General features: G+C 61.1%; 53 protein-coding genes and 1 pseudogene (1 of these 54 cut by a window edge). 23 read left to right on the top strand and 31 right to left on the bottom strand.

The window, feature by feature from the left end; translation table 11 throughout:
- Window positions 1-78 precede the first annotated feature (78 nt).
- From BS629_RS37255 to argE, 3 genes and pseudogenes are all read right to left on the bottom strand, one after another.
- Window positions 79-213 (bottom strand): annotated as a pseudogene (locus BS629_RS37255) (cupin domain-containing protein); the annotation flags it as partial.
- A 25-nt stretch (window positions 214-238) separates the two neighbouring features.
- A complete protein-coding gene (locus BS629_RS37250; protein WP_020493441.1) occupies window positions 239-1,162 on the bottom strand; it encodes a 2-hydroxyacid dehydrogenase in 924 nt (307 codons plus the stop codon).
- 26 nt (window positions 1,163-1,188) lie between these two features.
- Window positions 1,189-2,310, bottom strand: coding sequence for an acetylornithine deacetylase (gene argE / locus BS629_RS37245; RefSeq protein ID WP_018245972.1), 1,122 nt, complete (start codon window positions 2,308-2,310; stop codon window positions 1,189-1,191).
- A gap of 261 nt (window positions 2,311-2,571) precedes the next feature.
- Here argE and BS629_RS37240 point away from each other — a divergent pair, with 261 nt between their 5' ends.
- Window positions 2,572-3,492, top strand: a complete 921-nt coding sequence (locus tag BS629_RS37240) for a GNAT family N-acetyltransferase (RefSeq protein ID WP_018245971.1) — start codon at window positions 2,572-2,574, stop codon at window positions 3,490-3,492.
- Window positions 3,493-3,625: 133 nt separating this feature from the next.
- Here BS629_RS37240 and BS629_RS37235 read toward each other — a convergent pair whose 3' ends face one another.
- Both BS629_RS37235 and BS629_RS37230 read right to left on the bottom strand, forming a co-directional pair.
- A complete protein-coding gene (locus BS629_RS37235; RefSeq protein WP_026188725.1) occupies window positions 3,626-3,826 on the bottom strand; it encodes a hypothetical protein in 201 nt (66 codons plus the stop codon).
- Window positions 3,827-4,254: 428 nt separating this feature from the next.
- A complete protein-coding gene (locus BS629_RS37230) occupies window positions 4,255-4,566 on the bottom strand; it encodes a hypothetical protein (RefSeq protein WP_077988811.1) in 312 nt (103 codons plus the stop codon).
- A gap of 259 nt (window positions 4,567-4,825) precedes the next feature.
- Here BS629_RS37230 and BS629_RS37225 point away from each other — a divergent pair, with 259 nt between their 5' ends.
- The 3 genes from BS629_RS37225 to BS629_RS37215 are packed head-to-tail and all read left to right on the top strand — an operon-like array spanning window position 4,826 to window position 7,232.
- On the top strand, window positions 4,826-5,731 hold the full coding sequence (locus tag BS629_RS37225) for a LysR substrate-binding domain-containing protein (RefSeq protein WP_018245967.1): 906 nt from the start codon (window positions 4,826-4,828) through the stop codon (window positions 5,729-5,731).
- A gap of 56 nt (window positions 5,732-5,787) precedes the next feature.
- On the top strand, window positions 5,788-6,918 hold the full coding sequence (locus BS629_RS37220) for an HPP family protein (protein WP_018245966.1): 1,131 nt from the start codon (window positions 5,788-5,790) through the stop codon (window positions 6,916-6,918).
- 35 nt (window positions 6,919-6,953) lie between these two features.
- A complete protein-coding gene (locus tag BS629_RS37215; protein WP_018245965.1) occupies window positions 6,954-7,232 on the top strand; it encodes a DUF6522 family protein in 279 nt (92 codons plus the stop codon).
- A gap of 155 nt (window positions 7,233-7,387) precedes the next feature.
- Here the strand turns inward: BS629_RS37215 and BS629_RS37210 are convergent, their stop codons facing one another.
- From BS629_RS37210 to BS629_RS37190, 5 genes are all read right to left on the bottom strand, one after another.
- Window positions 7,388-8,122 carry an ABC transporter ATP-binding protein gene (locus BS629_RS37210; protein ID WP_018245964.1) on the bottom strand — a complete coding sequence of 245 codons (735 nt, stop codon included), beginning with the start codon at window positions 8,120-8,122 and terminating at the stop codon, window positions 7,388-7,390.
- The gene (locus BS629_RS37205; protein ID WP_018245963.1) at window positions 8,119-8,934 is read right to left on the bottom strand and encodes an ABC transporter ATP-binding protein; all 816 of its coding nucleotides are present in this window, start codon (window positions 8,932-8,934) and stop codon (window positions 8,119-8,121) included. The genes BS629_RS37210 and BS629_RS37205 overlap by 4 nt, the downstream gene beginning before the upstream one ends.
- Window positions 8,931-10,241 (bottom strand): high-affinity branched-chain amino acid ABC transporter permease LivM, encoded by a 1,311-nt coding sequence (livM, locus tag BS629_RS37200; RefSeq protein WP_018245962.1) that lies wholly within the window; start codon window positions 10,239-10,241, stop codon window positions 8,931-8,933. The genes BS629_RS37205 and livM overlap by 4 nt, the downstream gene beginning before the upstream one ends.
- A gap of 15 nt (window positions 10,242-10,256) precedes the next feature.
- Window positions 10,257-11,174 carry an ABC transporter permease subunit gene (locus BS629_RS37195; protein WP_018517823.1) on the bottom strand — a complete coding sequence of 306 codons (918 nt, stop codon included), beginning with the start codon at window positions 11,172-11,174 and terminating at the stop codon, window positions 10,257-10,259.
- A gap of 179 nt (window positions 11,175-11,353) precedes the next feature.
- Window positions 11,354-12,469, bottom strand: a complete 1,116-nt coding sequence (locus tag BS629_RS37190) for an ABC transporter substrate-binding protein (RefSeq protein ID WP_018245960.1) — start codon at window positions 12,467-12,469, stop codon at window positions 11,354-11,356.
- A gap of 308 nt (window positions 12,470-12,777) precedes the next feature.
- Here BS629_RS37190 and BS629_RS37185 point away from each other — a divergent pair, with 308 nt between their 5' ends.
- The 6 genes from BS629_RS37185 to BS629_RS37160 are packed head-to-tail and all read left to right on the top strand — an operon-like array spanning window position 12,778 to window position 21,480.
- On the top strand, window positions 12,778-14,859 hold the full coding sequence (locus BS629_RS37185) for a hydantoinase/oxoprolinase family protein (protein ID WP_026188724.1): 2,082 nt from the start codon (window positions 12,778-12,780) through the stop codon (window positions 14,857-14,859).
- A gap of 10 nt (window positions 14,860-14,869) precedes the next feature.
- Entirely contained in the window at window positions 14,870-16,537 is a 1,668-nt protein-coding gene (locus BS629_RS37180; protein WP_018245958.1) for a hydantoinase B/oxoprolinase family protein, read from the top strand.
- The gene (locus BS629_RS37175) at window positions 16,534-17,745 is read left to right on the top strand and encodes a pyridoxal phosphate-dependent aminotransferase (protein WP_018245957.1); all 1,212 of its coding nucleotides are present in this window, start codon (window positions 16,534-16,536) and stop codon (window positions 17,743-17,745) included. The genes BS629_RS37180 and BS629_RS37175 overlap by 4 nt, the downstream gene beginning before the upstream one ends.
- A 12-nt stretch (window positions 17,746-17,757) precedes the next feature.
- On the top strand, window positions 17,758-18,570 hold the full coding sequence (locus BS629_RS37170) for an NAD-dependent epimerase/dehydratase family protein (RefSeq protein WP_018245956.1): 813 nt from the start codon (window positions 17,758-17,760) through the stop codon (window positions 18,568-18,570).
- 9 nt (window positions 18,571-18,579) lie between these two features.
- A complete protein-coding gene (locus tag BS629_RS37165) occupies window positions 18,580-19,773 on the top strand; it encodes an NAD(P)/FAD-dependent oxidoreductase (RefSeq protein WP_018245955.1) in 1,194 nt (397 codons plus the stop codon).
- Between the two features lie 21 nt (window positions 19,774-19,794).
- Window positions 19,795-21,480: a thiamine pyrophosphate-binding protein gene (locus BS629_RS37160; protein WP_018245954.1), complete on the top strand. Its 1,686-nt coding sequence runs from the start codon at window positions 19,795-19,797 to the stop codon at window positions 21,478-21,480.
- Window positions 21,481-21,684: 204 nt separating this feature from the next.
- Here the strand turns inward: BS629_RS37160 and BS629_RS37155 are convergent, their stop codons facing one another.
- Window positions 21,685-22,416, bottom strand: coding sequence for a FadR/GntR family transcriptional regulator (locus tag BS629_RS37155; RefSeq protein ID WP_018245953.1), 732 nt, complete (start codon window positions 22,414-22,416; stop codon window positions 21,685-21,687).
- 45 nt (window positions 22,417-22,461) lie between these two features.
- Window positions 22,462-25,521, bottom strand: coding sequence for a D-2-hydroxyglutarate dehydrogenase YdiJ (ydiJ, locus tag BS629_RS37150; RefSeq protein WP_018245952.1), 3,060 nt, complete (start codon window positions 25,519-25,521; stop codon window positions 22,462-22,464).
- A 98-nt stretch (window positions 25,522-25,619) separates the two neighbouring features.
- Here ydiJ and BS629_RS37145 point away from each other — a divergent pair, with 98 nt between their 5' ends.
- Together BS629_RS37145 and BS629_RS37140 are read left to right on the top strand one after the other, a co-directional pair.
- A complete protein-coding gene (locus BS629_RS37145; protein WP_018245951.1) occupies window positions 25,620-26,369 on the top strand; it encodes an SDR family NAD(P)-dependent oxidoreductase in 750 nt (249 codons plus the stop codon).
- Window positions 26,362-27,111 (top strand): SDR family oxidoreductase, encoded by a 750-nt coding sequence (locus BS629_RS37140; RefSeq protein ID WP_018245950.1) that lies wholly within the window; start codon window positions 26,362-26,364, stop codon window positions 27,109-27,111. The genes BS629_RS37145 and BS629_RS37140 overlap by 8 nt, the downstream gene beginning before the upstream one ends.
- Here the strand turns inward: BS629_RS37140 and BS629_RS37135 are convergent.
- The 3 genes from BS629_RS37135 to groES all read right to left on the bottom strand — a co-directional run bounded on the left by BS629_RS37135 (window position 27,092) and on the right by groES (window position 29,506).
- Window positions 27,092-27,349, bottom strand: a complete 258-nt coding sequence (locus tag BS629_RS37135; RefSeq protein ID WP_018245949.1) for a hypothetical protein — start codon at window positions 27,347-27,349, stop codon at window positions 27,092-27,094. The two genes, BS629_RS37140 and BS629_RS37135, sit on opposite strands and share 20 nt — an antisense overlap.
- Window positions 27,350-27,403: 54 nt before the next feature.
- Complete coding sequence (gene groL / locus BS629_RS37130; RefSeq protein ID WP_018245948.1) at window positions 27,404-29,032, bottom strand: chaperonin GroEL; 1,629 nt, start codon at window positions 29,030-29,032, stop codon at window positions 27,404-27,406.
- Window positions 29,033-29,191: 159 nt separating this feature from the next.
- Window positions 29,192-29,506, bottom strand: a complete 315-nt coding sequence (gene groES, locus BS629_RS37125) for a co-chaperone GroES (RefSeq protein WP_018245947.1) — start codon at window positions 29,504-29,506, stop codon at window positions 29,192-29,194.
- A gap of 351 nt (window positions 29,507-29,857) precedes the next feature.
- Between groES and BS629_RS37120 the strand changes: the two genes are divergently transcribed.
- The 4 genes from BS629_RS37120 to BS629_RS37105 all read left to right on the top strand — a co-directional run bounded on the left by BS629_RS37120 (window position 29,858) and on the right by BS629_RS37105 (window position 31,418).
- Window positions 29,858-30,148, top strand: a complete 291-nt coding sequence (locus BS629_RS37120; RefSeq protein ID WP_018245946.1) for a hypothetical protein — start codon at window positions 29,858-29,860, stop codon at window positions 30,146-30,148.
- Between the two features lie 108 nt (window positions 30,149-30,256).
- On the top strand, window positions 30,257-30,613 hold the full coding sequence (locus BS629_RS37115; RefSeq protein ID WP_018245945.1) for a hypothetical protein: 357 nt from the start codon (window positions 30,257-30,259) through the stop codon (window positions 30,611-30,613).
- Window positions 30,614-30,666: 53 nt separating this feature from the next.
- Window positions 30,667-30,993 (top strand): DUF2934 domain-containing protein, encoded by a 327-nt coding sequence (locus BS629_RS37110; RefSeq protein ID WP_026188723.1) that lies wholly within the window; start codon window positions 30,667-30,669, stop codon window positions 30,991-30,993.
- Between the two features lie 5 nt (window positions 30,994-30,998).
- Window positions 30,999-31,418 (top strand): HD domain-containing protein, encoded by a 420-nt coding sequence (locus tag BS629_RS37105; RefSeq protein ID WP_032981504.1) that lies wholly within the window; start codon window positions 30,999-31,001, stop codon window positions 31,416-31,418.
- Between the two features lie 148 nt (window positions 31,419-31,566).
- Here BS629_RS37105 and BS629_RS37100 read toward each other — a convergent pair whose 3' ends face one another.
- Together BS629_RS37100 and BS629_RS37095 are read right to left on the bottom strand one after the other, a co-directional pair.
- Window positions 31,567-31,836: a hypothetical protein gene (locus BS629_RS37100; protein ID WP_018245942.1), complete on the bottom strand. Its 270-nt coding sequence runs from the start codon at window positions 31,834-31,836 to the stop codon at window positions 31,567-31,569.
- 44 nt (window positions 31,837-31,880) lie between these two features.
- Window positions 31,881-32,144 (bottom strand): hypothetical protein, encoded by a 264-nt coding sequence (locus tag BS629_RS37095; protein ID WP_018245941.1) that lies wholly within the window; start codon window positions 32,142-32,144, stop codon window positions 31,881-31,883.
- Between the two features lie 249 nt (window positions 32,145-32,393).
- Between BS629_RS37095 and BS629_RS37090 the strand changes: the two genes are divergently transcribed.
- Window positions 32,394-32,900 (top strand): HIT family protein, encoded by a 507-nt coding sequence (locus BS629_RS37090; RefSeq protein WP_018245940.1) that lies wholly within the window; start codon window positions 32,394-32,396, stop codon window positions 32,898-32,900.
- A 47-nt stretch (window positions 32,901-32,947) separates the two neighbouring features.
- Here BS629_RS37090 and BS629_RS37085 read toward each other — a convergent pair whose 3' ends face one another.
- The 7 genes from BS629_RS37085 to BS629_RS37055 form a co-directional block, all read right to left on the bottom strand.
- On the bottom strand, window positions 32,948-34,798 hold the full coding sequence (locus tag BS629_RS37085; protein WP_020493440.1) for a DUF2264 domain-containing protein: 1,851 nt from the start codon (window positions 34,796-34,798) through the stop codon (window positions 32,948-32,950).
- A 76-nt stretch (window positions 34,799-34,874) separates the two neighbouring features.
- A complete protein-coding gene (locus BS629_RS37080) occupies window positions 34,875-36,149 on the bottom strand; it encodes an ABC transporter substrate-binding protein (protein WP_026188722.1) in 1,275 nt (424 codons plus the stop codon).
- A gap of 40 nt (window positions 36,150-36,189) precedes the next feature.
- The gene (locus tag BS629_RS37075) at window positions 36,190-36,915 is read right to left on the bottom strand and encodes a DUF624 domain-containing protein (protein WP_018245937.1); all 726 of its coding nucleotides are present in this window, start codon (window positions 36,913-36,915) and stop codon (window positions 36,190-36,192) included.
- 20 nt (window positions 36,916-36,935) lie between these two features.
- On the bottom strand, window positions 36,936-38,045 hold the full coding sequence (locus BS629_RS37070; protein ID WP_018245936.1) for an ABC transporter ATP-binding protein: 1,110 nt from the start codon (window positions 38,043-38,045) through the stop codon (window positions 36,936-36,938).
- A 15-nt stretch (window positions 38,046-38,060) separates the two neighbouring features.
- Window positions 38,061-39,233 carry a glycoside hydrolase family 88 protein gene (locus BS629_RS37065; protein WP_018245935.1) on the bottom strand — a complete coding sequence of 391 codons (1,173 nt, stop codon included), beginning with the start codon at window positions 39,231-39,233 and terminating at the stop codon, window positions 38,061-38,063.
- 4 nt (window positions 39,234-39,237) lie between these two features.
- On the bottom strand, window positions 39,238-40,074 hold the full coding sequence (locus BS629_RS37060; protein WP_018245934.1) for a carbohydrate ABC transporter permease: 837 nt from the start codon (window positions 40,072-40,074) through the stop codon (window positions 39,238-39,240).
- On the bottom strand, window positions 40,071-41,057 hold the full coding sequence (locus BS629_RS37055) for a carbohydrate ABC transporter permease (RefSeq protein WP_018245933.1): 987 nt from the start codon (window positions 41,055-41,057) through the stop codon (window positions 40,071-40,073). Before BS629_RS37055 ends, BS629_RS37060 begins: the two co-directional genes overlap by 4 nt.
- A 131-nt stretch (window positions 41,058-41,188) precedes the next feature.
- On the opposite strand from BS629_RS37055, the gene BS629_RS37050 reads away from it, so the two are divergent.
- The 4 genes from BS629_RS37050 (at window position 41,189) to BS629_RS37035 (ending at window position 46,176) form a co-directional block, all read left to right on the top strand.
- Window positions 41,189-42,985 (top strand): heparinase II/III domain-containing protein, encoded by a 1,797-nt coding sequence (locus tag BS629_RS37050; protein WP_018245932.1) that lies wholly within the window; start codon window positions 41,189-41,191, stop codon window positions 42,983-42,985.
- Between the two features lie 124 nt (window positions 42,986-43,109).
- Window positions 43,110-44,018, top strand: coding sequence for a carbohydrate-binding protein (locus tag BS629_RS37045; RefSeq protein WP_018245931.1), 909 nt, complete (start codon window positions 43,110-43,112; stop codon window positions 44,016-44,018).
- A 99-nt stretch (window positions 44,019-44,117) separates the two neighbouring features.
- A complete protein-coding gene (locus BS629_RS37040; RefSeq protein ID WP_018245930.1) occupies window positions 44,118-44,786 on the top strand; it encodes a response regulator in 669 nt (222 codons plus the stop codon).
- Window positions 44,776-46,176, top strand: a complete 1,401-nt coding sequence (locus BS629_RS37035; RefSeq protein WP_018245929.1) for a sensor histidine kinase — start codon at window positions 44,776-44,778, stop codon at window positions 46,174-46,176. Before BS629_RS37040 ends, BS629_RS37035 begins: the two co-directional genes overlap by 11 nt.
- A gap of 82 nt (window positions 46,177-46,258) precedes the next feature.
- Here the strand turns inward: BS629_RS37035 and BS629_RS37030 are convergent, their stop codons facing one another.
- The 7 genes from BS629_RS37030 to BS629_RS37000 form a co-directional block, all read right to left on the bottom strand.
- Window positions 46,259-47,140 (bottom strand): ABC transporter permease, encoded by an 882-nt coding sequence (locus BS629_RS37030; protein WP_003549874.1) that lies wholly within the window; start codon window positions 47,138-47,140, stop codon window positions 46,259-46,261.
- Between the two features lie 11 nt (window positions 47,141-47,151).
- The gene (locus tag BS629_RS37025; RefSeq protein ID WP_026188721.1) at window positions 47,152-47,970 is read right to left on the bottom strand and encodes an ABC transporter ATP-binding protein; all 819 of its coding nucleotides are present in this window, start codon (window positions 47,968-47,970) and stop codon (window positions 47,152-47,154) included.
- A gap of 95 nt (window positions 47,971-48,065) precedes the next feature.
- On the bottom strand, window positions 48,066-49,079 hold the full coding sequence (locus tag BS629_RS37020) for an ABC transporter substrate-binding protein (RefSeq protein WP_018245927.1): 1,014 nt from the start codon (window positions 49,077-49,079) through the stop codon (window positions 48,066-48,068).
- Window positions 49,080-49,318: 239 nt separating this feature from the next.
- A complete protein-coding gene (locus BS629_RS37015) occupies window positions 49,319-50,329 on the bottom strand; it encodes a GlxA family transcriptional regulator (protein ID WP_018245926.1) in 1,011 nt (336 codons plus the stop codon).
- On the bottom strand, window positions 50,326-50,904 hold the full coding sequence (locus BS629_RS37010; RefSeq protein ID WP_018245925.1) for an isochorismatase family protein: 579 nt from the start codon (window positions 50,902-50,904) through the stop codon (window positions 50,326-50,328). The genes BS629_RS37015 and BS629_RS37010 overlap by 4 nt, the downstream gene beginning before the upstream one ends.
- 123 nt (window positions 50,905-51,027) lie before the next feature.
- Window positions 51,028-51,810: a FadR/GntR family transcriptional regulator gene (locus BS629_RS37005; RefSeq protein WP_020493439.1), complete on the bottom strand. Its 783-nt coding sequence runs from the start codon at window positions 51,808-51,810 to the stop codon at window positions 51,028-51,030.
- Window positions 51,811-51,950: 140 nt separating this feature from the next.
- Complete coding sequence (locus tag BS629_RS37000; RefSeq protein WP_018517828.1) at window positions 51,951-52,958, bottom strand: LacI family DNA-binding transcriptional regulator; 1,008 nt, start codon at window positions 52,956-52,958, stop codon at window positions 51,951-51,953.
- Between the two features lie 210 nt (window positions 52,959-53,168).
- Between BS629_RS37000 and BS629_RS36995 the strand changes: the two genes are divergently transcribed.
- Together BS629_RS36995 and BS629_RS36990 are read left to right on the top strand one after the other, a co-directional pair.
- Complete coding sequence (locus tag BS629_RS36995; protein WP_018245922.1) at window positions 53,169-54,488, top strand: alpha-L-fucosidase; 1,320 nt, start codon at window positions 53,169-53,171, stop codon at window positions 54,486-54,488.
- Between the two features lie 50 nt (window positions 54,489-54,538).
- On the top strand, window positions 54,539-54,696 hold the start of the coding sequence (locus tag BS629_RS36990; protein ID WP_018245921.1) for an ABC transporter substrate-binding protein. Its footprint extends 1,066 nt past the window's final position; only the first 158 of its 1,224 coding nucleotides appear in the window; the start codon lies at window positions 54,539-54,541; its stop codon lies beyond the right edge, outside the window.

Below are 54,696 nucleotides of genomic sequence, written 5' to 3'. Positions count from 1 at the left end.
AATCTCTGCTTCTTCATTCGTCCGTCCCTTAATAGGCCGGACTCTAATCCATTCTGGAGGAAATTCTCAGTGGCAGGTCACCGTCTCGCCGCGGGCGACGTCCTGCGCCCAGGTCTTGAAGGCCGGATTGCCCGAGATCAGCCGTTCTGGAAGTGGGCCGGACTCGCGCGGCGCGAAGGATGGATTGGTGTCGATCGTCTTGAGGAGGGACATGATTTTGCTTTCCTAGGTTGAGAGCTCAGTAGCCGCGGCTGCGATCGATCAGTCCGATCGGATCGAGGCCTGCCTGGTGCCGCTTGATGTTGCCGATCACGGCCGCCGCGGCGGTTTCAGCTTGGGTGACGCTTGCAATGTGCGGCGTCAGCAGGATCTTCGGATGGTTCCAGAAGGCGTGGTCCTCAGGCAGCGGTTCCGGATCGGTGACGTCGACGACGGCGCCGGAGAGATGTCCGGTGTCGAGCGCGTCGACGAGCGCCTGATGATCGAGCTGAGCGCCGCGACCGACATGGACGAGCGCAGCGCCGGCCGGCAATCTGGCGAAGAGCTCGGCATTCAGGAAGCCGCGCGTCTCATCCGTCAGCGGCAGCAGGCAGATGAGAATGTCGGTGGTTGCAAGCAGGGTATCGAGGCCGTCGCGGCGGCTGAGGCATCGGATGCCGTCGATCTCGCGCGGGCTGCGGCTCCAGCCGCAAAGCGGAAAACCGAAGGGCTGCAGACGCTCGAGCACCGCGCTTCCAAGCATGCCGAGGCCGAGCACGCCGATGCGGCGTTCAGAGGCTTGCACCGGCGCGATCGTCTGCCAGGTCCGGCGCCGCTGCTGGTCGAGATAGGTCGGCAGGTCGCGATGGAGCGCAAGCACGGCCAGCGTCACATATTCCTGCATCATTCTGATGATGCCGTCCTCGACCATGCGCACGACCTTGACCGATGCTGGCACGGCATCGATGCGGAACTGGTCGATGCCGGCGCCGATCGAAAAGAGGATTTCGAGATTGCGATAGCGCGCGAGATCATCCGGCACCGTCCAGGTGATCAGGTAGCGCACGGCGTCCGCTTCGACCGACTTGGGATCCATGGAGAAGGCAATGTCGGGCAATTCGCGCGCGAAGGCTTCGGCGAAGATGGCGCCGCGCTTCGCGTCGGAATTGAAGAGAAAGGTCATTGCGTCGGCTCCTTGATCGGATGTCATCAGGCACAGCGGCGGCCAAGCGCCTCGACCATCGCCTGGCAGGCGAGCAGTTCGCCGGTGAGGATGAATTCGTCCGGCTTGTGGGCGCGGCCGATGTCGCCAGGGCCGCAGATGATCGCGTCGATGCCGGCGCGCTGGAAAAGGCCGGCCTCCGTGCCGTAGCTGACGGCGGCGAGCGGCTCGATGCCGGTCAGCTCGCCAAGCAGTGTCGCAAGCGGCGCATCGGCGGCAAGCGAAAGTGCCGGATAGGCGCTGAGTTCGCGCCATTCCACCTGAAAGCCGAACTGCGACAGCGCCTCGGCCGCCACTCGGAGCGGCGCCAGCAGCGTGACTGGATCGACGCCGGAAATAGCCCGCGCTTCGAACTCGGCCTCGCAACTGTCGGGAATGATGTTGACTGCCTGGCCGCCCTTCAGCGTGCCGACCTGAAGGGAGGAGTAGGGCGGTTCGAAGACATGCTCGAACGGGCCGGAGGTGAGCTGTTCGGCTTCGGCGCGAGCGCAGGCCAGAACATCCGTGATGGCATGGATTGCGTTCAGTCCCTGGTCCGGGCGCGAGGAATGGCCGGACCGGCCCCTGACCGTCAGCCGGGCGGCGGCTTTGCCCTTGTGGGCGCGGATCGCCCGCATGCCGCTCGGCTCGCCGATGATTGCACCAAGCGGGGCTGCACAGAGCTCCGGCAGGCAGGCAATCATGTGCGGCACGCCGCGGCAGCCGGCCTCCTCATCATAGGAAAAGGCAAGGTGGACGGGCTGGCGAAGTGGCATGGCCGCAAGCGCCGGGACGGCGGCGAGAACGACGGCCAGGAAGCCCTTCATGTCGGTGGCGCCGCGTCCGTAGAGGCGGTCCGCTTCGGCGCGCAGGCGGAACGGATCGCTGGTCCAGCCGCCTTCGGCGGCGGGGACCACGTCCATATGGCCTGAGAGGATATAGCCCGGCGTTTCCTTCGGGCCGATCGTGGCGAAGAGGTTCGACCGATCGCCTTCCGGGCCGGGAAGCTCGGTGACGACAGCGCCGTGGCTCTGCAGATAGTGCCGGATCCACGCGACGATCTCGCCATTCGGCGTGCCGACGACGGAGGGGAAGCCAACGAGCCTTTCGAGAATTTCAATTGCCTGCATGGGATTCCTCACAGTGCGGGGATCTTTGAGGGTGCTTGCAACTGGGCTGACGGGAGGCGACATTCCAGGCTCACGGTGAACGGCGACTGCGGCCGGTCGGGCCTAGTCAATGACTTTAGAGGACGGTCCAGGCTTTATTTGCCGAAAGCGCAGCGGATTTGGTCGATTGTTGTGTTTGCGCCGGCCCAACCAGTGAATTGTATCGAACGATCTGTTCTAGTCTGGTCAGAGAAGTTTCCGGGCGCAGGCTTGGCCAGAAAAATGCGGCAGGGGGTGGGAGTGAGCGAACTGACATCCGAATCCAGGTTCGTCGACAGTTTCGAGACGCACATTGCCGGGATCGACAGCGTCGCCCTCGACAAGTTGCATGCGCTGTCGATGACCGTCGCCTGGCCGCATCGTGGCGAAGACTGGCAGTTCTTGCGGGAATTCGGCCAGGGCATCGTGGCGATCGATGAAATCGGCCGCATCCTGGGCTCTGCGATGTGGTTTCCCTACGATGCCCAATTTGCAACGATCGGTATGGTCATCACCTCGCCGCGTCTTCAAACCAATGGCGCCGGGCAATGGCTCATGGGCCACGCGCTGGAGCAGGTCGCCGGGCGCAACCTCGGGCTGAATGCGACGCGCGCGGCGCGACGTCTCTATCGTTCCCTGAACTTTGTTCGCGAGGCACTCGTCTTTCAATGCCAGGGCGAAGCGATATCGCCGCCGGATGTGGAGCTGCCGTCCGGTGCTGTGATACGGGCAGTGGAGGCCGGCGATCTGGAAGCGATCGCCGAATTGGACTGCGTGGCCTTCGGCACCGATCGCAAGCTGCTCCTGGCCCGGTTGATGGCAAATTCCAAAGGCATCGTGTTAACCCGTGCCGGCAGGATCGAGGCTTTTTCGCTTTGCCGGCGGTTCGGGCGTGGCCATGTCATCGGTCCTATTGTGGCGGGCAGTGACGCAGACGCGATCGCCGTCGTCCGCCCACATGCCGCCGAGCATGCAGGAGCGTTCCTGCGCCTCGACACACGCGAGCAGGGCGGGACCTTTTCCGATTTCCTCTCTCGCTGCGGTCTTCCCGTTTACGACATCGTGACGACCATGTCGCTCGGCGGCCCTTGGCTTCCGGTTCCGGGACATCAGGCGGCGCACGAGCCGAGAACCTATGCACTCGTCAGTCAGGCACTCGGTTGACGCAGGCCTACCTGGCGATCGTTGTCGGATTCTAGAGCGGTTCAGCTTTTAACGGAAGCGCAGAACCGCTCTATCCTTTTGTTTTTACGCAATTCCGGACGGAAAACCGCTTCGCACTTTTCCTGGAATTGCTCTAAGCGCCGGGACAGACCGGTATGTCGATCAGAGCCTGCCGGCGTTCAAATTCGGGCCGGAACGAACGATATTGCCAGAGACCTTCCGGGCTTTCCCGGCGGTATACGGTCTCGAGCCAGAACACGGAGTCATCGATCGGCAAGACAGGATGCCAAGCATACCATTCCGACCAGATTTTTCCTGCCGGGTCGTTGTCCATGATCGCCACTCGCCTCCTCATCGTCAGCGCAACTCGAACATCCGTGCGGCACGGGAGCCGTTGTCGTTACGAAACCGGCTTTCGGCATCGGTCACGATCAGCTCCTGGGATCGATGGTCTCGATTTCCTGGAGTCGAGAGACACCGATCGCGAGAGGTCCGATTTCTGCTTGCTGCGATCCCAGCGTGCCGCGGCGAATGTTCTATAATACAGAATAGCAGCGGAAGAATATTCTTCAATAGAGATCATTTTCTCGTATTGCGCGAACTCTTCCTCTTCCCCCGTCGGGAGATGTTTCAGGTTGTGAGATGTGGCTCTGTTGACGAATGATTTCGTCGGTGGATGTAGTCGCCTCGATTGGGCTTCGACACCGGCGATAAGTTGCGGTGTTCAATCGCCACTGATCTGTTTGCGTGATGGTTGGATGCTCAGCCGATCGAACGCAGCCCGAGGTAGGCTGCCAGACTGATGGCGGAGAGAGCGATCGTCAGCCTGGGTCTCGCATCGTCGAACATGGCTGCCAGCGAAAGGCCGAGCATCAGGATGACGGATTTTGCCCAGAGATCTTGATCGGAGACGGTGAAAGCGATTGCCGCCAGAAAGACGGCGCTTGCGACGATTGTCACAGCGGCAGATTTCTCGGCGAGATCGCCGCCTGGGAAATACGGCAGAAGAAAACGCCGCATGCTCAAGCCTGAAGCGACGCTCAGAAGAAGACAGGTCAAGACAAGTTGCAACATAGGGTCGTCGCCGATCGATCCGCAGATAGCCCTAAGCATGCAAACCTCATGCCAGCCTCAAACCCTCAAAACGTCGTCCGACAGAGGCAACGTCGCGGCTTGCATGGCTATTTCCTCGGCGTCGCGACCCTTTTTTCGGCAATCGCTCGTCTGCTTGGGCTCATGTTTTTCGTCCGATCCGAAACTGGCTTGAGCTGGAGCAATGATTTTTATATAGAGAATTATCTATCGTCTTAATTCTGCAAACGAGATCCTTTCATTGGACCTTTCATCGATCGAGATATTCCTCGCCGTTGCCAGCGACCGCAGCGTTACCAAGGCTGCCAAGGCCGTAGGGCGGGCGCCGTCGAATGTGACGACGCGCGTCCAGCAATTGGAGGAGGACCTCGGCGTTTCGCTCTTCAGCCGTGACGGCAAGAAGATGACGTTGACGCGCGAGGGCGGGACGTTTCTCGCCTATGCCAACCGGCTTATGGCGCTTGCGCTCGAAGCGCGCCAGGCGGTGCGGCCTCTGGCCCCATCCGGGACATTGCGGGTCGGCACCATGGAGAGCACGGCGGCAAGCAGGCTGCCGGCGGCGCTGACGCAATTCAATCAGATGTGGCCGGAGGTGTCGCTTCATCTGACGATGGGGGCGTCCCGCGATCTGATCCGCGACGTTCTCTCTGATGCACTGGATTGCGCGCTGATTGCCCGCCCACCGAAGACGATGCGCGAGGAAGACTCGAGCTTCGATGCTGAACTCAAGGCGCTCGAAATGGAGCCGGTCTTCGTCGAGGATCTGTTGATCGTGTTGCCGTCCGGGCATCCCTCCATCAAGTCAGCCGCAGACCTGCGTGTCGGATCACTCGCCGCTTTGGAACCCGGCTGCACCTATCGCCGGATCGCCGAAAACTGGGCGCGCAAATCGAGCACCCTGCCGACGAGCGAACTCGGCTCCTACCACGCGATCTTGGCGAGCGTTGCGACGGGCAATACGGCCGGCGTCATGCCGCGATCCGTCCTTGATCTCATGCACTGGCCGACGCCTCTCCAGACCCATCAGCTCGGGCCTGTCGAGACGCTGCTCGTCTACCGCAGGAATGATCGCCCAAGCGCGTTCAACGCATTCCACGAAGTCCTCAGCGCGACAAGGGGCAGAGATATCAGGCTGGCAACAAACTAACCTGAACGTCTTCCTCCTTCGCCGCCAGATAATCCTCGCTTAAAATTGGTCTTGTCATGCAGTATCCCGTTTCCCCGAAGGTGAGACCGAGCCGCTTCCGCCGCTTCCGTTTGTTTTCACCTATTCTGGCCGGTGCGACCTTACGAGAGCGATTGATTGGATGTCTCGGCGCTTTGCTGGCCATTGGTCTCACCGGCGTCATCAGCGGCTATCTGTTCGGCCAGGGGCCGCATCTTCCCCTGATCGTCGCGCCGATGGGGGCGTCCGCGGTGCTTCTTTTCGCGGTGCCGGCAAGTCCGCTTGCGCAGCCTTGGTCGATCATCGGCGGCAATACGATTTCCGCTCTGATGGGGATTATTGCCGCCTATTTCATTCGCGATCCGATCATCGCGACCGGCGTCGGCGTTTCGCTTGCCATCGGCGCGATGTCCTTCACGCGGTGCCTGCATCCGCCGGGAGGAGCCGCCGCACTGACCGCCGTGCTCGGCGGTCCTGTCGTTGCCGGCTGGGGATTTCTTTTTCCCTTCGTGCCCGTCGCTTTGAACTCCTGCATCCTCGTCGGCCTTGGCCTGTTGTTCCACAAGCTTTCCAAGCGGAATTATCCGCACGTCGTTCCGAAACCCGCGGAGAACACCCATCAGACAGTGGACCTGCCGTCTGCCGTGCGGGTGGGTTTCCGCGAAGAGGATGTCGATGCGGCCCTCGAAGCGCTCGACGAAACCTTTGATATCGATCGGGCAGACCTCGGCCGGCTGTTGCAGCAGGTCGAGTTGCAATCGGCCATCCGCTCAAACGGCAAGATCAGCTGTGCCGATATCATGTCGCGTGACGTGATCGCCATTGGCGAAGCCTCGGAACCGGATGCTGCACGGCATCTTCTTTTGAAGCACAATATCCGCACCTTGCCGGTGAAGGATCCGGAGGGCCGCCTCGTCGGCGCCGTCGGCTTGCGGGAATTGTCCATGAGCACCGAGACCATCGCGCACGCGATCTCGAGGCCGGCGGTGGCCAGACCTTCGGATTCTGCTCTGTCGCTGTTGCCTGTTCTGACGGACGGTCGCACGCATGCCGTCATCATTGTCGACGACGACTACCGGATCCTTGGCCTGATATCGCAGACGGATCTCCTGAGCGCAGTGGCGCGATTGCTGCCAAAGGGGGACAATGCGATTCGGGCGGTGGCCTGAGCGGTGAGCGTGGAACGTAGCTGGAGAAAAAGTCGGTGCTGATCGAGCGCGATTCAAATGGCGATTTTATCCTGGAATCATCGGAGCTCGCGAGACGGTTCGGATTGTCGCTGGCCGATCTTCGCCGCCACATGCGCCATGGCTCCGTCGTCAGCTCCGTGGAAATCGGTACTGCCGAACACGAGGGGACGAAACGGGTGTCGCTTCGGCTCGGCAACAGGCTTTGGCAAGCCGTTTTGAACGATGAAAATGAAGTGCAGCAAGAGCAGATGACCGTTCTTCGGGGTAAATCCTCCGGACGGCATCCGGTCTGACCCCGTCCTTATGCATGGTGCGTTACGCCGGTTTGCTGCACCGCTCGGCCCTGTTCGCGCCGATCGAAGGAACGATCCCTTGCGGCCGCCGAGCGGCAGGTGGAAGTCGACGCTGGCCATCGGCAAATTGACTATGCCGGCTGGAAGCCCCTTGTTCAGTGCAGTCCGAGATAGGCCTTGCGGACGTCTTGGTTATCGAGCAGGGCGGCGCTGTCGCCGGAGAGATGAATGCGGCCGTTGACCATGACATAGGCCCGCTGCGAAAGCTTCAGTGCATGGTTGGCGTTTTGCTCGACGAGAAATATCGTTTTGCCCATCGCAGCAATCTCCCGCAAAACTTCGAAAACGCGCTTGACGATCAGCGGCGCCAAGCCGAGCGACGGTTCGTCGAACAGGATCAGTTCCGGCCGCGCCATCATGGCGCGGGCGATGGCGAGCATCTGCTGTTCGCCGCCCGACATGGTGCCGGCGGTCTGATTTCGGCGCTCCTTCAGGCGCGGGAAGAGCTCGAACATGGTGTTCCGGTCTTCTTCGAAGTGGGCCATGCCGATCGGCGTCGTGCCCATCATCATATTCTCTTCGACCGACATCTCCTGGTAAATCTGCCGACCTTCCGGGACGAGTGCTATGCCGCGCCTGGAAATCCTGCTGGTCGGCATCTGCGAGATGTCTTCGCCACGATGCAGGATCTTGCCCGATGAGGCGCGCGGCGCCCCGAAGATAGAAGAAAGCAGCGTGGTCTTGCCGGCGCCGTTTGCGCCGATCAGGCTGACGATCTCACCGGCTGAGATATGGACGTTCACCGCCTTCAGCGCTTCCACCGGGCCGTAATGGGCATGAACGCCGGCGAATTCGAGAAGCGGTACCTGCGTGTCGGACGACTGGCTCATGCTGGTACCTCTTCTTCGCTCACACCGAGATAAGCGGCGACGACGGCCGGATCGTTGGCGACATGCTGCGGCGTGCCGTCGGAGATCACCTCGCCATGATCGAGCACGACGATGTGGTTCGAAATGCGCATGACGAGACCCATGTCGTGCTCGATGACGAGAACCGTCTGCTTGTGATCGGCACAAAGCCGTTGGATGACCTCGGCCAGATCCAGCGTTTCGGAAGGGTTGAGGCCGGCAGCCGGTTCGTCGAGGCATATGAGGCTCGGGCCCGTGCACATGGCGCGGGCGATCTCGACGCGGCGCTGCCGGCCGTAAGGCAGTTCGCCGGCCAGGCGGTTGGCGTCGTCGGCAAGCTTCATTTGCCCAAGCCAGTGATAGGCGCGGTCGACAGCCTCTGCCTCGGCCTTGCGGAACGCCCGGGTCCGGAAAACGCCACTGAGGATGTTGTTGCGGGTGGCGAGATGTTGGGCGATCAGAAGGTTCTCGATGACCGACATTTCCTTGAACAGGCGGATGTTCTGGAACGTCCTGGCAATCCCGGCGCGCGTCACAAGGTGTGAGCCGCCGGTCATCGGTTTGGTCACCAACTGGCCGATATCCGTCGGACCATCGCGTCCGTTCAGCATGATGCGGCCTTCGCTGGAGCGATAGAATCCGGTGATGCAGTTGAACATCGTCGTCTTGCCGGCGCCGTTGGGACCGATCAGGGCGGTCACCGTGCCGCGTTCGACAGAAAAGCTGACGTCCCGGTTGGCGACGATGCCGCCGAAACGCATGGTGACATTCTGTACTTCGAGGATGGGGCTCATCGTCCAGCCTCCGCCTTGCCCTCAAAGGACAGTTCGCTGCCGATGCCTTCTTTCATCGAGCTCGGAAAGAATGCCGGGCGCTTGATGCGGACCAGGCCGCGCGGTTTCCAGAACATCATCACCACCATCAGGATACCGAAGACCAGAACGCGGTATTCGGCGAACTCACGCAGAAGCTCCGGAAGAATGGTGAGAACGAGTGCGGCCGAGATGACGCCCGCCGTCGATCCGAGGCCGCCAAGGACGACGATCGCCAGGATGAGCGCGGATTCGAAGAACGTGAAGGATGTCGGGTTCACAAAGCCCTGTTGTGCGGCGAAGAAGACGCCGGCGAGGCCGCCCGTGGAGGCGCCGAGCATGAAGGCCGTGAGCTTTGTGAAGACGTGATTGACGCCGAGCGAACGGCAGGCGATCTCGTCTTCCCGCAGCGCTTCCCACATGCGGCCGAGAGGGATGACGCGCAGTCGCTCCACGGCGTAGATGACGAAGCAGACGACAAGAAACAGCACGAAATAGAGAAACCAGAACCGGTAGTCCGCGCTGTAGGCGATGCCCAGATATTCATGAATGGGAACGCCACCCTGTTTGGCGGTACGGGTGAATTCGAGGCCGAGGAAGGTGGGTGCCGGAACCGGGGCGCCGTTCGGCCCGCCGGTGAATTCCAGCCAGTTGTTCAACACCAGACGAATGATCTCGCCGAATCCGAGCGTCACGATGGCAAGATAGTCGCCATGCATCTTCAGAACGGGAAAGGCGAGGATCATGCCGAAGAGGCCGGCCAGGAATGGGGCGAGCACCAGAGCGCCCCAGAAGCCGATCCCGAGATATTGCGATCCGAGCGCCAGGAGATAGGCGCCCACGGCGTAGAAGGCGACGTAGCCGAGGTCGAGCAGGCCAGCAAGCCCGACGACGATGTTAAGCCCCAGGCCGAGAAGGCAGTATATCAGGGCAAGAATCGCGATACCCAGGAGGTATTTGTCGGCAAAAAACGGCAAGCTCAACCCGGCGACAAACAACAGGGAAAGGACCAGCAGCGGCGACCTTTCCTTGCCGGTCATGACGGTCACACCGGCGCCGTTGCCGGCCATGCGCCGGGTGAGTTTTCGGCCGAGGCTGCTGATCTGGAACAGCGAGAGCGCTAGACGTCCTGCCGTGACGACGGCCGCTAGGAGTACCGCGCGCATCAGTTCGTTCGTGAACGAAAATCCGGCGAGAACCAGCCCCGAGATCGGGCCGAACAGGATAAGGGAGACTGTAAAAGTGAGGAGCGCTTGCTTGAGGAGTGCGCGAAGGCGGTTGGATTCCATCGTTCTTGCTCCTCCTCAGACTTTCTGGATTTCCGGCCGGCCAAGCAGGCCATAGGGTCGGAAAAACAGGAGGGTGATGAGCAATGCGAAAGCGAAGACGTCCTTGTAGTCGGTGCTGACATAGCCGGCGAACAGCGCCTCGGTCAGGCCGAGGACGATGCCGCCGAGCACGGCGCCGGGCAGCGAGCCGATCCCGCCGAGCACCGCGGCCGTAAAAGCCTTGATACCCATGACGAAGCCGATGAAGAAGTTGAAAGAGCCGTAGTTGAAGGTGACGAGCGTGCCGCCGACGGCGGCAGTGGCCGCACCCATGACGAAGACCGTCGAAATGATCCGGTCGGTATTGACCCCGAGTATCGCGGAGATCCGGATATTCTGCTGGGTGGCGCGGCATTCGCGGCCGATCCTGGTGTAGTTGATCACATAGGTCAGCACCCCCATGGCGATCAGTGACGCAAACAGGATCACCGTCTGCATGTAGGTGATCTGTGCGAAGTGGGTATCGTTGCCGATGCGAAACGCCCCCTGGATGAGCGTCGGCACGCCCTGGTCGCGTGCGCCCTGGGCGATCTGGACGTAGCTCTGCAGCATCAGCGAGATGCCTATGGCCGATATCAGCGGAGCAAGCTTGGTCGAGCCGCGAAGCGGCCGATAGGCGACGCGCTCGATCACCCAGCCATAGACGGCCGTGATTGCGCAGCTGATCACCAGCACGGATATCAAGGCGAAGGGAACCGACTGAACGCCGAAATAGCCAAGGACGGCAAGCGTGATGGCGGCGATATAGGCCGATACCATATAGACGTCGCCATGAGCAAAGTTGATCATCCGGATGACGCCGTAGACCATGGTGTATCCGACCGCGATCAGGCCGTAGATCGTCCCCAGCGTGATGCCATTGAACAATTGTTGAACCAGGATGTAAAAGTCCATGGTGAACCCCTCTTATGGTTTTCGGGGATGGATAAGCCGGCCGAACCTAAAGCGCGTCGCGATCTTTCAGAGTCTCTGATCGCGCTTTAGGTCTTTATTTTTCCGCATGTCGCTACCGCAAAACCGCTGCACACTTTTGCGCGACAAGCTTTAGGTCCGGCCGGCTCGGGCAAAATGCCTTACTTCACCAAGACAGGGGTTCCCTTGTCGTCGAAGTTGTAGAAAACGAACTTGAAGTCCTTGATGTCGCCCTTGGCGTCCCAAGTGATCTTGCCGATGGCGGAATCGACGGTGTTGCTGCGGAGATAGTCGGCCTGGGCCTTCAGTTCGTCGCCGGCCTTCAGCGCGGCAACGACGGCCTGCGCATTGGCATAGCCATAGAGCACGTAGTTTGCCGGCGTGATGTTGGCTTTCTTCAGCGCGTCCTGGACGCCCTGCGTGGAGGGATCCGCCAGCGGATCCGGTGTTGCCGAATAATAGACGTTCTTGAGGTTCTCAGCGCCGCCGGCTGCCGCGACCAGTTCCGTCTGGGCGAACGCGTCACCGCTGACGATGACCACGTCGACACCCTGCTCCTTGAGCTGGCGGATCAGTGGGCCGCCTTCGGGAATGAGACCGCCGAAGTACACGGCGTTGGCGCCGGAGCTCTTGATCTTGGTGACGAGCGCATTGAAGTCACGTTCGCCACGGGTCAGGCCTTCGTACATCACAGGCTTGATTCCGCGCGCTTCGATCGTCTTCTTGACGGCGTCCACCAGGCCCTGGCCATAGGTGTCCTTGTCATGGATGAGGGCGATCTTGTCCCGCTTCAGCGTATCCAGAATGAAGCTGCCGGCGACGACGGCCTGCTGGTCGTCACGGCCGCAGCCACGAAACAGATTGTCGAAACCGCGATCGGTGACGGTCGGATTGGTGGAGGACGGCGTCATTTCGAGGATGCCGGCATCATTGTAGATTTCGGAAGCGGGAATCGTGTTGGACGAGCAGAAATGCCCGATCACCGCCTGGACCTTGTCCTGGTCGACGAAACGATTGGCGACGGCAACGGCCTGCTTCGGTTCGCAGGCGTCGTCACCCTTCACCAGTTCAATCTTCTTGCCGTTGATGCCGCCCGACGCGTTGACGTCGGTGACGTAGGCGGACACGCCGCTGAACACCTGCTCGCCAAAGGTCGCATTGGCGCCGGTAAAGGGGCCGGCGACGCCGATCTTGATCGTGTCGGCCGCCAAAGCGTTGGAAAACAGCAAGGCGGAGGCGACGGCGGTGGCGCTAAGAAGTGTCGATATGGATTTCATGTGTTTTTCCCTCTGGTTGAAGCTGTTCGATTTTTAGTCGTTCTCGACGCGGTTTAAGTCCGCGTTCATGCTTCGCCTTGAAGGTGAAGCTATTATTTTTGTTAGGTAAATTCTCTTTGTCTCAGCCGCTGCGAAGAGCGATTTTCGAGATTTCCGGTCCTTTTCTTAATTGACACTTATATGATAAGTGACATATACGAAGACCGTCAAGCGGAAATGTTGCGGCATCGCTTGCAACAGTGAAGAATGGCAGGATCGATGATCGCGCAAGCGCGGCCTCGAACGTTAAGAAAGCGGGGAACAAGACGGTGAGCAGCACGCCACGAAACTGCCGGGTGGGCGTCGATATCGGCGGCACCTTTACGGATATCGCTCTCGACCTCGACGGGACGCTTCACTCGACGAAGATCCTGACGGACTATACGGCGCCGGAGAGGGCGATCCTCAAGGGTGTGAAGGCCGTCGCCGACATGGCGGGCGTCGCTCTTTCAGAGATCGGCATCCTCATCCATGGCACGACGCTTGCCACCAACGCGCTGATCGAGCGGCGCGGCGCCAGGACCGCCTTCGTGACGACGGAAGGTTTTCGCGACGTGCTCGAGATGCGCACCGAGAACCGTTTCGAGCAGTATGATCTCAATATTTCCCTGCCGCCGGCTCTCATCGCGCGCGCTGACCGCTTCGTCGTGCGTGAGCGTATCGATGCGGCGGGCAAGGTTCTGCTTGATCTGGACGATGCTTCGGTTGCAGCCGTCGTCGAGAAGGTCGCGGCAGGCGGCTATGAAAGTGTCGCGATCGGCTTCATTCATGCCTATGCCAATGGCGCACACGAGATCGCCGTCCGCGACGCGATCCTGAAGCGCCTTCCTGGCCTCTCCGTTTCGATCTCGTCGGAGGTTTCTCCGCAGATGCGCGAATTCGAGCGCTTCAACACGGTCTGTGCCAATGCCTACGTCAAGCCGGCGATCAAATCCTATCTCGACCGTCTCGTCGTGTCGCTGAAGGATATCGGCGTCCGCTGCCCGGTCTTCATGATCCACTCCGGCGGTGGGATCGTCTCGGTCGAGAGCGCCTCCGAATTTCCGGTGCGCCTCGTCGAATCCGGTCCAGCGGGCGGCGCGATCTTCGCGGCCGACATCGCCCGTCAATACGGTCTCGATACGGTTCTTTCCTTCGACATGGGCGGCACGACTGCCAAGATCTGCCTGATCGAAAACCAGGTACCGAAGACGGCCAAGACTTTCGAGGTCGCGCGCACCTATCGATTCCGCAAGGGATCCGGCATGCCGATTTCCATTCCCGTCGTCGAGATGGTCGAAATCGGCGCAGGCGGTGGTTCGATCGCTTCGGTCGACGCAATGCGCCAGATCCGCGTCGGCCCGCATTCGGCAGCCTCCGAGCCGGGCCCAGCCTGTTACCAGCGCGGCGGCAAGAACCCCACCGTGACCGATGCGGATCTGATCCTCGGCAAGCTCGATCCCGCCAATTTCGCGGGCGGCGCGATCCCGCTTTCCGTCGAGGCGAGCCGCCAGGCGATGAGCGACGATATCGGCGCGGTCATCGGCCTCGACCCGGAGGCTTCCGCTTACGGCACGTGCGAAATGGTCGACGAGAACATGGCCAATGCCGGCCGCGTCCACACCGTCGAGAACGGCAAGAACATTTCCGATTTCACCATGATCACCTTCGGTGGCGCAGGACCGCTGCATGCCGCACGCCTCTGCGAAAAGATGGGGATCTCGACCTTCCTCGTTCCGCCGGGCGCCGGCGTCGGTTCCGCGATCGGCTTCCTCAAGGCGCCGTTCGGCTACGAATCCGTCCGCAGCGCCGTCTTCAGCCTGTCGAATTTCGAATATTTAGAGGCCAACCGCCTGCTGCAAGCCATGAAGGCCGAAGCACTCGGCTTTGTCGAAGGCGGGCTCGACACCGGCTCCCCGGTGATCGAGCGCACGCTGTTCATGCGCTATGCCGGGCAGGGCTGGGATATCCCGGTCCCGCTTGCCGACGACAATTTCGACCCTGCGAGCGCCGAGACGATCGCGGCCTCTTTCGAAAAGGAATATGAGCGCTTCTTCGGCCGCGCCATCGAGGGTCTCGATATCGAGATCGTCAGCTGGTCGGTCAAGGCGAGTTCGCCGCTCCCGCCGGTCGAACGCATTCCCTCCGTCGCCGAAGGCAATATCGTGCAGCCGGGCAAGACCCGACGCCTGTTCGAGGCCTCCCAAGGCGCCTATCTCGAAGCCGGCATTCACGAGCGCACCGGCCTGAAGTCCGGCGACGTGATCAAGGGTCCCGCCGTCATCGTCGAGCGTGAGACCTCAACCGTTCTCACTTCCTCCTTCAACGCCATCGTTCAGCACGACGGCTGCCTTCTCGCAACCCGGATCTGAGGATAGTCACATGAACCAATCCATGATCGATATCCATATGCAGGTCATGTGGAACCGGCTGATCTCTGTCGTTGAAGAGCAGGCGCAGACCCTGATCCGCACGGCCTTCTCCACCTCCGTGCGCGAGGCGGGCGATCTGTCGGCCGGCGTCTTCGACCTGGAAGGCCGTATGCTGGCGCAGGCGGTTACCGGCACGCCCGGCCACGTCAACGCCATGGCGGAATCCGTCGCGCATTTCATTCGCGACATCGGGCCGGACAATGTCTTTGAAGGCGACGTCTACATCACCAATGATCCCTGGAAGGGAACGGGCCACTTGCACGACATCACCGTCGTCACGCCCTCCTTCCATCGCGGCAAGCTGGTCGGTTATTTCGCCTCGACCGCGCATGTCGTCGATGTCGGCGGCCGCGGTTTCGGCCCGGATGCCCGCGAAGTTTATGAAGAGGGCCTCTTCATCCCGATCATGAAATTCTTCGAGCGCGGCGAGCTGAACCGGACGCTGATCCATATCGTCCGAAACAATGTTCGCGAAAACGATAAGGTCGTCGGTGACTTCTATGCGCTCGCCGCCTGCAACGAAACGGGCCAGCGCCGGCTCGTCGACATGCTGACGGAATTCAATCTCCCTGATCTGTCGACGATCGGCGGCTTCATCCTCAAGCACAGCCGCGAGGCAACGCTGGAGCGGCTGAAGAAGCTGCCGCATGGCTCCTGGAACTACAGCCTCGATCTCGACGGCTATGATGAGCCGGTGCATCTCGCCGCCAAGCTGAGCATCGGCCCCGAGGGGATCGTGGTCGATTTCGACGGCACCTCAGGCATGAGCAAGTTCGGCATCAATGTGCCGCTCGTCTATGCCAAGGCCTATGCCTGCTACGGCATCAAATGCGTCGTGGCGCCGGAAATTCCAAATAACGCTGCCTCGCTTGCACCTTTCGAGGTGGTGGCGCCGGAAGGTTGCATCCTCAATGCCAAGCGGCCGGCGCCGGTCGCTGTCCGCCACGTTCTCGGCCATTTTGTCCCGGATCTCGTGCTGGGCGCGCTGCATCAGGCGCTTCCAGGCCAGGTGCCTGCGGAAGGTGCCAGCGCACTCTGGAACCTGCATATGAGCGTGCGCCCCGTCTCCGATCAGATCGGCGGCAGGGGCGCAGAAATCCTGATGTTCAATTCCGGCGGCACCGGCGCACGCGCCGCTCTCGATGGCTTGAACGCCACTGCCTTTCCGAGCGGCGTCCACACGATGCCGATCGAGGCGACGGAGAATGTCGGCCCCGTCATCGTCTGGCGCAAGGAATTGCGCGAGGGGTCAGGGGGTGCCGGCGCGCAACGCGGCGGTCTCGGCCAGATGATCGAGATCGAAGCGGCCGAAGGCTTCAGCTTCCGCTTCTCCGCCATGTTCGACAGGCTTGGCCACCCCGCCCGCGGCCGCGAAGGCGGACTGAGCGGCACGGCCGGCGCAGTCGCGCTCGACGACGGTACGGTTCTCAAGGGCAAGGGGCTGCAATTCGTGCCGGAAGGCAGGCGCCTGGTTCTGTCGCTTCCGGGCGGCGGCGGTTACGGCGATCCGGCACATCGCCCGGCTGAGGCGATCGAGCAGGACCTGAAGCATGGATACATCACCGAAGAACAGGCTGAAGCCTACGGCAGGAGCCGGACTAAGGGAGGCAAGGCATGAACATGATTGCATTCGAAAGCACACGCGTCGCGACGATCAAATCCTCGCCGTCCATGGCGGTGTCGGTCGCCGCCAAGGCGATGCGGGCCAAAGGAGAGCATGTCGTCGACCTGTCGCTCGGCGAGCCAGATTTCGACACTCCTGATCATATCGTTCAGGCGGCGATCGAGGCCATGCGCAAGGGGCTTACCCGCTATACCGCGCCGGACGGCCTGGTGGAGCTGCGCGAGGCGATCGTCGCCAAGTTCAAACGCGAGAACGGCCTCGACTACGCCATGGATGAGATCTCCATCGGCAACGGCGCCAAGCAGATCCTCTTCAATGCATTCCTGGCCACGCTGGAGCCCGGCGACGAGGTGGTCGTGCCGGCGCCTTACTGGGTCTCCTACACCGACATCGTCGTCCTGCACGGCGGCATTCCGAAGATCGTGCCTTGCGGTGTCGAGGATGCCTTCAAGATCACAGCCGAGCGGCTGGAAGCAGCTATCACGCCGAAGACGCGTTGGTTCCTGTTCAATTCTCCGTCCAATCCGACGGGGGCGATCTATACGGCGGACGAACTGAGGGCGCTTGGTGCAGTGCTGGCACGGCATCCCCACGTGGCGATCATGTCGGATGAGATCTACGAACATATCGTCTGCGGCGACGTGCCCTTCACGTCGTTCGTCGTCGCGTGCCCGGAGCTGAAGGACCGCACGCTCATCATCAACGGCGTATCCAAGGCCTATGCCATGACAGGATGGCGCCTCGGCTATGCGGCCGGTCCGCGCGAACTGACCAAGGCGCTGAACAAGCTTCAGTCCCAGAGCACGACTTGCCCGTCCTCGATCACCCAGTTTGCCGCCGCCGCCGCGCTCAACGGTCCCCAGGACTTCGTCACGACGGCGGTTGCCGAATACAAGGCGCGCGGTCAACTGGTCGCAAGGGGCTTCAGCGCGATACCCGGTCTTGATGTGCGGGCTCCGGAAGGAGCCTTTTACCTCTTTCCCAAATGCGCCCACTATATCGGCAAGACGGCGCCAGACGGCGCCAGGATTTCCAACGATACGGAACTGGCCTCCTATCTCCTCAGGGAAGGCAAGGTCGCCACCGTTCCCGGTGCCGCTTTCGGTGTCGAACCCTATATTCGCCTTTCCTTCGCGACATCGCGTGACAATCTTGCCATTGCCATCGAGCGCACCGCCGATGCACTGGCCAAACTTCGCTAAAGGGAAAATTCGATGACCGATTATCAGCGCACGCTTCTGACCGGCGCGGCCGGCGCTCTGGGAACCCAGCTGCGCAAGTCAGGAACAAGGCTTGGCAAGATCCTCAGGCTGTCTGCACGCAAGCCTTGCGAGAACCTCGAGCCGCACGAGGAGGATTTCCCGGCGGACCTTTCCGATTTCGACGCTGTTTCGAAAGCCGTGGAGGGCTGCGACGCCATCATTCATATGGGTGGTCAAGGGCTGGAGGCCCCCTGGAACACCATTCTTAACGCCAACATCGTCGGCAGCTACAACATCTATGAGGCAGCCCGGCAGCATGGCGTCAAGCGCATCGTCTATGCCAGCTCCGTTCACGCCATCGGTTTTTACGAGCGCACCGAGACGATCGACGGCGACGTTCCGACCCGCCCCGACAGTCTCTACGGCGTGTCGAAGACCTTCGTCGAAAACCTCAGCCGTTACTATTTCGACAAGTTCGGGATCGAGACCGTGAGCCTGCGTATCGGCTCGTCTTTCCCCGAGCCGACGGACCGGCGCCATCTCATCACCTGGCTTTCCTATCGCGATTGCCGCCAGCTCGTCGAAAAGAGCCTGTCGGCCGAACGCGTCGGCTTCATGGTCGCCTATGGCATGTCCAACAACAGCCGGGCGTTCTGGGACAACCGCACGGCGGCATCGCTCGGATACAGGCCGGAAGACAGCGCCGACGATTACGCGGACAAGGTTTTCGAGAATACGAAACAGGGCGATCCCAACGATCCGGCGGTGCGCTTCCAGGGCGGCAGCTTTGCCGCCGCCGGCCACTATGAAGACGAGAAGAAGTGAGACGCCCTGATGCAAGCTTCCAAGTCGTCCTATGACGTGGTGATCGTCGGCGGTGCAGTGGTCGGCAGTTCGACGGCATATTTTCTGGCGACCAACCCGGACTTCAACGGATCGGTCCTGGTGATCGAGAAGGACTGGACCTATCAGCGTTCGGCGACGGCGCTATCCTCCAGCTCCATCCGCCACCAGTTTTCGAATGCGATCAATGTCAAAGTCTCGCAGTTCGGGACGGAGTTCATCCGCCACTTCAAGGAAAACGTCATTGTCGACGACGACACGCCCGAGATTGGTTTTCACGAGGCCGGTTATCTGTTCCTCGCCGAGGACGATCGCGGCGATCAGGTTCTCCGGCGCAACCACGAGACCCAGGTCTCGTGCGGCGCGGAGGTGACGCTGCTCGATCCGGATGGTCTCGGCCGCCGGTTTCCCTGGCTGAACCTCGAAGGATTGACGCTCGGCAGCACCGGCGAGCGGGGCGAGGGCTGGTTCGACAGTGTCGGTCTGCTGCAGGGCTTTCGCAAGAAGGCGCGCTCGCTCGGCGTCGAATACATCGAAGACGAAGTCGTCGCCATCAACCGAGAGGGAGACCGCATCGTTTCCGTGTCGACGAAGAGCGGCCAGACGATTGCCTGTGGCACGATGGTCAACACCTCAGGCACCAACGGCAAGAAAGTCGCTGGGATGGCTGGGCTCGACGTCCCCGTGGAGCCACGCCGACGCTCGCTGTTCGTCGTCGATTGCCGAACGCCCCTGGAAGGAAAGGTGGGGCTGACGATCGACCCCACCGGCGTTTTCTTCCGGCCCGAGGGCAAGTTCTATCTGATGGGCACCTATCCCAAACATGACCCTGAGGTAGATCCGAACGATTTCGACGTCATGCATGACGAATTCGACGAGGAAATCTGGCCGATCCTGGCGAACCGGGTGCCGGCCTTTGAGGCGATCAAGGTCGTCAATTCCTGGGCCGGCCACTACGACTATTGCACCCTCGATCACAATGTCGTCCTCGGACCGCATACTGAGGTCAGCAATTTCCTCTTCGCAAACGGCTTCTCGGGGCACGGTCTCCAGCAGTCGCCGGCAATGGGACGGGGTCTCTCGGAACTGATTGCCTATGGCGGCTTCAAGACGCTTGATCTTTCGCCATTCGGCTACGAGCGGGTGGCAGCTGACCGCCCCTTCCTTGAAGACGCCGTCATTTAAAGCATAGGAGAGGGGCTCCCGATGAAAAACGAAACATCCAAGCGCAGCGGCGGCCAGGCGCTCGTCGATGCCTTGCGCATCCATGGTGTCGAGCGCGTGTTCGGCGTGCCGGGCGAAAGCTATCTTGCTGCCCTCGACGCCTTTCACGACGTGGAAGACGCCATCGAATTCATCGTCTGCCGGCAGGAAGGCGGCGCCGCCTACATGGCGGAAGCCTACGGCAAGATGACCGGCAAACCCGGCATCTGCTTCGTCACCCGCGGGCCGGGCGCGACGAACGCGTCCGTGGGCGTGCATACCGCCTTCCAGGATTCGACACCGATGATCCTGTTCATCGGGCAGGTGGCGCGCGATCAGATGGAGCGCGAAGCGTTCCAAGAGATCGATTATCGCCGCATGTTCGGCCAAATGGCAAAGTGGGTAGTCGAAATTGAGGATGCCGCCCGCATCCCTGAGCTCATCAGCCAGGCATTCCACCGAGCTGTCAACGGCAGGCCGGGACCGGTGGTCGTCGCTCTTCCTGAAGACATGCTGACCGATATGGTCGATGTCGCCGACACCCCGCCCTACAAGCGAGTTGAGGGCTTTGCCGGCCCGCCGCAATTCGAGGAATTGCTCGGCCTTCTCTCCGAGGCGAAACGCCCGATGGTTGTCGTTGGCGGCGGCGGCTGGACGCAGCAGGCCGTTGCCGACCTGAAGGCGTTTTCGGAAGCCTTCTGCCTGCCTGTCGCAGCTTCCTTCCGCTGCCAGGATCTGTTCGACAATACGCACGAAAACTATGCCGGCGACCTCGGTCTTGCCGCAGGGCCGAAGCTGATCCGCCATGTGAAGGATTGCGACCTTCTGATCTCCATCGGCGCCCGTCTCGGGGAGATGACCACTGGCGCCTATACGCTGATCGACATTCCGGTCCCGAAGCAGTTGCTCGTTCACATTCATCCGAGCGCGGAGGAGCTGGGGCGCGTTTATCACGCGCGATTGCCGATCAATGCCAGCGTCGCGGGTTTCCTCTCGCAGGCGGCAAAGCTGAAGCCGCGGGCTGCGCCGGTGTGGAAGGACTGGACCAGGACGGCCCATGCCGACTATCTCGAAAATCTCGCGCATCCTGAGGTGCCCGGTCCGGTGCAGATGGGCGATATCATGGAATGGCTGCGCGGCCATCTCAAGCCGGACGCCATTCTGACCACCGGCGCCGGCAATTATTCCGCCTGGGCGCATCGCTTCTATCAGTATCGCACCTTCCGCACCCAGCTCGGACCGACGAATGGTTCCATGGGCTACGGCGTGCCGGCGGCGATCGCCGCCAAGATCACCGATCCCGCGCGCACGGTCGTTGCCTTTGCCGGCGACGGATGTTTCCTGATGAACGGTCAGGAACTCGCAACCGCCATGCAGTATGACGCTCGCGTCATCTTTCTCGTCATCAACAACGGCATGTATGGCACGATCCGCATGCACCAGGAGCGTGAGTATCCCGGCCGCGTCTCCGGCACCCGCCTGACGAACCCGGACTTTGCCTCGCTGGCGCGATCCTATGGCCTCCATGGTGAGACCGTGGAAAGGACCGAGGACTTCGCCGGCGCCTTCCAACGCTGCGAGACTTCCGGCAAGCCGGGTCTCATCGAAATCCGGATCGACCCGGAAGCGCTGACGCCGAAAATGAGCCTGACGCAAATTCGCGACCAGGCGATCGCACAGGGAAAGTGATCGCAGGAAAAGGCGCCGCCTCAAAAAGCCGGGCGGCGCCGCAGCAGACCAGCGGAAAGTGAAGTCGCTTGAGGGGCGCCGACAAGGATCACCCCCAACGGTAAGCCAGCGGCGCTGATCCTTGATCCTTTCGGTCGTGGAAAACGGTAAGATAGGAGCGCAGGAAGCGTAGCAGCAGGCGGATCATCCTTTCCTTCCCCTGACTTAATTCTCCGTTTCGCTGCTCGTCGGCTCATTGAGCATCGTGCGGTAACGATGGAGGCTTTCCTCCAGATGGACGATCAGCGCGGCCTTCGCAGCCTTGGCATCACCCTGGGTGATGGCGGCCAGGATCGCGGCATGTTCCTTGTTGATCTTCTTCAGGTAGGTGCTGTAGCCGCGCGCCGATTGGCGATGCTTGAGTACGAGGTCGAAATTGATGCTCTCTATCACCGCTTCCAGAAAACTCGGGAAGTGGGGATTGCGGGTGGCACGGGCGATCGCAAGGTGAAACTCGAAATCGGCGCGTGCTTCGACCTCGGCATCGTCCGTCACCAGGTTTTCAAGGTTGTCGTAGGCGCGGGCAATTTCAGCCAGCGCCTCCGGCGTGCGCCTCGACGCTGCAAGGGCGACGGATTGTATCTCGACGCCGAGCCGCAATTCCAGGATCTGCATCGCGGAGCGAATGTCCTCGATGCGGCTGATTTCGAAATTGAGGGTCTTTGCGTCCTTGTCGCTCACGTAGACGCCGGCACCCTGTCGCGCGGTCACACGTCCGCCAACCTTGAGAGAGGTGAGCGCCTCGCGAATGACGGTTCGGGACACGCCGAACTCTTCGCACAGCTGGGCACTTGACGGAATTTTCTCGCCGGGAGCATAAAGACCGGAGTCGATCCGTTCCATCAGCTTCGCAACGACGATTTCCGCGAGATTGCCTCGTTGCGTGATGATTGACACTGGTTTGCTCCGATTTTCACGATCAAATTTAGCACATATCACATATCATGCCACGTCTGATTGCGGAATGTCGGCTCTTTCAGACATTATCTTATCGATGACCTGAAAGGGGTGCGGGAGGCGCTTGTTGTCGATTTCCTTCACCTGCGAGCGGCATGAATATCCGGTGGCCATGAGACTGTCGTTGTCGCCGGCGGCATCGACCTCCGGCTTCCAGCTCATCGCATAGAGGCGCTCGGAGATCGGTCGATTGCGGGCCTCGTGGCCAAAGGTACCGGCCATTCCGCAACAACCCGTTTCTGCTGCCTGAAGGTCGATGCCGAGGCTGCCGAACACCTGTTTCCATTGCGCAATGGAGGCGGGCGCATTGGTGCGTTCGGTGCAATGGGCCATCAACCGGAAGCTCCTGCCTTTGGCGGCGGAGGGTGATGCGGCAAGGCGGCCGAGGTTGGCGGCCAGCCATTCCTGCGGAAGGAGGATGCTCGCCTTCAGCACCCCCTTGTATTCGCTGCGGAACGCAAGCGTCATCGACGGATCGAGCCCCACAAGCGCCACGCCCGCGTCATTCAACTGCTGAAGATAGTGCGCGGTCCGCCCGGCCGCAGCCTCGAAACGTCCGAGGTAGCCATGAACGTGCAGGGCTTTGCCATTGACGTGGGACGCGGCGAGGAACGGCGAAAGCCCCATTTTCCGCGCAAGCCCGATCGCGGCGAGAGCGACCTCAGGATCGAAATAGGCGGTAAACGCATCGGCGACGAAGATGACGCTCTGCTCCCTCTCACGCGGCGACAATGCCTCGATCCGCCGAGGGGTCGCAAGCGGCACGCCAAGGCGGGCGGCCTCCTTCGCCAGAGAGAGCCGCGGCAGGTGGGGCAGGGACGTCAGTCCGGCAACGCGCATCATCATCCTGCCGGCTCGCGTGCCGACGACCAGGTTGTAGGCCGGCCGTATCCGATGGACCAGGGGCAGGGTGGTCTCGATGGCTGCTACCAGCGGATCCTTCAGCGGACGGAGGTAGCGCCCGTAGTAAAGTTCCAGGAATTTGGAGCGGAAGGCCGGGACGCTGACTTTTACGGGACATTGTCCCGCGCAGGCTTTGCACGCCAGACAGGTGTCCATCGAAGCGCGGACTTCGTGGGAAAAGTCGTCCCGATTTTGAGGGTTCAGGGAGTTGAAGACACGCCGCGCGAAGCTCGCGAGCGGAACGCTCTGCCGCAGGCGTTTTGCCTCCTGGCGGGGATCGATGCCCTTCTCGGCAAGCTGCCTCAGCCATTCCCGCATCAGAGCGGCGCGGCCCTTGGGCGAAAAACGCCGATCGCGTGTCGCCTTGTAGGAGGGGCACATGGGGCTCGTTTCGTCGAAATCGAAACAGGCGCCGTTGCCGTTGCAATAGGCAGCGTTGTCGAAGGCTGCGCGGATCTCGTTGCCGATGATGCGGTCGACGTCTCCCCGCAGCGGAACCTCGTCGATCTTCAGCAGCTCTTGGCCGCTGGAAGGCGTTGCGATCTTGCCAGGGTTGAGGCGGTTTTCCGGATCGAAAGCCCGTTTGATCTCCTGCAGGCTGGGATAGAGGTCGCCGAAGAATTCAGGCACATATTCGGAACGTACCCCCTTGCCGTGCTCCCCCCAGAGCACGCCGCCATATCTACGCGTCAGCGCCACGACGGCGTCGCTGACCTCCCGGACCAGCCGGACATGGTCATCGCGGGTGAGATCGAGGGCAGGCCGCACGTGCAGGACGCCGGCATCGACATGGCCGAACATGCCGTAGGAAAGGCCCGCGCCATCAAGCAATGCGCGGAATTCGCGGATATAGGCCGCGAGGTTTTCCGGCGGCACGGCGGTGTCCTCGACGAAGGCGACAGGCCTGACCGGTCCGTCCACATTGCCGAGCAGGCCGACCGCCCGTTTGCGCATCGACCAGATCGCCTCGACATCGGCATGATCCCGCGCGATCGTATAACCCAGGTGACGGGCATTCGCGCCCGTGGCAAGCGCGGCGGTCACCTCGGCCAGTTTGCGTTCGAGTTCAGCCTCATCGTCGGCGAGCACTTCGGCGATATTGATGCCGTTCGTGGTTCCGCCTGCATTGTCGGGAAAAAAGCGGGCAATGCCCGTCCAAACGATGTCGCCCCTGGCGAGCCCGAGAACTTTCTCATCGACCGTTTCCACCGAGGCGACCTTGAGTGCCACAAGCGTGCGGGCATCCTCCAATGCGGTGTTGAAGTCCCCGTAGCGAATGTTGATCAATGCCGCATGGGCGGGGATTGGCAGAAGGTTGAGTTCGGCTTCGGCGATCATCGCCAGCGTTCCCTCCGAGCCGCAGAGGATGGCATTGAGGTCGAAGCGTCCGTCGTCCCGCCGGATGTGAGCGAGGTCGTAACCGGTCATATAGCGGTTGAGTTTCGGAAAAATCTCGGCGATCCGGTCGCGTTTTTCGCGCGCGATGCGGTCGACCGTCCTGTGGATTTCGCCGACACGGTCCTGTCGCCCGGCGATCTCCGCGAGTACCTCAGGATCGAGCGGGCGCGACCACCAGTCGGTCCCATTCGCAAGCACGATGCGCAATCCCAGCACATGGTTGCTGGTTTTGCCGTAGAGGCATGAACCCTGGCCGCAGGCATCGGTGGAGACCATGCCGCCGATGGTGGCGCGATTGGAGGTGGAGAGTTCAGGCGCAAAAAACAGGCCGTAGGGTTTCAGCGCCCGGTTCAACTGATCCTTGACCACACCCGCCTGGACCCGCGCAATTCTCCTGATCGGGTCGATCTCGAGAATGGAATTCATATGTCGCGAGCAGTCGACGACGATGCCCGACGTGAGGGATTGACCGTTCGTGCCGGTTCCGCCGCCGCGCGGGGCGACAGTGATCCCGCGAAAGGCCGGTTCCGACAGCACGGCCGCCGTAATCTGCAGGTCTTCGATGCCCTTGGGGAAGAGGATACCGGTCGGCTCGATCTGATAGATGGAATTGTCGGTCGAAAAAACGGTCCGGCTCGCCGCACCGGTTTCGATGTCGCCATCGAACCCTGCCTCGATGAGCCGCTGGAAGAATCCCACAGCGGGAAGGGGGATTGAACCGTTCGGCCGGAGGCGTGGAATCATTTCGAGACCTTCAGAATGCACTTGAGCTTTGTCGAAGTTGGCATATAAGTGATAACATACAATGCTAGTGGCGTAACTGAAAATACTGAGGTGGAACTTTGAAGAACCAGACCGCAATCATCGTCGGCGGCGCTTCCGGGCTCGGATTGACGACGGCCAAGCTGATGATATCGCATGGGGCGACCAGGATTGGGCTCATCGATCGCAACGAGCAGCTGCTCGGCGTCTCGGCCGATGCGCTTCGCGCTCTGGGCGCCGAGGTGGAAACGGCGGTTGCCGACATTTCCCGGGCGGAAACGGCTCATCGCGGGTTCAATGAGATCGCCGGCAAGCTCGGTCGGATTCACGTGCTCGTCAACAGCGCCGCCATCTATCCGAGACGCCCTATCCTCGAGATCACCGACGAGGAATGGGACCTCGAAAATGCGATCAACGTGAAGGGTACCTATCATATGATGGTGGCCGCCGTTCTTCATATGCGCCAGCACGTGAACGCGCCCGAGGTTACCGGGCGGATTGTCAACGTGACCTCGGTCGATGCTTTCAAGGCTCATCCCCAGAATGCGCATTACGCCGCAACCAAGGCGGCTGTCGTCAGTCTGACGAAATCTTTTGCCCAGGAATGCGCCAAGGACCAGATCCTTGTCAATTCCGTCGCTCCTGCCGGTTTTGCGACGGATCGCGCCAGGGAGCTGGGATTTCTTCCGGAACTGGCCAAGGCCAGCGCGCTTGGCCGCGCAGCCGAGCCGGTCGAAATGGCGGAGTGGATTGTCATGATGGCATCGAGCCGCAACACCTATGCCACCGGCGAAAACGTCGTCGTCAGCGGAGGCTACATCTATGTCTGAGCCGCTGCCCTATCAGGTTGCCCTGGTCACCGGTGCGACGAGCGGCATCGGTCGCGCCACCGTCGGCAAACTACGCGAGATGGGGCTGACGGTTTATGCCGTTGGCCGAAACGCCGAGGCGCTCGAGGAATTGGCGCGGGAAAGCGGGGCGAAGCCGGTCCGTGCCGATGTGCGCGATACCGCCGAAATCGTCAAGCAGCTTCACGGAACAGACGTCGACATCCTGGTCAACAATGCCGGCATTCTCTCGACACGGGCGACATTCAGCGAGATCGAACCGTCCGAGATCGATGCCATGATCGACATCAATCTCAAAGCCCCGATGCATCTGACCCGCGCATTCCTGCCTGCTATGGTCGAGCGAAAGCGCGGCCACCTGATCTATATCGGTTCGAGCGGCGGCCAGGCACCCTATCCGAACATGGCGGCCTACGGCCCGTCGAAGGCCGGGCTCAGCCTGTTTTGCGACAATCTGCGCTGCGACCTGCTCGGGACCTCGGTTCGCGTGACCGAGGTGGTGCCGGGTCGAGTCCAGACGGAGCTTTATCGAACCGCAATAGCGGGCAACCAGGCGCGGACCCTGCTTTATGACGGCTACCGTCCGATCCAGCCTTCCCACATCGCCTCGATCATCTCCAACGCCATCGAGCTTCCCGTCTTCGTCGACGTCGCCAGGATAGAGGTCTTCCCGACGGACCAGGCGACCGGCGGCGGCACCATGGTCAAATTCCCGGAGCAGTAGGCGGGCGCTCGCTCGCTTCGAAGAGGCCGCGGGCCGCCTCGACCATCGACTGCAGGTGATCGGGGTCGCGCACGCCCTGTCGGTAGAGCTCGATGACGATGCTCGCCATTCGTTCGGCTTCGTCGCTGTCCCTTGCCACCCCGTAATCGGCGCTGAGCCTGTCGAAGACGCGCTGGCAGGTTTCAAGATCGCGGGAGTCCAGCGGCACCTGCGATCGGTTTTTGATCGTTTGAACCATCTCTATTCCCTCGGATGAGGCCCGCCCGGCGAGGCCGGCGGGCCGGCAAACGCCTTAGAAATCCATGCCGGGGCCGGCGGGCATTGGCGGCGGCGCGTCCTTCTTGGGCTTCTCGGCGATCATGGCTTCCGTCGTGACGAGAAGGCCGGCGATGGAGGCCGCATCCTGCAGCGCGGTGCGAACCACCTTGGCCGGATCGATGACGCCCTGTGCATAAAGGTCGCCATATTCGCCCGTCTGAGCGTTCCAGCCGTAGGAGAACTCGCTCTTCTCGCGCAGCTTGCCGACAATGACCGAGCCTTCCGCGCCGGCGTTTTCTGCGATCTGGCGAGCCGGCGCCTCGACCGCGCGGCGAACGATGTCGACACCGACGCGCTGGTCACCATTGGCGGTCTTGACGGCGTCGAGCGCCTTGACGGCGCGCAGCAGCGCCACACCGCCGCCCGGCAGAATGCCTTCCTCGACCGCCGCGCGGGTTGCGTGAAGCGCGTCGTCGACGCGGTCCTTCTTCTCCTTCACCTCGACCTCCGTCGAGCCGCCGACGCGGATGACGGCAACGCCGCCCGCGAGCTTGGCAAGGCGCTCCTGCAGCTTCTCGCGGTCGTAGTCGGAGGTGGTTTCTTCGATCTGAGCCTTGATCTGGGCCACACGACCTTCGATGTCCGTCTTGGCGCCCGAACCGTCGACGATTGTGGTGTTCTCCTTCTCGATCGACACCTTCTTGGCACGGCCGAGCATGTCGAGCGTGACGGATTCGAGCTTGATGCCGAGATCTTCGGAGATGACGGTGCCGGCGGTCAGGATGGCGATGTCTTCGAGCATGGCCTTGCGGCGGTCGCCGAAGCCGGGCGCCTTGACGGCGGCGATCTTCAGGCCGCCGCGCAGCTTGTTGACGACGAGCGTTGCGAGGGCTTCGCCTTCGACATCTTCAGCGATGATGAGCAGCGGCTTGCTGGACTGGACGACGGCTTCGAGAACCGGCAGCATAGACTGCAGGTTCGAGAGCTTCTTCTCGTGGATGAGGATATAAGGGTCTTCGAACTCCACCCGCATCTTGTCGGCATTAGTCACGAAGTAGGGGCTGAGATAGCCGCGATCGAACTGCATGCCTTCGACAACTTCGAGTTCGGTTTCGGCGGTCTTGGCTTCTTCGACGGTGATGACGCCATCATTGCCGACCTTTTCCATGGCTTCCGCCAAAAAGCGGCCGATTTCGGCATCGCCATTGGCGGAGATCGTGCCGACCTGGGCGATTTCGGAATTGTTTGAGATCTTGCGGGCATTGGCCTTCAGTTCCGCGACGATGGCGGCGACCGCAAGATCGATGCCGCGTTTCAGGTCCATCGGGTTCATCCCTGAGGTAACTGCCTTGGCGCCCTCCTTGACGATCGCCTGGGCCAGCACCGTTGCGGTGGTGGTGCCGTCGCCGGCAATGTCGCTGGTCTTCGAAGCAACTTCGCGGACCATCTGGGCGCCCATATTCTCGAACTTGTCTTCGAGTTCGATTTCCTTGGCGACCGAAACCCCGTCCTTGGTGATGCGCGGGGCGCCGAACGACTTGTCGATCACGACGTTGCGGCCCTTCGGGCCGAGGGTCGCCTTCACGGCGTTGGCCAGGATGTCGACGCCACGCAACATCTTCTCGCGGGCTTCGGTGCTGAATTTGATTTCTTTAGCAGCCATGTCCTCACTCCTTCATAGGCAGCCAGAGCAATTCCAGGAAAAGTGCGTAGCGGTTTTTCCGTTCGGAATTGCGTCAGAAATAAAAGCTTGGAGCGGTTCTGCGTTTCCATGAAAAGCTGATGCGCTCCTGCCCTGCATTGACTGATGTCCGCAGGGATCTCATGCGGCCTGCTTCTTTTCGCCCTGGGCTTCGATGATGCCCATCACGTCGCTTTCCTTCATGATCAGCAGGTCTTCGCCGTTGATCTTGATCTCGGTACCGGACCATTTGCCGAATAGGATGCGATCGCCGGCCTTGACGTCGAGCGCCTGTATCTGGCCGGCGTCGTTGCGTGCGCCGGGGCCGACGGCGATGACCTCGCCTTCCTGCGGTTTCTCCTTGGCGGTATCGGGAATGATGATGCCGCCCTTGGTCTTTTCCTCTGAATCGACCCGGCGGACGAGAATGCGGTCATGAAGCGGTCGGAACGACATGTCTTCCTCCATCGACAAACAATGATGACGTTGTTCCCTAGCCGGACCGGATGACCAATCCGGGCGGGTGCGCAGCGCGCGAGCCGCGAGCCGTGCGAGAATGATTTGGTTCGACGGCTTTGCAATTCAAGAGGGATGAAAGAAAAATTAGCACTCCCTGCCCGTGAGTGCCAACGCCTGGCAGGGAACAGAAAATCGGCTCCCGCGTTCGAATGATGAAGGCGATGGCGCCGTACCGGAGGCGAGTTCGAGCTATACTGAACTTGAATCCGGATTTCGGCGTTCCCAACTCTTTGATGATCGAGGCTTAATGAGCTCGAGCAGCGTCCCACGTCTTTTGGAGTGAGTGACATGGAAGAGAAGACCAATATAATCAAAGACCTCAGTATCGAGGAACGCGAGGAAATCCTCGTCGATATCGCTCGAACGCTGGAGGACACGGCGCGTGAGGCCTATGTCGAAGGCAATACGCATTTCGCCGCACTTTCCAACAACATGGCCGAAGCGATCCGCGTCAATGCCGATGAACTCGCCCGTGACGATCCAGAAAATGCCGAGCTCGTATTTCAGCAGGCGACGGCGATGATCTCGCAATTCGAGGCCGTGCACCCCTATCGAATGGTGAGTATGGCCGTTCATTGATTGCCGCCCGGACGGTGCGGCTCGATCGCCCGCTCAAATCAATCGCAACCCACGCGGAACTCTCACTGCTTGCAAAGGTTATTGGATCACAACATCGAGAGGTGATCCATGATGACTTCCAGATCCAACGTGCCGCCCGAGAGCGGGACAGATGACGCTCGTTCCGCCGATACGGAGCGAGCCGAGACCGATCGCAAGCGAGCATTGGAAAATGCCCGGCGCAACGTGAGTTCGACATCAGATCGCGATAGCGGCACTGAAACCCCAAGCCTGAAGCTTGCGAAAGAATATCTCAGCCTTGGCGGCCACCGTCGGTCCATGATCGACGACAACATCACCGATGTTCGCCAATGGGATGAGGATCCACCCGAGGCCGAGCGGTTCTGGAAGGAACGGGTGGAGACGCTTTCGAAGGGCAAGCGCAAACAGGTGGAGGATTTTCTTCCAACCGTCAACACGCCGTGAAAGCGACTGGGCCCGTTCCTCGGATGGCTCATCAAATGCCCCTGGAGGCGATCATGGCTATAGACAAGCACGAGCAGATCCGTCGCCGTGCCTACGAGATCTGGGAGGCCGAGGGCCGCCCGGATGGCGCCGACGAGCGCCATTGGCTTCAAGCCTGCGACGAACTTGCCGGCGAGGATGAGCATGAGACGCTGCAGAACCTGCTCGATGAAGACGATAGGGATGATGCAGCGCTGCTTCAAGGCGCCGGTGAGAGCGGCGATCTCGATCGGCGGCCGGCGAGGCCTGTCCAGGCCGCCGTGGCTCCCGTCCCTGGCATCGAGATGACGACGGGCGAAAAGCCTTCCCGACGGAAGATCAGGAAGACCGAGGGACCGTGATCGCCATGCAGCATCTCGACCATGCCATCCAGATTGCTCTTACGGCCCATGAAGGTAAGGCGGACAAAACCGGCCGGCCGTTCTTCGAGCACTGCCAGCGGGTAGCCCTTCTGGTTTCCGGTGACGAGACGCGAACGGTCGCCTATCTTCATGACGTCGTCGAGAAGGGAAGCGGCTGGACGCTCGACAGGCTGAGGGAAGAAGGCTTTCCGCCGGCGATCATCTCGGCGGTGAATGCTCTGACAAGGCGGCCGGACGAGCCGGATGACGACTTCGTCAGACGTGCGGCATCAAACCCGCTGGCCTTGCCCGTCAAACGGGCCGATCTCGAAGATAATCTCCGGCAGGCCGAACAAGCTGGCAAGAAAACGGAAAAATACCAGCGCGGCCTGGATCTTCTGCGCGACATCAGGAACGGACAATAGGAGTTCGGACAAATTTGCGCAGTTCGCCTGCAACTGCCACCAAGGTTGGCAATCGGCGCAAGAGCGCACTGCTCGGCTTCCATGTCATGTGCCGAGCGCGACTGCAACCTGGCCTCCGGTTGCAGCGGCGGAGGTCGTTGGCTCTATTTCATGCTTTGTTGGTAAACCACACGGTCGGCGCGCCGAGCACGCCTCCCGTGCGCATCGCCGTCTTCAGCTCGTCCAGCTTGCTGAACGTTTGCGCCGCTTCAAGCGTGGCAAACTCGTGGGTGACGGTAATATCGTTCGGATTGTCGATGGCTCGATAAACGGCTTGCGCCGTCACCCCATTGGCCTTCTGCACCGGCGAAAACGCATCATATATCTTGCGCCAGGCGGCGTAATCGGAGACCTCGTGCCTTACGAATAACGTCGTCATATCATCCTCCCGCGTTGCATTTCCAGGTTTGGTTGAGAGGCGTTTTACGATTGCACGAGGAACACCATGGTCTCGGGCAAGACACCATCATTCGCCATCGCATCGGCCGCTGCCTTGGTCTGCATGAAGGCCATCAACTTTTCCATATCAGCAACGTCCATGACCAAACCAACGCGATTAGACGTTTGAGGGTCTGTAAACGTGCGAATGTTCGTGACGCCAATCGGTTCCAATACCTGCTTGCGGATGGGTGAAGCGAGCCAGTGCTTCGTGTCTTTGACATTGTGATGGACCATTATGGTAGGCATTGCATCCTCCTCTGGCCTTGAAAAATGAAAGGCCAGTACATCACTACGCTTTGCTAAACTTTAGTTCAACAATATTGCGATGAGGGGGTGTTTTGCTATTTCTACCGAAGATATAAATATAATTATTTGGAGTAATCCGAAAATATTACGGTTGGCCACCGGTTTTGGCGCGTGTTATTTTTCCGGCAATGGCTTTCGCAATAGTTCAGGCGTCCGCGACCGCCGCGCGAGAGACGACGGAGGTTCAGGATGAACGAACGCCGACCATTTGATCTCAGGGCCTATGTGCACGACATCGGAACAAGGTCATGCTTTATCTGCGGATTGGTCAGGAATGACCCCGACTTCTTTCATCATCGCGTTTTTGAAGACGACGAGACGATCATCTTCCTGAGCAAGTATCCCACTCTGCCCGGCTATTGCCTTGTCTGTCCGAGGGAGCACCTCGAGGATCTGGCGCGAGACATGTCGACCGATGAATATCTTCGACTACAGGAGAATGTGCATATTTTGTCTCGCGCGCTCAAAAGCGTGTTCGACGCCGAACGAATTTATGTGCTTTCGCTCGGCAGCCAGCAAGCCAATAGCCACCTGCATTTTCATGTCGTTCCCTTAGCCTCTGGTGTGCCTCTTGAAGAGCAGCAATACCACGCGCTGATGGCGGAGTACGGGGTTCTGCAGATACCTGACGATCAAATGGCACAGTTGGCGCAGCGCATTGCCGAAGCATATCGTTCCGAGTTGACCGCCCGATAATCAACCGTCCGGCTCGCGGTTGAAACCCGGAAGCCAGTGCCTCCGAGCTACGTCCCGAGAGCGAATGCCGGCACCCCCGCGCCTTTCTCTCGAAAGAGCCGCTCCACCTCGTCGAGGCGGGGGTTGGCGGGCGGGTTATCGAGCGCATTTGCCCAATTCTCGCGACTGGGCAGGGCCATTGCCGCAGTTGCGAGCACGATGGTTCCGGGGCCGATTTCGCCGCGCAGCTGCGGCAGCAGGGTCTTGGCGTGGATGAGGTTGGTGTTTGGGATCGGGCTCATCGCATGGCCGGCCCTCGGATTGGGCGATAGATCCACGATAGCGCTGACGTCGGTCTGCCCGTACCAGACAGCCCGGCCATCCCTTGCATCGGAGCGGTCGGCATTGAAATCCGCGCGTTCGATCGCAAAGCCGCCTTCGATGGTGCTGAGGGCGCGCGGCGTAGCGATGCGGTGTAGGCGGATGTGCCACGGGTTTTCGGGAAGCAGCCAGGTTTCGATGGTGACGTCGTTCCAGGGGCGCCAGCGCGAATAGAGCAGGTCGCCTGTTATCAACGCCTCTTCGAGGGTTTCCCGCATGCGGAAATGGACGCCGTCGTCTGAGAGACCGATCATGCCGTCGAAGCTTGCGGCGGAGAAATTCCGGTCGTCGGCTTCGATGTTGAAAGCGTAGCGCGTGGAATAGACGAATTTCGAATATTTCTCGTTTGCGCCGAGCATCTTGTCGTGCTGCTGCCCCGAGGAGAGCACAACCACGTTTCCCGGCGTGTGCATGGCGACCATTCCCGCCGGCGTCAAAGCGACCGGCTCCGGAAATTCCGGCTGCGGCGCCTCCTCGGCGGTCCAGAACGGATGATCCCCCGCAAGAGCGAGCGGCAGGAAGAATTTCAGCGCCCAATAGGGTGACCCGGGAGAATTGTAGCTCTCGCTCATGAAGAGGTTCGGGTAGCCGTAGCCGACGGAGAGAACGCCGTCGCGCTCGGCAATCGGCATCGCCGACCACCAGCGGATATGGCGCATGTAATAGCCCTTGATCTCGGCCCAGGGCAGGGCTTCGACGCCGGCAAAGGCAAGCGCGCCCCAAAAGCCGCCCGCCGCGAAGCGGTAGGTCTGGCTGCGGCCGAAGGCAAGTGCCGCGCCATCGGGGCCGAACCAGTGGCGGATATCCCCGGCAAAGGTCTGGGCGCGACGCCGGAAGCGGTCCTTGCGCGCCTCGTCGCCTCGCGCCAGCACCGCATAGATCAGGCCGTAGAAATGCATGGCGAAGGGAATGTAATGATCGACCCGCCGGACCGGTCCGTCGCGATACCAGCCTTCCCCGAGGTCGAAAGCTTCCAGTTCTTCGAGATAGGCGAGGGTTTTCCGGTGATCGAACGCCACGCTTACGCGTTCCAGCCCGAGATCGATGAGCACACGAAAGAATTTCCAGTTGTTGTCGATGAATTCCAGCTCGCGCGCTCTGAGAAGATAGGCAGCGACCGTCTTCTTATCGCTGTCGTCAAGCGGTTCCCAGATATGCTCGGGGACAAGCGCCAGGGCGAAGCCGACGGCGGCGAGCTCGACCAGCCGCTGATTGCGGTCGGTAAGATCGCCCCAATATTCGGGATGAGCAGGATTGGTGCCGTTTGCGAGCCCGCGCCGATAGAGCTCCCAATGCGGGAACGCACCGCCGCCGGCAGCGAGCGGAACAATTCCCCAGAGCGGCCGCGCAAATCCTTCCAGGTCCGCCGCTGCCCGGTCGAAGATCGCGCCGGCTGCACCGAGGCGCACACGAGCGCCGCCTTCGGAAAAATACGGCAGCAGCGGTTCGAACAGATCGATGACGGCCTTGGAGAGGTCGTCGCGTGTCTTCAGGGGATTGCCGAAAAGCGGATTGGCCCGGGCGGGATCATATATCATTGTCAGCTCGAAATTCATGAAAAACCCGATCGGCCGCGGGCGGATGGTAACCCGCGGCCGTCGATATCTCGTGGGCCTACTTGATGGCCTTCACGCCTTCGGTCATTTCCTTCAACCCGTCGTCGACGGTGGTGTTGTCGGTCATGATCGCGTCATGCACACGGTTGAGCACCACCTCGATCTTGGCGGCGTTTGGGTTGACCGCCATCTCAAGGTAGGTTTTCAACGGCTTCAGCGCCTCCTTGCTGGCCGCATCCTCAGGAAAGCCCGGCGTTGCCGCGATCTTGGCGCTGACGTCATCCGTCTTGAGCGCGGGGAAGGTGCCCGTCGACGCGATGACATCAGCGCCCTCAGGACCGGTGACGAACTTGATGAAATCGAGAGCTGCATCCTTGTGGTCGGAATTGGCGTTGACCGCCAGCCCGGAGATCTGCGCGGCCGTTGTCCCGGCCGCGACGCCGTCGGGATGCGGGAACTTGACGATGCCCCAGTTCTTGCTCTTCGATTCACCCGATTTCACCTTGGTGATCTGGGTGCCGACGAACCAGGTTCCCATCGGCAGCATGCCGATCGTGCCGTTGAAGAAGAGCGCCGAATAATGCGTGTTTGACGTCTTCAGGAAGGCGTAGGAGGGAATCGCCCCATCCTTCTGCAGGGTGAGCGCCCTATCGTACCAGGGCTTGAGGAAGTCGTAGTCGCCGTCGACCAGCGTGTGTTTTCCGTCGAGGACGCCGGGCAGCTGAACGGTCGACCGCCAGGTATGCAGGAGCGCGCCGTAGGTCTTGTTGGTGCCCATGCCGCCGGTAAGCTTCTCGGCAGTCGCGTCGAATTGCGCCCAGGTCATGTCATTGGTAGGGTAGGGGACGCCTGCTTTGTCGAATATGTCTTTATTGTAATAGACGATCCAGAAGTCGGAGCGGAACGGCAGCGAATAGACCTTGCCGTCGATGGTCAGTTCCTCGATCAGGCCGCCATAGGGAGCCGGGTCGATCTTCTGATCCTTCACGAAGCTGCTGAGATCGGCGATGTTGCCGGCGCGCACCAGGTTGGTGTAGCCCGGCACATCCTTGATGGTGACGATGTCGATATCCTTGGAGCCGCCGGTCAGCTGCGTCGAGATCATCTGCTGATAGTCCTGCGAGCCGAGGTCCATCGGCTCGAACTTCACGTTGGGGTGTTTGGCCTGATAGGCCTCGATCAACGGCTTGTAATAGGCGGTCTTGTCCCAGTCCCACAAAGCCCATTTGAGCGTCACGGCGTCCTCGGCAAGCGCTGCGCCGGCCGTCGTTGCGGCCAAGGTGAAACCTGCCAAGGCAAGTCTCATCGTCCTCCCGAATTTATCCAAATACATTCCCGTTCTCCTTCCCTGGATCATCTCTGGATCAGTTGTTTTATGAAGCGTCTCGTATATGCGGTTCGCGGTGGGGCTGCGTTGCGTTTGGCAGGTCTAGAACCGTCACCGCCGCCCGATGGACGCCGAATGCGACGGCGAACATTCCGAGTGAAAAATTGAAGGTTGCCGGCATGAACACCGAAACCGGATAGAAGAGGATATGCGCCAGCCACAGGCTGGCGGCGAAGGCGAGCGCGGCTAGCGCCGGGAGCGGGCGGATGACCGAGGCGAGCGCGGCGAGGCGCAGCAGCCTAGAAGCCGGCAGATCGCGCATCACCATGAGAACGATGAGATGGCAGGCGAGGACCGCGATGAAAGCGGTGGCGACGAGGGCGATCGTCAGTGGTGCGCTCAGCAACAGATTGTCGCGTGCGCCGGCGGCATAGGTGACAATCGCATGGATACCGATTGCAAGCGCGCCGCTCAACGCCAGGCCCCAGGCGGTGGCGCGCCAGAAGTAGCGCAGAAAGGCTTCCGTGAAGTCCCGCAGCAGATAGGTGTTGCGATCTTCCACCAAGGCGACCGAGACCCGGGCCATGGCGGCGAGGGCTGCCGGCAGCGTCACGACGAAGAGGCCGGCCAGGATGAAGAGGATGTTCAGCTTGACCATCTCCCACCATTCGCGGACGAGGATCTCGGCGAACAGAGCAAGGCCGGTCCTCTTCGGCGCATCCTTCGCAATGCCCGGTCCCTCCCTCGTCCACATGTCCCGCAACCACTGCATAGCCGTCTCCCGCAGGCGCCTCAGTATAGAATCGAGCGTTCCGTTTCCTTGTCGAACAGCTGCGCATTGGTCATATCGGCGACCAGCGTCGCCTCCTCGCCGATATCAGGCCGGTAGCGCGGCGAGACGCGGGCGATGAGATTGCGCCCGCCTGCCACCATGTTCAGATGCACTTCCGAGCCCATGGGCTCGGCCAGTTCGACGACCGCCTTGAGGGGCGCCAGGTTCTCCGGTGCGATGTCGGCCGGCGGCAGCTCGTGGAAATTCTCCGGACGGATGCCAAGCACCAGTTCGCGGCCCTCGTAGGGGGCGATCCTGCCCTTGTCGAAATGGGCAGGCAGCGGCAGTTCCCGGCCGTCGAAGACGGCGATATAGCCGTCGTCCCGGCGCAAAATGGTCGAGGGCAGCATGTTCATCTGCGGCGCGCCGATGAAGCCGGCGACGAACATGTTGACGGGACGGTCGTAGAGGTTCTGCGGCGTATCCACCTGCTGGATGTGCCCGTCCTTCATGACGACGATCCGGTCCGCCATGGTCATGGCCTCCACCTGGTCGTGGGTGACGTAGATGAAGGTGGCGTTGAGGCGCTTGTGCAGCTTGGTGATTTCCGAACGCATCGTGCCGCGCAGTTTGGCATCGAGATTGGAAAGCGGCTCGTCGAGAAGGAAGACCGCCGGATTGCGCACCATCGCACGGCCGAGCGCGACGCGCTGGCGCTGCCCGCCCGAAAGCGCCTTCGGCTTGCGGTTCAGGAGATGAGAGATGTCGAGGATCCTGGCGGCGTCCTGCACCTGGGCATCGATGAAGTCGCGCGACACCTTCCTCAGCTGCAGACCGAAAGCCATGTTCTTGTAGACGGTCATATGCGGGTACAGCGCATAGTTCTGGAAAACCATGGCGATATCCCGATCCTTGGAGGGAACGTCGTTCATGACGTCGCCGCCGATCTTGAGCTCTCCTCCCGATATCTCCTCGAGGCCGGCGATCATCCGCAGCGTCGTCGATTTACCGCAGCCGGAGGGGCCGACCAGGATGATGAATTCCTTGTCAGCGATTTCGAGGTCGATGTCGTGGACGACGGTGAGCGCGCCGTAGGATTTGTTCAGCTCTTTAAGCGAAATGCTGGCCATCGGGTCCTCCTGAATTCACCAATAGGAAGACCAGCTGCGCGAAAGGCGCGTCAAAGCTTCCATGTAATAATAATCTCCCCAGGAGACGCATTCATCGACACCCTCGCCGCGGCAGGTGTTGAAGGGCGATTTCTTCGAATAGGTGGCGTGCAGCACCAGGCCGTTGGAGACGGCTGGGTCCTTGACCGCGTAGTGATCGGCAAGGCTCTTCATCATGCGGCGCGCCAGGGTGCGATAGCGTGCGGCCGGTTCCGGCTCGACGAGATCGGCCATTTCCAGAAGGCCGCAGGCGGTGATCGACGCCGACGAGCTGTCGCGCGGCTCGCCGTCGCCGTCCGAAAAGACGAGATCCCAATAGGGCACCATGTCGGCCGGCAGCCGGTTGAGATAGAAGGCGAGCAGCCGGTCGAAGGTTTGGCGGTATTCCTCGATCCGCTCATAGCGATAGGAGAGCGCCATTCCCGAGATGGCCCAGGCCTGTCCGCGCGCCCAGGCGCTGTCGTCCCTGTAACCTTGCTTGGTGGCGCCGCGCACCGGCGCTCCCGTGACCGGGTCCATGTAGAAGGTGTGATAGGTGGAATCGTCCGGCCGAACCGAATTGGCGAGCGTGGTGCGGGCGTGAATGAGAGCGATCTCGCGATATTTCGGATCGCCGGTCTCGCGGCTCGCCCAGTAGAGAAGCGGCAGGTTCAGCAAGCAGTCGATGATGTAGCGGTATTCTTCCGCCACCCCCTTGCGGCCCCAGGCCTGGATGAACTGGCCGACGGGTTGGAAACGCTCGATCAACTGGTCGGCTGCCAGGATGGCGGCCCTGCGGCCATCCTCATCTCCGACAAGCTTCCAGGCGGCGATGCAGGAGGGCGAATAGAGAAAGCCCATGTCGTGATGATCCGTCTCGATGCGGTTCACGATCCGATGCAGGAACGATTGGACCTGGATCTGCGCGGCATCGCGGAAAACCGCCTCGCCGCTGTGCTCGAAAGCGAGCCACAGCTCTCCGGGCCAGAAACCCGCGGTCCATTGGTCGTTCGCCACCGCGGGATAGAAATTTCCGACGCTTGAATGGTTCTGCGAGGCATGGGTGAAGGCGGGAAGGTTGCGCCTGATCTGCCCGACGGCAAGATCGAGCGCGGCTTTGACCTCCTGGTCGGTGATCGGCTGCGGGGCGACGGACGAGACGGCGTTCATGGATTTAACCCTTCAGTCCGGTCGAGGCGATACCCTCGACGAAGAAGCGCTGGAGAGAGAGGAAGACGACGAGAACCGGAATGAGGGCGACGACAGAGGCCGCCATGATGAGCCCGTATTCGGCCGAATATTGCGAGATGAACATGCGAAGGCCGATCTGGACGGTCTTCAGCTCGGTCTTGGTCAGGTAGATCATCGGCCCGAGAAAATCGTTCCAGGTGGTGACGAAGGTGAAGATCGTCAGTGTCGAGAGCGCGGGCTTCGACAGCGGCAGCATGATGCGCGCCCAGATCTGGTACTCGTTCATGCCGTCGATGCGGGCCGCCTCGCAGAGCTCGGTCGGGATCGACATGTAGAACTGCCGCATCAGGAAGACGCCGAAGGCGGTGAAAGCCTGCAGGCAGATCAGTGCCAGATGGGTGTTGTTGAGGCCGAATTCGCGCATCAGCAGGAATTGCGGCACCATATAGACCTGCCAGGGCATGGCGATGGTGGCGATGTAGCCGAGGAACAGGGTGTTCTTGTAGGGGAAATTCAGCTTGGCGAAGGCGTAGGCGGCAAAGCTGGAGGTCAAAAGTTGCAGCAGCGTGACGATGATCGTCAGCTTCGAGGTGTTGTAGATGAAGAGCGCAAGCGGGATCTTCGTCCAGATATCGACGTAGTTATGCCATTGCGGCTCGGACGGTATCCACTCGATCGGGAAGGCGAAGACGTCGCGGCTGAGCTTCAGGGATGCCGAGAGCATCCAGGCGAAGGGCATCAGCATGATGAGCGTGACGGCGATGACGATGGCGTAGATCGCGACCGATTTGAGGGTCACCTTGCGTCCTGCGATCCTCATTCACCATCCTCCCTCTGGCGCCGGAACTGGAAGACGGTGACGGCGAGCACGAGGAAGAACAGAACGAGCGCAACCATGCTGGAATAGCCGAGATCCCAGGAAATGAAGGCCTCGTTATAGATGTGGTAGACGAGGACGAGCGTCGAGGTGCCGGGTCCGCCCTGGGTGATCATGTAGATCTGGTCGAACACCTTGAAGGACTGGATCGTCAGCATGACGGTGACGAAGAAGGTCGTCGGCCCGAGCTGCGGCACCGTGACATGGATGAACTTCTGCCAGGAATTGGCGCCATCGAGATCGGCGGCCTCATAGAGCTCCGAATTGATGCCCTGCAGGCCGGCCAGATAGATGACCATGTAATAGCCCATGTTCTTCCAGATGCCGAAGAGGATCACCGTCACCATCGCCCAGTGGCGATCGGCCGCCCATCCCGGCATGTTCTTGGGATCGAGGCCGAGCGTGTAGAGGATCATGTTCACCGGTCCCATCTCGGGATTGAAGATCATGTTCCAGACGACCGCGACGGCCACCAGCGAGGCGACATAGGGGAAGAACATCGCTGTGCGGAAGAAATCGCGCCCCGCGATCTTCTGGTTGAGAAGTACGGCAAGGCCAAGCGCGCATATGAGCGTCGCCGGCACGGAAGCGACCGTATAGATGACCGTGTTCCAGAACGCCGCGATAAAAGCCTTGTCATCGAAGAGCCGCCAGAAATTGTCGAGGCCGGCGAAGGTGATCGCATTCGAACCGTCCCAATGCATGAAGGCAAGCACGAAGGCGAACAGGATCGGGCCGAGCGTGAAGACGGCAAAGCCGATGAAGTTCGGCGCGATGAAGGAATAGGCGACGAGCGCGTTGCGGATCCTGCGCTGGCGCTTGGACAGGACCGCGACCTTCCGACCGGAGGTTGCCATGGCGCCATCCGTCGCGATGACCGAATTCGATAGGGACACCGATGCCTCCTCTTCCTCCAGCAACGACATAGCACATATCCGGTATTGGTCAAACAAGTTCTGAATAGGTCATACGAATTTTATGGAAAGCGCAAAATACATATGATAGGTGAGCATGCAGACCAAACGCCCATCGATGCTTTTCCGGTACGGGGAGAGACATGCTCAGCGAGATTTCAGGGGAGCTGCCGGATGTGCTGGGCGATTTCACGCCCGGGGCGGTCTGCTCCGATCGCGCCAGATGGAGCGCTGTGCCGCAAGCGGTACGGGATCTGATCATTCGCGAGGCCGAAGAGACGCTTGCGCGCGCCTTGCCGCTGATTGCGGCTTCGGATTACCGGGAGTTCACCGCAACGGGCAACCGCGCGCGCTTCGAGGAGCTTTATTTCACGCGGCGGCGGATGCTCAACAATCTGGTGCTCGGCGAACTCATCGAAGGCAAGGCGCGGTTCCTGCCGAAGGTCGTCGACGGCATCTTCCTGATTGCGGAGGAGAGCGGGTGGCAGCTTCCGGCGCATAACGCCTATGAACGAAGCGGCGCGCGCCTGCCGCTTCCCGACAATTCGCAGCCTGTCGTCGATCTCTTCGCCGCCGAAACGGCGGCGCTGCTTGCCACCATCGTTGCATTGCTTCGCGACGAGCTCGACGGCATCAGCCCCGAGATTACGGCACGCGTGGAACGCGAGATCGAAACCCGCATCCTTTCGCCCTATCTCGGCCGGCATTTCTGGTGGATGGGCCGCGGTCAGGAGCGGATGAACAACTGGACGGCGTGGATAAGCCAGAACGTCCTGTTGACGGTCTTCTCCCTGAAAACCGATCAGCCCACGCGTCACGCCGTCGTCAGAAAGGCGCTCGGCAGCCTCGACGCCTTCCTGAAGGACTATGCCGAGGACGGGGCCTGCGAGGAGGGCGTGCTCTACTACCGCCACGCCGCACTCTGCCTGCATGGCGCGTTGACCATCCTGGATGCCGTGGCGCCCGGCCTGTTCGCCGGGGTCTGGCAGCAGCCGAAGATCCGCAACATGGCCGAATATATTGCCCATATGCATGTGGCCGGCCGCTACTATTTCAACTTCGCGGATTCCTCCGCGGTGGTCGAACCCTGCAGCGCGCGGGAATACCTGTTCGGACAGGCGGTCGGCTCTGAGATGCTGGCTGAGTTCGCTGCATCCGACAGGGCCGCTTCCGACAATCCGCACCTGCCCGGGGAATGGAACCTCTGGTATCGCGTGCAGGAACTGCTGGTCGGCCCTGCAATCCCCGCCGCCGCCGAGCCACCTCCTGCATCCGGGCGCGATATCTTCTATCCCGGCATCGGCCTGTTCATCGCCCGCGACCGGCAGTTTTCGCTTGCCGTCAAGGGCGGCAACAATGGCGAGGGCCACAATCATAACGATGTCGGAAGTGTCACGCTTTACAAGAACGGACATCCGTTCCTGATCGATGTCGGCGTCGAGACCTATACCGCAAAGACCTTTTCGGCGCGGCGCTACGAGATATGGACGATGCAGTCGGCTTTCCACAACCTGCCGACATTCGCAGGCGTCATGCAGTCGGCCGGCGAAGCCTTTGGCGCGCGCGATGTCGAGGTCGAGTTTGACGAACGGAGCGCGCGCATATCGCTCGATATATCAGGCGCCTATTCCCCCGAGGCGCAGCTGCACAGCTACCGGCGCGTCGTTTCCCTGCTGCGCGGCCGCCACGTCGAGATCGTCGACACCTATGACGGGGGCAAGCCGGCGGTCCTGTCTCTGATGACATGCGTGGTGCCGACTGTCGGCCCCGATAGGATCGATCTGGCCGACCTCGGCAGAATTTTCGTCGATGGCACCGGCGAGATCGAAATTGATGAAATCGTCGTGGACGACGCCCGGCTGAGATCGGCCTGGCCCGAGAAAATCTATCGGCTGCGCCTGCCGTTTGCCGGCAGGCTCCTGAGATTGCGGATCGTCTAGAACAGGATGATTTTAGGCCGGGTCGGCCTGAAATCTGAATCCTGTTCTAAATTAAAGAGTTAGAGCATGATGTCGTCCGAAAATCGCTCACACTTTTCGGCATCATGCTCTGGGGAGGACGAGCATGGAATTGACGCTGAAGATCGTGGATGCCGATGGGGCAGTGCTGGCCAGTTCCGCAGGCCGGGACGAGACGTTCCTGGTCTATCGCCAGAGCTATCGCGAAGGCGATCGCGTGGTCGTGGAGGTCTCCGAGCCCGGACATGTCTTCCTCTCCCTTGATGGCGCGATCCAACCCGGCCTGGTCTATATGAAGGAATGCGCCTATTCGCTCGCTGTGCCCTTCGGCGACAAACGCAAGCCCTATTCCCCGAATGCCTTCAGGGGCGATATCCACCGGCTATCAGCGCGAAGCACGCGGCCGGACGAGATCATTCACCGGCGCAATCTCGCTCTCAACCCCTGGGACGATCACGCCAATCGGACGCTGTTTCCGCATGCGCGCGCCAATGTCGAAACCCGGGGCGAAGCGGTCTTTGCCGCGCGTAACGCGATCGACGGCGAAAAGGCCAACGATGATCACGGCTTCTGGCCCTATACGAGCTGGGGCATCAATCGCGATCCTCACGCGGCGCTAACGGTGGAATTCGGCCGGCCGGTCAGGATCGACGAGATCGTTTTCTATCTCCGGGCCGACTTTCCGCATGATTCCTGGTGGGAAAAGGCCAGCGTCACCTTCTCGAACGGCAAGACCTCCTGTTTTCCGTTGGTGAAATCGGGCGTCGCTCAAGCCTTTCTGATAGAGCCCTGCATCGTCGAATGGGTGGAACTGCACAGGCTGATCAAGGCCGAGGACGCCTCGCCCTATCCGGCGCTGACCCAGATCGAAATCTGGGGAATCGAGGCGTCGGGTGCTGGAGACCAGGACGTCCCGGTTGCGGTCGAAGGCGATTCCGGGAGGGCTCATGGGCGCCTGAAAACTTCCGTTCCTGTCAGCGTTCGTCTTGACGACGCGGAGACCGATCGCAGGTGATACCATCTCCTTCTGCTTCGGTCGGGAACAGAGGCCAGGTATCAGCGGTGGAAACTGTGTCACGCTTGTCAGACCGTTTGCACGTGCTAGGAAGGTCAGATGAGACTGCTTGTGGTGGAGGACAACAAGGATCTGGCGGCCTGGCTGGGTAAAGCCCTGCGACAGGCGCAATACGCTATCGACATTGCCCATGACGGCGAGGACGCGGAGCATATGCTCAAGGTGGCGGAGTATTCGGCGATGATCCTCGACCTGGCGCTGCCCAAGCTTGACGGATTGACGCTGTTGAAGCGATTGCGGCAGTCCGGAAACAAGCTGCCGGTCATCATCTTGACCGCGAATGCGAGCCTGGACGGCCGTGTTGCAGGGCTTGACAGCGGCGCCGACGACTATCTCGCCAAACCCTTCGAAATCGCCGAGCTCGAAGCGAGGATTCGTGCGGTGGTCCGCCGCGGCCAGGACCGGGCATCATCCGAGATTACCGTCGGCAACCTGCGCTTCTCCGGCGGGACGCGGCAGTTTTTCGTCGCAGGCGAGCCGCTGCAACTGACGCCGCGTGAATATGCCGTGCTTGAGCAACTCGTCATGAAGCTTGGCAACACCGTCTCGAAAGCCGCCCTTTCCGAAAGCGTGTTCGGTTTCGACGACGAGGCGGATCCGAGCGCCATCGAAATCTACGTCCACAGGCTGCGAAAGAAGCTCGAGGGCAGTTCGGTTCAGATTGCCACGTTGCGCGGGCTTGGCTATCTCCTCAGACATGTCCAGTAGCCTCGTCACCAAGGTGGGCGCGACGATCGCGCGGCTCAGCCAGAGCCTGAGGGTGCAGTTGCTCTGCTGGGTGCTGCTGACCCTGTTCGGCGCGATCGGTTTCAATCTTTACGACAGCTTCTGGACGGCTGACGCCACAGCAAAGCTGGTGACGGATCGAACACTTCTGGCGTCGGCGCGCGTCATTGCCGAAGCCGTCCGTGTCGACGAGGGCGGCAATGTTCAGGTGGACGTGCCGCCTTCCGCGCTGGAGATGTTTGATACGGGCTTCGGCGACCGTGTATCTTATCAGGTGATTACCGCATGGGGCAGTCTGGTCAGCGGCTTTCCCGACCTGCCGTTGCCGGCCGTCCAGCGCACCGGTGAGGATCGCACGTTCCACGGTGCCGATGTTCGCGTCATGATGCTCGACCATCCTGTCGTCGGCCTTCCCGATGACGGCGCGATCTCCGTGACCGTCGCCGTTACGCATAACAGCCAGTATGCGATGCGAAGGCAATTGTGGCTCTCAGATTTTTCGAAGCAGTTCGTGCTCGTCTTCGTCGCAAGCCTGGTGACCATCCTCGGCCTGCAGCGTGGCCTGGCTCCTGCGCTGAGGCTGCGGGACGCCCTGCGCCAGCGCGGGCGCAACCGTCTCGATCCGCTGCCGCCGGAGATGGTGCAGAGCGAGCTGCAGCCGCTCGTTCACGCCCTGAACGACTACATGGAGCGCGTCCAGAACCAGATGGCCGCGCAGCGACGGTTCGTATCGAATGCGGCGCATCAACTGCGAACCCCCCTGGCGCTGATTTCGACGCAGGCGAGCGTGGCGGCCCGCGAAGCCGATGCTGCTCGCCGCGACGAGGCGCTTTTCGCCCTTCGCACCAGCACGAAACAGATTTCGCGTCTTGCCAGCCAGCTCCTCACCTTATCGCGGGCCGAGCCCGGAAGCCGGCGCCCCCGGAGCGATGCGACCGACCTTACGAAGGCTGCCCGCGAGATCCTGGAAGCGCATGCTGAAGAGGCGCTCAAGCGCAACATCGACGTCGGCCTGGAAGCCGTCCGCCCGGTCATTGTCGACGGCGACGCGACGATGTTGCGCGAGATGTTGGTCAACCTCATAGACAATGCGATCCGCTATACCCGCCCGAACGGACGGGTGACCGTCGCCGTCGGGCAGGCGGACGGCAACGCCGTCGTGACCGTCGAGGACAACGGGCCGGGTATTCCGAGCGGGGAGCGCGAACAGGTTTTCGAACGCTTCTACCGGATCATGGGGACTGAAGCCGAGGGGAGTGGTCTGGGGCTAGCGATCGTTCGGGAGGTCGTCGAAGGCGCTGGAGGTTCAGTCTCGCTCGATGACGCGGAAGGCGGTGGGCTCGTCGTGACGGTGCGGCTGCCGCTCGCTTAGACCTAAGTGCATCAAATGAAAAGAAGGCCGGGCATCGCGCCCGGCCTTCAGTTCGATCTGCCTTGGGAGGAGGTCGATTTGATCACTGGGTATCGAGGTGCTGCTGCGGACGCCATTTCGCCAGGCGGTTCTCGATCAATGTCATGATGTATTCGGCAAAAAGCGTGACGACCATGACGAGGAGGATTGCCGCGAACATGCCGGCCGCGTCGAACGTCCCCTTGGCGATCGAGATGAGCTGGCCGATACCGAAGCGGGCGCCGACGAATTCGCCGACGATTGCGCCGATGATCGCGAAACCGAAGGACACGTGCAGACTGGCGAAGATCCAGCTCATCGCCGATGGGATGACCACGGTGCGGGTGACCTGCCAATCCGAGGCGCCGAGAATGCGGGCGTTGGCGATCATATTGCGGTCGGCCTCGCGCACGCCCTGGAAGGCGTTTGCAAACACCACGAAGAACACCATGATGAAGGCGAGTGCAACCTTGGAGGGCAGGCCGAGACCCATGATCATGATGAAGATGGGGGCGAGAACGACGCGCGGTATCGAGTTGATCGCCTTGATGTAGACGGAGAAAATGTCCGACAGGAAGCGGTTGCGGCCAAGACCGATGCCGACGAAGACGCCGGTGATCGATCCCGCGAAGAAGCCGATCAGGGCCTCCTCCATCGTCACCCATAGATTATACCAGAGAGAACCTTCCGTGGTGCCCTCGGTTGCCCATTCGTAGAGGCGCTGAACGACGCCGCTTGGGCTCGAATAGAAGAACGGATCGATCCACTGCATGTTGGAAGACAGCTCCCACATGCCGATCACGAAGACCAGGATGGCGATCTGCCAGAAGCGCACCAGCGTCTTGCGCCGGCGCATTGCCTTCAGCGCCGATGCCTCGATTTCTGTGTCCGACGTGCCCGGCCGAAACATGGTGGCCGAACCGGCCTCAAGTGTGGTGTGTGCCATGATATCCTCCCTCAGGCCGCTTCGCTTGCGCGGCGGTAGCTGGTCTCGACCTCCTCGCGCAGGTCCTCCCAGATCGTCTTGCAATAGTCGATGAAGCTCTGCTCGTAGCGGATTTCCGACACGACGCGCGGGCGGGGGAGATCGATCGTATAGACCGACTTTACCGTCGCAGGGCCGGCGGTCAGGACGTAGACCTTGTCGGCGAGGGCGACAGCCTCTTCGAGGTCGTGGGTCACGAACACCACCGAGGCCTTGCGCTCCGCCCACAGTTTCAAGAGCTCTTCATGCATGACCGTGCGGGTCTGCACGTCGAGAGCCGAAAACGGCTCGTCCATCAGCAGGATTTCCGGCTCGTTGATGAATGTCTGGGCCAGGGAGACGCGCTTGCGCATACCGCCAGAAAGCTGGTGGGGATAGTGATGGAGAAATTTCGAAAGGCCGACGCGGGCCAGCCAGTCGCGTGCGCTCTTTTCCGCTTCAGTGCGCGACTTGCCCCGAAACAGCGGGCCGGCCATGACGTTGTCGATCACGTTCTTCCAGGGAAAGAGTGCGTCGGTCTGGAACGCGAAGCCGACACGCGGGTCAATGCCGGTGATCGGCCCGCCCATCAGCCGGACTTCACCGGCGCTCGGGCGTGCGAGACCCGTCACAAGATTGAGCGTCGTCGATTTACCGCAGCCGGTAGGGCCGACGACGGCGACGAACTCCCCGCGGGCGACCGTCATGTTGAAATCGCGCAAGGCCGTAAGGGACTTGCCGGTCGGCGAGACGAAGCGGCGGCTGACGTTGATCAGCTCGATCGCCGGGATCTGGTTCTTGTCATGTTGCATGATGATACCTGAGGCGTGCTTTGGGCGCGTGCACGCAATGCCCATGGATCGATCGGGAGGCCGCTTCCGGTTGGGACCGGAAGCGACGCGACGCCTTACTTGACGTTCTTGACGAACTCCGTCGTATAGGTCTTGGAAAGGTCGATCTGCTTGCCCTTGACGTTCTTGGAGAACTCCGAGAGCACGGCAAGCACGGTCTTCGGACCGTCTTCCGGCATGACGCCATCCGGTGTGAACATGCCCTTGCCGTCGTCGAGAGCCTTGATGTAACCGTCCTTGTCGCCGACGTAGAAGTCTTTCGGCATCTTGTCCGCGATCTCGGCAGCTGAATGCGTGTTGATGTAGCGCAGCGTCTTGACGAAGGCGTTGGCGAGCTTCTGCGCCTCTTCCTTGTGTGCGTCGACCCAGGAGGCTTCCATGTAGAGTGAGGCGGCCGGATAGGTGCCACCGAGCGCCTGACGGGTCGACTCGACCGTGCGCATGTCGACAAGCACGCTCGCCTCGCCGGTCTTGATCATGCGCGAGATCGTCGGCTCTGTCGTCATGCCGGCCTGGATCTGATCCTGTTGCATGGCGGCGATGAAGGTGCCGCCGGCGCCGACCGGGACCGTCACGACGTCGCCGGGCTTCAGGCCGGCCTTCGAGGCCATGAAGAGGGTCAGGAAGTTCGTGGACGAGCCGAGACCAGTGACGCCGAGGCTCTTGCCCTTGAAGTCGGCCGGCGACTTGATGTCAGGGTGCTTGCTCGAAACCATCTCGACTTCGCCCGGCGCCTGGCTGAACTGGACGATGGATTCGACGAATTTGCCTTTGGCCTGCAGGTCCACACAATGGTCGTAGAAGCCGACCACGCCCTGGACGGCGCCGGCCAGAAGCTGGTTTTCGGCATCGACGCCGGCAGCTTCATTCAGCAGTTCGACGTCGAGACCCTCGTCCTTGAAGTATCCCAGCGATTCGGCAAGCTTGGCGGGCAGATAGATCTGCTTCTCATAACCGCCGACCATGATGGTGATCTTATCGGCCGCATGTGCGGCGCTGGTAGCCAAAGATGCTGCGGCGAGAAGCGTCGAAAAAGCGACGGTGTGAAAAAGGCTGCGTGAAGAACGCATGGAAATCTCCTCCTGTGGTTTGCTAGCATCGTCGTCTCGCCACTTTGACCGTGTCTCCTCCACGATGCTGCCCCTTCCTATGACGTCGAAGCTTTCAATTAGCTTTCAGTCACGGATGGGTAAGCAGCCCGTGGAATTCCATCCATGCATCCCCCGTCGTGGCAAGCGCTTCAACGTGAAAATTGGGAGAGAATATGTCCGCGACCGTCATCGCGATCTGGTGACCGGTGGTGAGCAGCCTATGAACCTGCGGGCAGCCTTGCCCGCGCCGCGCTCGGCGGGCCGTCATTCAAACGGTTCCAGGCGCGGCGGAGCTGCCGCGCCGAGCCGAAGCCGGCGCGCATCGCGACGGCCTCCATGTCCAGCCGCGAACCAGAGAGCATCTCGCGGGCAAGAGCCACGCGCATGCGGTTGACGAAATCCGTAACGCTCATGCCCGTCTGCTCGTTGAACAGCCGTGAAAGGTTGCGCGGGCTGGCGCCGCTGAGGCGGGCGAGGGACGCCACCGACCAGTCCTGAGTGGGGTTGGCGACCACCGCATCCTGTGCACGGTGAATGACCGGGTGAATATGGTTGCGACCTTCAAGCCAGGGCGAAAGCTGCGGATCCGAGCCGCCGCGCCTGAGATAGACGACAAGATATCGCGCCACCGCAAGCGCGCAGGCATGCCCCACCGCTTCGGCGACGATATGCAACATGAGGTCTATGCCGGCGGTGATGCCGGCACTCGTGAGGCGGTCTCCGTCCTCGACATAGAGCCGGTTGTCCCGGACGCGCGCGGTGGGCGCGAGCCTGATCAGATCTTCCATACAGCCGTGATGGGTGGTGCATTCGCGACCGTCGAGCATTCCGGCCTCGGCAGCGAGCAATGCGCCCGAGCAGATCGAAGCCAGTCGAATTCCCGGACGGATGGCGCGCTTCAGCCATGCGATAATGGCAGCCTGGTCAGCGCGTTCCTGTTTGTCCCACGGACGACTGTTTGCCATCGGGGCGTCGGCGCTGCCGGCAATGACGACAAGCGCGCTATCGGGCAAGCGTTCCGGCAATGCGACGACACCCGTAACGGCAAGACCGATCGAACTGCCGACCGTCGCTGATGGGCCGATATAGGTGACGGTAAAGCGGACTGTGCGCTGTTCGAGGTTCGCCTTGCGCAGCACTTCGATCGGGCCGGCGACGTCGAGCAGCAGCACGCGCGGCGGCACGACGACGAAGACCGGGATATCGAAGGGCTGCGCGGCGTCCGTCATGCGGCGAGTGACTTTTCGCGCCCCGCCAATGCCTGTTCGACGGTCGCGATCCGAGCGAAACGGCCTGAGAGGACCAGTTCGGTCCGGTCCCGGATTTCCCTTGCGCTCCAAGTGCGTCCCGTTGCGTCGGTCATCGGGAAGGTCAGGGTCGCTTCGCCGACATAGTCGACCTGATAGCCGAGATCGGAGGCGTGTCGGGTGGTGGTCTCGCAGCACTGTTCCGTGCGAATGCCGGAGACGAGGATACGACGGACGCCGTTCTCGGTCAGCCACACGTCGAGACCGGAACCGACCAGGGCGCTGTGGCGCCCCTTCCTGAACGTCGCCTTGGGAGTGATCCTGAGCGGGGCGAGTGTGCTGACGAATCCGGATGCTTCCGAAAACGGCCCGTTTTCATCGACATGGAAGATCTGGATGATGGGTATTCCATCGGCTTCCGCGCCGTCGATCAGAGCCTGCTGACGATCGATGTAGGCGGATGCCAGGTTTTCATCCCAGTAATCGCGTTGTCTGAAAGACTCTTGGGCGTCGATAACGAGAAGGACAGTATCGTGGCCGGACATTTTTTGCTCCATGGCGGTTGATCATGAAGCCATATTCGGCAATTTGATGGCACGAGAAAATGCGCGCACCGGACAAATAGCGGACAATTCGCGCCAATCGCTGCGGACGCTTCCAGACAGTTCCGGGATCAACTATCAGCTCGTAAAGCTTCGCAGATCCTTCAGCAGGTTGCGGTACCTTGCCTGGCTGCCGACCAGGTGCTCACGCATGGCGTTGCGGGCAGCCTGATCGTCCCTGTCGGAGATGGCGATGACGATCGCTTCGTGCTCCCTGTGTATCAGCTTTCGGTAGGCGGTCTGCTCGGCTGTCCTTGTTTCAGGGACCAGCCGCGACTGCGGGATGATCGCCGAGCCCTGGGACTCCAGGAACTGCCGGAAGAGCGGATTGTTCGTGGCTTCGGCGATGGCGGCATGGAGTTCCAGATCCGCCTCGCGAATGGAGTGATCGCTCTCGATGCACAGGAGGATTTTCCGGTGGCATTCGAAAATCGCCTCCTCCTGCGCGGGCGAGCGGCGCAAGGCCGCAAGACCGGCGGCTTCGATTTCGACAGGCGTTCTGATCTCGAGCACTTCCAGATCGGAAACAACGCGGGCCTTGTCGGCTTTCCCAGCGGAGAGAACCGGATCGGCGCCGAGGACGAAGATACCCGCTCCCTGACGCACCTCGACAAGCCCGTCGGAGCGAAGCGCGGCCACGGCCTCGCGCACGACGGTGCGGCTGACGCTGTGCGTTTCGGTCAGTTCATGCTCACTCGGAAGCTTGTCGCCGGCCGAATACTGGCCGCTCAATATGGCTTGCCGGAGGCTTTCGCCGACCTGTGAGACCAGCGACCCGGAGCCTTTGCTGCGATCCTTCATCTGCATAGCCACGCACGCCCCCGCATCGGCTTTGATCCGCATGCCGTTCAAACGCGGCATTGCGAAATTCACAATTCATCACACATGTATGACAAATTTTTCCGACTTTCAATGCATAACGGCCGGCCAGTGAAAATCCGGCACTGCGCTTACATCTCTCGACGCGGCTTTGGCATATGCGTGAGGACCGGTGGAAGCACTCACAGCCGCCTGGTCGATTCCCCGCGCACGAATCTCGGCGTCAGGATGAAATCCTGCGGCGGTGCGGCGGCGCCCTCCGGGCTTGCTATTCTAGCCAGCAGACGCTGCGCCGCCAATTCCCCGAGCTTCTGCGCATCCTGCACCACCATGGTGATGCGGGGCGTGATGACATTGCTCCAGGGCACGTCGTCGACCATCGCTAGCGACACGTCGTCAGGGCAGCGGAAACCCATCTCCTGCATCACCTGAAGTGCTGCGAGGCCTGTCATATTGTTGGCGCCGATGATGGCGGTCGGCCGGTCGCGGCGGGTCAAGAGCCGCATCGCCTGTGCATGGCCGCCGGTCCTGGTGTAGCCGCCTTCGACCACCAGCGAAGGATCGATGTCCACACCGGCGCCGGCCATCGTGTTCATGAAGCCCTTCAGGCGCTCGTCGGCAGTGTGCAGGCCGCTCGGCCCGGAGATGAAGCCGATGCGCCTGTGGCCGAGCTGCAGCAGATGTTCCGTCAGGATGGTGGTGGTCAGCGGATTGTCGGAGCCGACAAAATCGCGCTCGGCGCCCTCCACTTTCTGGTCGAACATCACGATCGGAGTTTTGAAGTCGCGCAGGAATGTGGCGTACTCCTCGCCCCGCCCATTTGCCGCCAGCGCAATGCCGGCGATCTTCTGCGCCTCCAGCCGCTCCAGCAGCGCCCGTTCGAGATCGGCCCTGCCGGAGGAGTCGGCGATGAGGACGAAATAGCCGTGGTCGAGCGCCTGGTGCTCGATCTCTCGCCGGATGTCGCCGAAGAACATGTTTCCGAGATTGGCCGAAACGAAACCGATCAGCGAACTGCGTCCGCGCGCCAGCGTCTGGGCCACCGGGTCGATGCGGTAACCGGTCGATTTTATCGCCTGCTGGATGCGGTCAAGCGTCTCGGCGCCGACCCGCTTCGGGCTATTGAGCGCCAGCGAGACGGTCGAGATTGAAACCCCCGCAAGGCGCGCGACATCTCGTATGGTGGTCATAGCTATCGAACCGGTTCTAATGTCTTGTTATGTCCGATTTTATTGGTCGGCGCAACATGCATGCTTCAAATCAGTTGTTTTGCAGGGTTTGCTTTTCTGATCTTGTGATCGCGAATTTCGGCTTGACAGATATAGGATCAGGCGAGATGATCATTTGCCGAACCGGTTCGATATGACGTTCAACCGGAAAACAGGGAGGAGAAACCTGTCATGAGTTCGGAACGCCAGCCGGAAAATCCGGCATCAGGAGGGGCGGGCAAACACGCCTGGTTCAGCCAGGATCGCCTGGGCATGTTCATCCATTGGGGCCTCTATGCCTTGGGAGCCCGGCACGAGTGGTTGAAGAACCGCGAAGAGCTGACCGACGACCACTACCAGCGCTATTTCGACAATTTCGATCCCGATCTCTACGATCCCAAGGAATGGGCTCGCCGGGCGCGTCTTGCCGGCATGAAATATGTCGTGGTGACGACCAAGCACCACGAGGGTTTCTGCCTCTGGGACAGCAAGGTGACGGACTACAAGGCGACGAACACGCCCTGTGGCAAAGATCTGCTGACGCCGCTGGTCGACGCCTTCCGCGCCGAAGGGCTGAAGATCGGCTTCTACTATTCGCTGCTTGACTGGCACCATCCCGATTTCCCGATCGACGTTCACCATCCGCTACGCAACCATCCCGACGCCAAGGCGCTGAACGCTGGCAGAAACATAGCCAACTACGCTGCCTATATGCGCGAACAGGTGCGCGAGCTTCTGACCGGCTTCGGCCGCATCGACATCATCTGGTTCGATTTCAGCTATCCCGGGCGCGAATATCGCGGCCTGCCCGGCAAGGGGCGCGCCGACTGGGAGAGCGAGCGCCTGGTTGATCTGGTGCGCGAGCTGCAGCCTGAGATCATTGTCAACAACCGCCTCGACCTGCCGCCCGGCAACCTGCCTGACGTCACGACGCCGGAGCAATATACGCCGCGGGTCGCACCCGCCATCGCCAGCCAGGGGGTACTCTGGGAAGCCTGCCACACCTTCAGCGGCTCCTGGGGTTATCACCGCGACGAAGATACCTGGAAGAGCCCGGAACAGATCATCCAGCTGCTGATCGATTCCGTCGCGCTCGGCGGCAACCTGCTGATGAATGTCGGCCCGACCGGCCGGGGCACGCTCGATGCGCGCGCCGTCAGCGCGCTCGAGGTCTATCAGAACTGGATGGCCGTCAACGGACGTTCCATCTATGGGGCAGGGCCCTCCCGCTATCCGGTGCCGGCTGGCTGCCGTTATACCCAGCGCGGTAACCGCCTTTATCTGCACGTCTACAATTGGCCTTACCGCCACATCCACATCGAAGGTCTCGCCGACAGGATCGCCTATGCGCAGTTCCTGCACGACGCCAGCGAGGTGCACTGGCTGAGCCATGCCAAGGATGTGGATTCCAATATCGGCGTGACGGTGCCGGAAGGCATGATCACGCTCGAACTGCCGGTCCGGCGCCCGGACGTTACCGTGCCGGTGATCGAGATCGTCCTGAAGGCGTGAGCTCGATCGCACTCGCGTGTCCTTTGCGTTCATGGAGGGAGGAGAAACCCATGAAGGTTCTGCAGAAAACGCTTTTGCTTGCCGCTATCGGCAGCAGTCTTTTTGCCACTGCCGCATCGGCCGAACAGGTCAACCTGACCTGGCAGATGTGGACCGGCTCCGAAACCGACACCAAGAGCTGGCAACACCTGGCAGAGATGGTGACCGC

Source organism: Rhizobium leguminosarum bv. viciae USDA 2370 (genome assembly GCF_002008365.1).
Taxonomy (GTDB): Bacteria; Pseudomonadota; Alphaproteobacteria; order Rhizobiales; family Rhizobiaceae; genus Rhizobium; species Rhizobium leguminosarum.
This window is presented reverse-complemented; position numbering and strand designations above follow the sequence as displayed.

What these genes read in the sequence shown, in the direction of transcription:
- BS629_RS37230 (WP_077988811.1), bottom strand. Translation starts at nt 4,566, where the DNA reads ATGTTGCAACTTGTCTTGACCTGTCTTCTTCTGAGCGTCGCTTCAGGC.
- BS629_RS37035 (WP_018245929.1), top strand. Translation starts at nt 44,776, where the DNA reads ATGTCCAGTAGCCTCGTCACCAAGGTGGGCGCGACGATCGCGCGGCTC.
- BS629_RS37220 (WP_018245966.1), top strand. Translation starts at nt 5,788, where the DNA reads ATGCAGTATCCCGTTTCCCCGAAGGTGAGACCGAGCCGCTTCCGCCGC.
- BS629_RS37045 (WP_018245931.1), top strand. Translation starts at nt 43,110, where the DNA reads ATGGAATTGACGCTGAAGATCGTGGATGCCGATGGGGCAGTGCTGGCC.
- BS629_RS37110 (WP_026188723.1), top strand. Translation starts at nt 30,667, where the DNA reads ATGGCTATAGACAAGCACGAGCAGATCCGTCGCCGTGCCTACGAGATC.
- BS629_RS37040 (WP_018245930.1), top strand. Translation starts at nt 44,118, where the DNA reads ATGAGACTGCTTGTGGTGGAGGACAACAAGGATCTGGCGGCCTGGCTG.
- BS629_RS37020 (WP_018245927.1), bottom strand. Translation starts at nt 49,079, where the DNA reads ATGCGTTCTTCACGCAGCCTTTTTCACACCGTCGCTTTTTCGACGCTT.
- BS629_RS37060 (WP_018245934.1), bottom strand. Translation starts at nt 40,074, where the DNA reads ATGAGGATCGCAGGACGCAAGGTGACCCTCAAATCGGTCGCGATCTAC.
- BS629_RS37030 (WP_003549874.1), bottom strand. Translation starts at nt 47,140, where the DNA reads ATGGCACACACCACACTTGAGGCCGGTTCGGCCACCATGTTTCGGCCG.
- BS629_RS36995 (WP_018245922.1), top strand. Translation starts at nt 53,169, where the DNA reads ATGAGTTCGGAACGCCAGCCGGAAAATCCGGCATCAGGAGGGGCGGGC.
- BS629_RS37015 (WP_018245926.1), bottom strand. Translation starts at nt 50,329, where the DNA reads ATGACGGACGCCGCGCAGCCCTTCGATATCCCGGTCTTCGTCGTCGTG.
- BS629_RS37190 (WP_018245960.1), bottom strand. Translation starts at nt 12,469, where the DNA reads ATGAAATCCATATCGACACTTCTTAGCGCCACCGCCGTCGCCTCCGCC.
- BS629_RS37065 (WP_018245935.1), bottom strand. Translation starts at nt 39,233, where the DNA reads ATGAACGCCGTCTCGTCCGTCGCCCCGCAGCCGATCACCGACCAGGAG.
- BS629_RS37095 (WP_018245941.1), bottom strand. Translation starts at nt 32,144, where the DNA reads ATGCCTACCATAATGGTCCATCACAATGTCAAAGACACGAAGCACTGG.
- BS629_RS37140 (WP_018245950.1), top strand. Translation starts at nt 26,362, where the DNA reads ATGTCTGAGCCGCTGCCCTATCAGGTTGCCCTGGTCACCGGTGCGACG.
- BS629_RS37075 (WP_018245937.1), bottom strand. Translation starts at nt 36,915, where the DNA reads ATGCAGTGGTTGCGGGACATGTGGACGAGGGAGGGACCGGGCATTGCG.
- BS629_RS37250 (WP_020493441.1), bottom strand. Translation starts at nt 1,162, where the DNA reads ATGACCTTTCTCTTCAATTCCGACGCGAAGCGCGGCGCCATCTTCGCC.
- argE (WP_018245972.1), bottom strand. Translation starts at nt 2,310, where the DNA reads ATGCAGGCAATTGAAATTCTCGAAAGGCTCGTTGGCTTCCCCTCCGTC.
- BS629_RS37160 (WP_018245954.1), top strand. Translation starts at nt 19,795, where the DNA reads ATGAAAAACGAAACATCCAAGCGCAGCGGCGGCCAGGCGCTCGTCGAT.
- ydiJ (WP_018245952.1), bottom strand. Translation starts at nt 25,521, where the DNA reads ATGATTCCACGCCTCCGGCCGAACGGTTCAATCCCCCTTCCCGCTGTG.
- BS629_RS37195 (WP_018517823.1), bottom strand. Translation starts at nt 11,174, where the DNA reads ATGGACTTTTACATCCTGGTTCAACAATTGTTCAATGGCATCACGCTG.
- BS629_RS37090 (WP_018245940.1), top strand. Translation starts at nt 32,394, where the DNA reads ATGAACGAACGCCGACCATTTGATCTCAGGGCCTATGTGCACGACATC.
- BS629_RS37235 (WP_026188725.1), bottom strand. Translation starts at nt 3,826, where the DNA reads ATGGACAACGACCCGGCAGGAAAAATCTGGTCGGAATGGTATGCTTGG.
- BS629_RS37085 (WP_020493440.1), bottom strand. Translation starts at nt 34,798, where the DNA reads ATGATATATGATCCCGCCCGGGCCAATCCGCTTTTCGGCAATCCCCTG.
- BS629_RS37135 (WP_018245949.1), bottom strand. Translation starts at nt 27,349, where the DNA reads ATGGTTCAAACGATCAAAAACCGATCGCAGGTGCCGCTGGACTCCCGC.
- BS629_RS37025 (WP_026188721.1), bottom strand. Translation starts at nt 47,970, where the DNA reads ATGCAACATGACAAGAACCAGATCCCGGCGATCGAGCTGATCAACGTC.
- BS629_RS37205 (WP_018245963.1), bottom strand. Translation starts at nt 8,934, where the DNA reads ATGAGCCCCATCCTCGAAGTACAGAATGTCACCATGCGTTTCGGCGGC.
- BS629_RS37080 (WP_026188722.1), bottom strand. Translation starts at nt 36,149, where the DNA reads ATGTATTTGGATAAATTCGGGAGGACGATGAGACTTGCCTTGGCAGGT.
- groES (WP_018245947.1), bottom strand. Translation starts at nt 29,506, where the DNA reads ATGTCGTTCCGACCGCTTCATGACCGCATTCTCGTCCGCCGGGTCGAT.
- BS629_RS37055 (WP_018245933.1), bottom strand. Translation starts at nt 41,057, where the DNA reads ATGTCGTTGCTGGAGGAAGAGGAGGCATCGGTGTCCCTATCGAATTCG.
- BS629_RS37115 (WP_018245945.1), top strand. Translation starts at nt 30,257, where the DNA reads ATGATGACTTCCAGATCCAACGTGCCGCCCGAGAGCGGGACAGATGAC.
- BS629_RS37175 (WP_018245957.1), top strand. Translation starts at nt 16,534, where the DNA reads ATGAACATGATTGCATTCGAAAGCACACGCGTCGCGACGATCAAATCC.
- BS629_RS37105 (WP_032981504.1), top strand. Translation starts at nt 30,999, where the DNA reads ATGCAGCATCTCGACCATGCCATCCAGATTGCTCTTACGGCCCATGAA.
- BS629_RS37180 (WP_018245958.1), top strand. Translation starts at nt 14,870, where the DNA reads ATGAACCAATCCATGATCGATATCCATATGCAGGTCATGTGGAACCGG.
- BS629_RS37010 (WP_018245925.1), bottom strand. Translation starts at nt 50,904, where the DNA reads ATGGAGCAAAAAATGTCCGGCCACGATACTGTCCTTCTCGTTATCGAC.
- livM (WP_018245962.1), bottom strand. Translation starts at nt 10,241, where the DNA reads ATGGAATCCAACCGCCTTCGCGCACTCCTCAAGCAAGCGCTCCTCACT.
- BS629_RS37000 (WP_018517828.1), bottom strand. Translation starts at nt 52,958, where the DNA reads ATGACCACCATACGAGATGTCGCGCGCCTTGCGGGGGTTTCAATCTCG.
- BS629_RS37070 (WP_018245936.1), bottom strand. Translation starts at nt 38,045, where the DNA reads ATGGCCAGCATTTCGCTTAAAGAGCTGAACAAATCCTACGGCGCGCTC.
- BS629_RS37170 (WP_018245956.1), top strand. Translation starts at nt 17,758, where the DNA reads ATGACCGATTATCAGCGCACGCTTCTGACCGGCGCGGCCGGCGCTCTG.
- BS629_RS37100 (WP_018245942.1), bottom strand. Translation starts at nt 31,836, where the DNA reads ATGACGACGTTATTCGTAAGGCACGAGGTCTCCGATTACGCCGCCTGG.
- BS629_RS37165 (WP_018245955.1), top strand. Translation starts at nt 18,580, where the DNA reads ATGCAAGCTTCCAAGTCGTCCTATGACGTGGTGATCGTCGGCGGTGCA.
- BS629_RS37120 (WP_018245946.1), top strand. Translation starts at nt 29,858, where the DNA reads ATGGAAGAGAAGACCAATATAATCAAAGACCTCAGTATCGAGGAACGC.
- BS629_RS37050 (WP_018245932.1), top strand. Translation starts at nt 41,189, where the DNA reads ATGCTCAGCGAGATTTCAGGGGAGCTGCCGGATGTGCTGGGCGATTTC.
- BS629_RS37210 (WP_018245964.1), bottom strand. Translation starts at nt 8,122, where the DNA reads ATGAGCCAGTCGTCCGACACGCAGGTACCGCTTCTCGAATTCGCCGGC.
- BS629_RS37005 (WP_020493439.1), bottom strand. Translation starts at nt 51,810, where the DNA reads ATGCCGCGTTTGAACGGCATGCGGATCAAAGCCGATGCGGGGGCGTGC.
- groL (WP_018245948.1), bottom strand. Translation starts at nt 29,032, where the DNA reads ATGGCTGCTAAAGAAATCAAATTCAGCACCGAAGCCCGCGAGAAGATG.
- BS629_RS37240 (WP_018245971.1), top strand. Translation starts at nt 2,572, where the DNA reads ATGCGGCAGGGGGTGGGAGTGAGCGAACTGACATCCGAATCCAGGTTC.